Here is a 54,026-nt window from a genome sequence, read left to right as displayed (position 1 = left end):
TCGGCCTTGCCGGAAAGCACCACCAGTGCCTCGTCGTCGTTGCCGCTCTGCTTGGCGCCGTCTTGCAGCGACGCCAGCTGCTTGCGCGCCTTTTCCAGATCCGCGGCGGCGCGATCCAGCACGCCGTTGGCAAGTTGCGCCGGCTGTTGCGGTTGCGCTGCAGGCTGCTGGTTCTGCACGGGCTGCGCCTGTTGCGTCTGTGCCGGTTGCTGCGCGTCTTGCGCAAATATTGTCTTTGCCGCGGAGAGATCAAAAATCCCGACAGCCAGCAGCAGCAAAATCAGACGGCGAACAAATGTCTTTGGCAGGGGCAAGCAAGGTTCCTCGTCGCAATGTCATCGGCAATATCGGCGGCGCTACGACAAACTGGTTTCGCCGGGTGGCAGAATAGAGCTCTTGCCTTGTAGGCAGAGAAAGGCGGCAGAATGGCGGCTGCCGTGGCTGGCATCGCTAGAAACCTGCGCCCGGCTGCGCGAGATAGTCGCGCTCCGCCTCGGTCGACACCCTGCCAAGCAACGCATTGCGATGCGGAAAACGTCCATAGGTCGCAATTGTCGCCCGATGGCGGATGGCGAAATCGATGTACTCCTCGTCCCCGAGCGCCTGAAAGAACTCCACCGCCTTCTCCTGCTCAATCAGGCTTTCGGCGTGCTCGAACGGCAGATAGAAGAAGCAACGCCGCTCCCGCGCGACCGCCTGGTCGGCCCCGGTGTTGAGCGCAAGCTTCGCCTCCTGGAGCGCAAGGCCGTCGGTCGCAAAGGCCAGCGCCGTCCCGCGATAGATATTGCGCGGAAATTGATCGAGGACGATGATCGTTGCAAGCTGGTTTTCCGGCGTCGCCCGCCATGTACCAAGGACACCCCCGGCAAGTGTCAGATGCGTGTCGCGGAACCGGCGGCGCATTTCCTCGTCGAGCGCGGCGGAGACCTTGAACCAATCCGCGCGCGCGCATCTCTCGAACCAAAAATCCAGCACCTCCTCCGGCGTGCAGATAGAGCGGCTTCCAGTCATCATTGTCTCCAGAGCGATACGGCTGCTGTACCGAGCGATACCGCCGTCAACATCTAGGCTGTCGGACAAGGAAGACAACGGCCAAACGCACGTCGTCAGTTTTTCCTGAGGATCAGGATGAAGGCAATGCCGCCGGCAAGTCCCGTGACGATGCCGATCGGCATGTCCTGCGGCGTCATGATCTTCCGCGCCACGATGTCCGCCCAGATCAACGTCAATGTGCCAACGGCAGCACTCAAGGGGATCACACGCACATTGTCGCCGCCGGCAAGCAGCCGCACGAAATGCGGGACCATCAGCCCGATGAAGCCGATCGCGCCGGAGAAAGCGACCATCACACCGGTCACGAGCGCGGTCACGACAAACAGCAGCAGCCGGAAACGGGTCACCGCAATGCCGAGCGTCGCCGCCGTCTCGTCACCCATCGCCAGCGCATTGAGTTCCCGCGCCTTCAACATCAAGATGGAAAGGCAACCCGCCAGTACGACGGCGGGATAAATGAGATGCGACCACTGCGCCAGACCGAGCCCGCCGAGCATCCAGAAGACCACGGTGTTCGTCGCACGCGGATCGCCGAGAAAGATCAGCAGATTGCCAAGTGCTGTAAAGACGAAGGCGACCGCGACGCCAGCAAGCACCATCCGGTCGGCCGAGTGCGATCGGGTGAGATGCGCGACCAAGGCCACGACGCCGGTTGCAGACAGCGCACCGGCGAAAGAAAACAGCGGCACGGTAAGCAGCCCAAGGATCAACCCGGTGTGCACAAGCGCCAGGATCGCACCGAATGCGGCACCTGAGGAAACGCCGAGAAGATGCGGATCCGCCAGCGGATTGCGCGTCAACGCCTGCAAGGTTGCGCCGCTGATTGCAAGCCCCGCGCCGACAAGCGCTGCGAGGATAGCGCGGGGAAAGCGCACGTCCCAGACGATGCTCTCCTGTCCGCTCGACCAGACGACGTCGAATGTGTCAGGCCGAACTTTATTGGCGACGATCGACCATACTGTGGCGAACGGGATCGGCGCAGCGCCTACCGAAACACCTGCTGTCAGCGACAGAACCAGGAGAATGAAAAGAACGGTGATGACGAGCAACGGGCCGGCGCGCATACGGATTTCCATGAGATGAGTTAAGCGCCAGGCCGAACCCGGCCCGGCACTTGGCTGATGTCTCGAGCATCACATTGCGTCGGAATGAAACGCCTTGGCGAGCGTCGCGATTGCATCAATGTTGCGCGGTCCAGGCGTCGCCTCGACATAGGGCAGCACGACGAAGCGATCGTTCTTGACCGCGTCAAGACCCTTGAAGGCCGGATTGCCCTTGAGGAAGGCAATCTTCTGCGCGGCGGTCACCTCGCCGTAGTCGACGATCAAGATCACCTCAGGATTCCTCTCGATGACCGGCTCCCAGGACACTTCGGTCCAGCTCTTCTCGACGTTGTCCATGATATTGACGCCGCCGGCAGCCTCGATCATCGCCGTCGGAATACCATAACGGCCACAGGTGAACGGCTTTTCCTCGCCGGAGTCATAGACGAACACCCGCACCGGTCGATCGGCATGACCAATCTTCGCGGCGATCTCGACAAGCTGCTTGCGATAGCTTGCGACCAGAGCCTCGGCTCTGTCCGAGACGTGGAATATCTTCCCGAGGTTCAAAAGGTCGACGAACATGTCGTCCATGGTCGGCTTGCTCTTGCCCATGACGAAGATGCAGGATTCGGTGAGCTCGTAGACCTTGATGCCGAATGGCGCGAGCGTTTCCGGCGTCACCTCGCCGCCGACCTTCATGCCGTAGTTCCAGCCGGCGAAATAGAAGTCGGCATCGGCATTCAGCAACACCTCCTTGGTCGGATATTTCGGCGAAAGCTCCGGCAATTCCTCGACGGCCTTGCGCAGCTTCTCATCAAGCGTCTTCCAGCCGGAAACGCCGGTATAGCCGACCATCCTGTCGGTCAACTTCAATGCCAGCATCATTTCGATGAGATTGACGTCATTGGCGATTGCCCGCTGCGGCACCTTGTCGAAGGTGACATCATGGTTGCAGCTTCGCACGGTCACTTGCTCCGCCCCGGCAGCGCTTGCAAGCATTGTTGAGACAAGGAAGAGGCCGGCCAATAGGCCGTAGCGAATACGCATGGTGAAACTCCTGTCAGATGAGGGAAAAAGTGAAACGGCTGGGCTCAGCATCGACGACGCGATGCGCGCAGGCTGTGACGTCAAAGGCAGCCGAAATGCGCTGGGCGGTCAGTGCCTCCTGAGGCGAGCCATGGCCGGCAATGCGCCCTGATTGGATGATGGCGACCTTGGTGGCAAAGTCCGCTGCGAGATTGATGTCATGCAAGGTCATGACGATCGTTGGGCCAAGACCCTTCAACAATGCGAGAATCTCGAGCTGATGCCGGATGTCGAGATGGTTGGTCGGCTCGTCGAGGATGATGATCTCGGGCTCCTGTACGACCGCGCGGGCGATCAGCACCCGCTGCTTCTCACCACCGGACAGGCAGGAGAATTGCCGGCGCGAAAGATGCCGGAGCTCGAGCTCATCCAGCGCCATTGCTGTCAAGTCGTGGTCGCGCTCGCTCCAACGCGACAATCCCTTTCGATGCGGGATGCGGCCCATCATCACCACGTCCCGGACGCTGAAGGGGAAATCCGCAGGCGTCTCCTGGAGTACGACGGCGATACGCTTTGCGACTTCCCGCGGCGAGATCGACCAGAGATCGATCCCATCGAGGCGTACCGAGCCGCGAGCCGGCCGCACTGCACGATAAAGGCAACGAAGTAGCGTCGATTTCCCGGCGCCGTTCGGGCCGATGATCGCCAGCCGCTCACCAGCCGCAACAGTAAGGCTCATATTCGCGATGATGTGTTGCCCGGGCCTTGGACCCCAGCTCAGCCCGTCGACATCGAGTCGCGCCTGCTTGGAGGCGGACCGACCCGCCTGGTTGTTCGCATTGCCCATGGACCGCCTCCCGGAGATCTCGCCGGAGGCAAAGTCACGATAAGGCATTCGGGCGCATCTGCACCCTCTCCCGACCACGCATTTTCCACTCGGAACACCCCGTCCGTTACGTTGACACCATCGATGGCAGGTCTCCTGGCTCGCGGGTCACAGTCCGTTCGCGCCTTCCCGGCCTATAAAAAGCCAGTGGCATATCGCGAACGCACTCTCCGCTTACAGTTGCGGGGGCAGCCACGGTTTTGGCCCCTGATGGGTAATCCTCACCGTGTTCCCTTTTCAGCCGCCCTCCGGATAATCCCGGCGGCAGCACCATCACCCTCACTCGTCTCACGGAATTGCCAGACGGGCAACTGCGATCCCGACGATTTGTCAGTTGTCCCCGTCTGCCCGCATGAAAGGTCCGCACATCGACCCGCCTCGCCAGATCTGATATGTTATATCATAACGATTGGCAATAAGAAATCATCCGGATTACGCAATGAGGAAACTGTCAATCGATGGGAAAGATGAAGACGGCGCGCGTGCCTAGATGATCCGGATCATAGACGATCTCTGCTTTGAGACTGGAAGCCATTGCCCCCAACAATTTGGAGCCGAGGCCCGTTCCCTTCGGCGCAGCAGCGGGATCGAAACCGCCGCCGTCGTCTTCGACATGGACACGCAGGTCATCGACGCCGCTCCTTCTGACCACGACGCGGACTTCACCGGCCTCTCCTTCCTGATAGGCATATTTGAAGGCGTTGGTAACGAGCTCGCTGACAATGAGGCCGAGTGTGATCACCTTGTCGGTCGAAAGGCTCACCCGTTCACAGGCGAGCGCCACGCCATGCGGCCGCTTGTCGTTGCGCATCGAGGCCTCGAGCTCCTGCAGCAAGTTATCGAGATATTCATCGAGCCGGACCGTGCCGACCTCATGGCTGGTATAGAGCCGCCGATGGACGCTGGCGATCGCGTTGATCCGCATCTGTGTTTCCTGCAGTGCGTCGATCGTCCCCTGGTCTTCAGTCACCGATGCCTGCATCCGAATCAATGCTCCAACCAGCCCCAGGCTGTTGGCGATACGGTGATTGACTTCCGCAAGCAGCAGCTCCGCGCGATCCCGCTCCTGGCGAATGACTTCCTGCGTGCGCATCATGTCGCGGCGGAAACGCACACGTTCGAGCCCCTGCTGGAGCGCTGCCGACAGAAGATCGAAGTAATCGTCGGAGACATCCTTGACGACGTAGTCATCTGCACCAGCCCTCAGCGCCGCGACCGCGACGCTGGTGTCGCCAGAACCGATGCCATAGATCACCGGCGGATGATCCGGCATCGAAACAATGCAGGGAAGAATATCAAGACCGGTCTCGTCTTTGAGAAAGTGATCCAGCAAGATCGCATCGATATCGCCCTCGGCTAGCCTTGCAAAACCGGAAGCGCCATCGAGCGCCAGATGAATTCGATAACCGCGCTGTTCCATATTCCGGCGCGTAAGCGCGCCAAGCGCCTCATCATCGTCGATGTAAAGGATATCGATGGTGGTGTCAGCGTTGGCCTCCGGCTCAATCATTCCGCCTCCAGTATCTTCATGACGACGACGAACTACCCAGTTCGTCCCACATTACTACCGCTTATCTCTAATGCTGCACATACGCTATGCCGCGACCCGCGAACACCAATACGCCCTACACGCGAGGGACGCATCGCTGTTCGCGGATCGCGTCAACACATCGAGGAATTCGATCGGATTCAGACCGCCTGGCAGCGTGGGTAGAAGCGCGCCGATATACCCTCGGACGCCGCATAGGCCTGGGTGACGATCTCGGGCACCAGATCAATGTCCGGCAGGCTGCCGAGGCCAAGCGGACCAACGGCAAAGAGCCCGTCCGTAGCGCGATCGTCGACGACAAGCTCGCCCCTGGCGCTGACGGCGAGCCCCAGATGCAATTCGTCCGGCATCGCAAGGCCTGCGTCGATGAGGCTTCGCATCAGCGGCGTATCGAGATCGGGCGCCTGACATCGGCAGTCGACGATCTGGTCGGCGTAGATCTGTTCTTCCTCAGGCCGTCCGACCGGTGTCATGACGAGACCGGTTGGCGTCATTCGCAGGATCTGCCCCCTGCGAAGGAGGGTATTTCCCTCCGCAAGCTCTCGCCGCAACCGAACATGCATGGCCTCCGGCAGGCGATTCCGATGGCTGTCGTAGATCGCCCTGAGATGCCTGTTGAATTGCTGTTTCTCCCAGGCCGGCAGGGCGCGCCACAAAGAGCGGGCGTGTTTGCGCAAACCATTCATGACCGATTGCCAGTTCTGGCCGCCGGCCTCCGCCTGGCGACAGGCCTGACGGACGAACCGCACGATCCCGCTCAAACGCGCCGGCATTGCCTCAGCCGGGAAAACCGGGTCAGCATTGATGCGGGTGTGGCTTTGCGGAAGGAAGCCATGTTTGGAAATAATGGTGATCTGGCCGCTATATCCGCTTTCACGCATTTGCAGCAGTCGATCGACCACGCGCAAGCCACTGCCAAGGAGAACCGTATGCGGGCGCGCGACTAGTCGGCGGGCGCGAACCGGGGAGGATGGATCGGCCGCACTGGCGACCTCCGTTTGAGGATCGCCGATGCCATATCCGGTGGCAAGAATGACGGTGTCGAACAGGGGATTGGACGCACTGGCGCTTTCCACGAGGAAGCGATTGCCTCGGCTGCGGCGAAGAGCGAGAACGGGGTCGTTGCTGACCTGCACCGATATGTCCCGACGGGCAGCAAGCGCCTCGGAAAATCGCTCGTAGACATAGTCGCTGAAGATGCTTTTCGGCACGAAGATCTGCTGGAAACCCGGTATGGCTGCCGGCACGGCGGTGCGAAATTCAGTATTGGCGCAAAGCCAATCATTGAAATCATCGGCATCGCCCGAGGACACCGAAAGGTCGCGAACACGACTATTGAGAATTTCGCTGGAATGGCCAGAGGCGAGCGCCTGCCCGCCGCTGACGCTGGAATTCGGGTCGAAGAGCTGCAGATGAAACGGCGTCCGCATGGTCTTCATCAATGCGATCGCAGTCATCATGCCGGAAAAGCCGCGTCCAACGACGGCGATGCGTGGCATGGCGGAAGGCCGGGCCGAAGCCGCTACCCGTGAAGAAAAAAGTCCCCGAACCGTCATATCAACTCCTGCGTTGGAGATGGTCGATCATGGTTTTCTAGGCACTCTGATACGCGCTTGCCTGCCATCCGCACAGTTGCGGGCTGCGGCCACATGAGCCCCTGGCCGCTCTGGGATCGGCATGGAAATCGACAACCGATCCGACGACATCGAAGCAAACACGGGCGAAAATCCCCGCCGGGCCAACCTTCGATGTGTTAATAGTCTACACGTTTAGTCGTATAACAAAGCGCGAAAATGCGCTTCTAGCAAGCGCTTTCTTGCAAGCACCCCGTGAGAAGGTTCTTAACGAAGGCTCCGAAACGGCCGACCGACTGGCCAAGAAAAAACGACGTTGGACTACATTTTGCCGGCGTGGCGCTTATTATTCCAACAGGCGACCGGCAGATAAGCAAAGAAAATCTAATGCGAGCATCATCTGTAGAATAGACGGACTTACCCGCGCTCGCGGATAAGTCACAAATACCGGGTAGCTGATGGAGTGATGGATGGGAACCGTATCGCAGTTGCACGAGCGCACCCGACCCCCGGCACGCCTTATCCAAAGCGATGACGAGGCGCTGGAAGCCGCACGCTCGCTTGCCGCCGATTTTGCAAGGCTCGCCAGCGACCGCGACATCAACCGCATATTGCCGGACGACGAGCTGGAAGCTCTCTCGCAATCCGGCCTGCTCGGCGTCTCCGTTCCCTCCGAATATGAGGGGCTCGACATCTCCAACGCCATACTTGCGGAAATCATCGCGATCCTTGCCCAAGGCGACCCCTCGATTGCCGAGATATCGCAGAGCCACTTCCATGTGCTCGAAATCTTGCGCCTGGCCGATAACGAGGAGCAGAAGCAAATCGCCTTTGCGCGGGCGCTTACCGGTGATCGCATGGCCGGCGCATTTTCCGCGCCGACGGCAATCGCCCAGGAGACCCGGCTGACAGCCGATGGCGCCGGCTACAGGCTCGGTGGCCGGCAGGCCCATTCGACGGGCATTCTCTTTGCCGATTGGATTGCTGTCTTCGCACGCGATCCCGCTGACGAACGGGTTTTATCCCTCCTGCCCCGGCGCAGCGAAGGCATTCAGCTCATCGATGACTGGGACGGGTTCGGTCAGCGCACCAACGGCGGCGGGACGACGATCCTGCACAATGTCTACGTCGATGCCGAAGCGGTCATCCGCCTCGACAACGGTCTGAAGCAACCGACGACGATCGGTGCCGTCGGGCGGATTACCCGCGCCGGTGTCGACCTCGGCATTGCCCGCGCTGCTTTCGCCGCGACGGTAGACTTCGTCAGGAGCAATGCCCAACCCCGGATGGACGGCGGCATCAGGCGCGCTGCCGACAATCCGCTGACGATCGCGCGGATCGGCGAGATTGCGGTCCGCATCGAAGCGGCAGCCGCGATGATCGAACGGGCCGGTGGGAAACTCGACATCGCCCAGATCAATGCGACCGAGGCGCACGTTATCGACGCAGCGCTTTCAGTCGTGGGTGCAAGTGCGCTGGCGGCTGAAATCGGGATCGAAGCCTCAACGGCGCTGTTCGAGCTTGCCGGCACTTCCTCGACGCGGATAGGCCTGAACCTCGACCGCCATTGGCGCAACGCCCGCGCCCACGCGGCACGAGAACCGACTTCGCAGAAACATCACACCGTTGGAAACTATCATCTAAACGACATCGAGCCGCCGAAAAACGAGGTGCCCTGAAATCGAAACGCCGGCTCGAGGCCGGCGTGACAAGGCGGGATCAAGGAATATGCGGTCAGCTGGCGTTCGACGCCCGGAAATCTTCGTCCCCCGCCTCGATGCCACGGCCTCCGGTGGCGACAAACTGTTCGAGCGTCATGTTGTCGAGGATGGAAGCGATCGCATCGCGCACTTCCGTCATCGAACGACGCACCTGACAGCGCTCCGGATCGGCACAGTCGTCGCAGGCTTCGTAAGCCGTGCGGCTGGCACAGCGGATCGGCGCCAGCGGACCATCGAGCGTTCGAATGACGTGGCCGATGCGGATATCGGCAGCCGGCCGCGACAGTGAATAGCCGCCGCCCGGCCCCTTCTTTGAGCGCAGAACGCCCGAATTCCTCAATTCCAAAAGGATGGTATCAAGGAACTTCTTCGGGATATTGTTGCGCGAGGCGATATCGTTGATGAAAGCGGTCTCGCCCGGAGCGAGGCGAGCCAGATCGACCAGCGCCTTCAATCCGTATTTCCCTTTTTTCGTAAGCATTGCTCTTCGCTTTACTGAAAATTCAGTTGCCAAAAATCCGGCACGTCATCGGCGCGTCTATCAAGAACGGCGTATGCAGCAGATCGAACGTCTAAGATCAGGAAATATCCCCAGAATCAGCCGCAAACAAGGCAATAACTCACAAATTGTATAGTTTATGTTCTTAAAATCCCGCAGATGTATCGCCGATGCAACGATTGCCACGCCGGCGAGCAGTGTCACGCGGCACTAATATCGAGCGCGCCGAACCTATTCTGACCCAGAGCCTGGCCGATCTCGTCGGCAACGAAGAGCGCATGTTCCGACACCTGCGGCAGCCCCATCAGCTCGCCGAAGGTGCCGCGCGCCAGCGGGCCGGAGATATAGAGCTGCGGCGAAACCTCGCCGCCAAGCCCCAGGGCGCGCGATGCCGTGTCGCAGGCAAGCCCGAGCGCGGTACCGTCGAGCGACAGATAGCCGGCTTCCGCGAGCTGTCGGATCCATGGCTGGCTGCCAAGGATACCGCCGTGACCTGGGCCCGTCGTTACCACGACCGCGTCAAATCGATGTTCGACGCGCCGGGCCGAACGGCTGAGCCGCAGACGGCAATCGATCTGCGCGCCGTCGCTGCGAACCTCCTCGACCGAAGCCGCCAGAATCGTAAGCCTCCCCGCTTTGATCCCTTGCTCGCTCGCATCCTCGACTTGTGGCGCAATCCTGAACCGGTGCACGTCCCAGAACGGCCGCAAGTGCCTGACGACGCGGCGTCGCTCCGCAAGCGGCAACGCCCGCCAGACCTCCCCGCCCTGAAAGCGCACCTGATCGATCACCGCATGCCAACTGCGCCCTTCCCCCTCCGCCGCCCGGATAGCCTGGCGTATGCGCGTCAACAGAGACAGCGCTGTACGCGCGGGAATACTGACGAAATCGCCGTACAGCTCCTGCTGAATGCGTGCGTGGCCCCGCGACCTCAGCCCGCGCCGGGAAATCGCGGTGATCGCCCCCTCATGGCCACGAAGGGCCAATGAGGCAATGATATCGGAGGAGGTAAGGCCGTTGCCGACAATCAGCACCCGATCGGATGGCCGGATTGCGTGAAGAGCATCCGCCCTCGTCGGGTCGGCAACGAAGCGCGGATGATCCTTGAGAGCCTGTTGAAGCGCGTTCGGCGCATCCGGAGAAGGATGGCTGGTGGCAATAACAAGGATATCCGCCTCGAGCTGCCTGCCACCTTCGCTGGAAATCAGCCAGCGGCCGTTGTGCCGCGCGACCTCGACCACCCGCTCCGCAATATGGGCGATCTCGCCACTATCGACGAAGGGCTGTACCATGGCATTGACATAGGTGCCGAACAGGCCGCGGCGCACAAAGAGATTGCCATCGGCGGACGTCGCGTCGTCGTCGCCACAGACGGCATCGTTGTCAACGATCCAGCGCTGAAACTGCTCGACGTCATCCGGCATCAGGCTCATGCGCGAGGCCGGAACATTGATACGATGCGCGGGATCGAGCGTGTCGTAGGCAAGCCCTGGACCGAGCCTTGTGCGCGGTTCGAAGACGAAAAGCCGGTCCGGACCAAGCGTGCCGGAGCGCGCTAGGTGAAAGGCGACGCCGGCACCCGAAACGCCGCCGCCGATGATGGCCACCACGGGCTTTGGCTCTCTCCGCGTCGTCATCGCGCCTCCCTGCTCCATCGTCATCCCATCCGCGCTGCCAAAGCGGCAGTTCCAAAAACCGATAGGGATCAATATACTCTACGAAATTTGTTGACAATGCAGCCGCGTTTTCGATCACGACGATCTGCGGTCGCGTGCGCTGCAGCATATTATATTTTCATAATGCACGGAACGACTGTATATCTCGTGCATTTCTCCTCAAGGAGGAGACTATCATGGCAATTCTGCAACTTTTGACCCCGTTCGACTATGCCTTGGTTGTCGTGCTTGGCGCAATTCTGGTTTTCAGCCTCATGGAAGGCGGCAGCCACAAGCATTGACGGCCCCGCGGGAAGAAATATTCTTCCGAGCCATGTCTTCGGAAGATCGTCTTAAACGCCTGAACACGGCGCGATGAGCGAATTTGGGATTGTCTAAATACCCGCCTTTAACGTTTACCCGCTAGTAATCTCTTCAAAAGAGAGATTTCAGCGATGCGTATTGCGTTTGTCGCCCCCCTTGTCCTGCTCGCAGGCTGCGCCACGGCGCCACATCAAATCAGATCGGCATGCGCGATATTCGAACAGCGCGACGGCCTTTTCAACAATTGGCGTCGGGCGGCAGAGCGCACCGAGCGCGAATACGGCGTTCCCGTCCCGATTTTGATGGCGACCATCTACGCCGAATCCGGCTTCAACCCCTATGCCCGTCCGCCGCGCACCTTGCTGCTGGGCTTCATCCCGTGGACACGGCCCTCGAGCGCCTATGGATACTCGCAGGCACTTGACGGCACATGGTCGAGATACCGGGGAGAGACCGGCCACTGGGGCGCAAGCCGCACCAATTTCGCCGACGCCATCGATTTCATCGGCTGGTATCACGCCCAGAGCCATGTCCAGAACGGCATCGCGCTCAACGACGGCTACAGCCTCTACCTCGCCTACTATTACGGACACGACGGTTATACGCAGGGGGCATGGCGTGGCAGAGCCGACATCCAGCGCTCTGCCCAACGCGTCTCCAACATGGCGTTGACCTACCAGAGCCAGCTTCGCACCTGCGGCGGCTAGACCCGCTATCGCCATCGCGAAAATTCGATACCCGCTTAAAAAATCGTCGCAAACCGCGATGATTTCTGCCACAAGCGCCAAGGGACGCGACCGCCGTTAGTTTTAGAACGGGGTCGGGCGAGTTGATTGACGTCTCCTCACGCCGCCACGAGATCACGTGGCCGTTCTCTCAATTCCAATTTTTTCAGCAGAGAAGCAAACCGATGTGGGCTCAACCAGTCGTCACTGATCCGACCGCTTGACTTTCATATCTCAAAATGAGAACATAAAGGGAACAGATGGAGATGTGACATGACCAACGCAGAGGTAGTCATCGAAAGAGCCCTTGCCGTCGTGGCAAGATCGCGAGCCGCAAGGGAACGGGACGAGCAGAGGCGCAAGGAAATTTTTTCCCGAATCCAGATCGGCAGGACCCTGGACGCCTATCGGGTAAAGCGACCGGTACAGCTCTCGCTGAAACTCGATTCCTGACATGGGGACCATCGACGCTGTGAGTTAATGCGAGTGCATCTCGCGATCATCGCGGCTGACGTAGAGCATGACAGTGGCAGTGTTGAGCGCGCCAACCGGCATAGTTATCAGCGATAGAAACGGTGCAGTCGTGGCGGCTCAACGCCCTGCAGCATACGTCTCAATACAAGTTCTTCATACGTTCACGGCTACCGCATGATTTCGAATAGGTCCTATTCCGGCCCTTGCCACGCAATTGCGCGCCTTGTGAATGCGCAAAGCGCTTGAGAGGCCGTGCTCTTCACGTTTTCAGTCCCGGAACCACCGGGATCGTTTCCCAGCTCTGGCCGGCAAAGACCACGCAACTGCTACCGTTGGCGTTGGTCACGAGCATAGTCCAGCTGCCGCTCTCAGAGACGTAGACCTCTAGAATTGCCGCCTGGTTGATGAAGCCGACAGCCTGAAGGGTCTCGGAATAGTGCGAGCCAAGGAAGTCGACCACTTTGGAGTGTTCGGCGCAATTGAGCACGGGCTGTGCCGCTGCCGGATGTACCATTACCGCAAGCGCCATTGTGGCGGTTCCGATGAGGCTGGGGATCATATTGCGTACCATGACGCACCTCCTTTCGCCGGTAGCCTGGCCGAAGAGGAGATTGCGTTGACCTGTCCTGCCGGGGTCGGCATTTCTATGGTCGGAACCTGACGCGACACGCGTAAATGGTGCCGCCACGACTGCATTATGACAGAAAATTCTTTATTTTTCAAAATATTAATTGGAGACGCCTGACGTGACAAGCACTCCCTGTCGCCAGGGGTAATCCTGCGATACGGCTAGCCTGAAGCCGAGCAAACTGCCGAGCGCAATAGCTTTTTCGAATTCACCTGAATGAACTTGGGCGGGAAGCGCTCAGCTGTTAGCTGACATTTGGCAACTAGCGCGAAATTTAAATGCGAAACACGCAATCCTTAATTTCACTAACATTGCATATTGCCCTTACGATACAGATCGGGGCCATTTTTTATTACTGCATTTTCGCCTATAATAACGGGTATTTACCGGCCTTCGTGTGGAATAAATTCGATACATTCATGGATTTATACAACACGATGTGGCATGGCGCCGGTAGCCGACGGTATGACGCATGGCTGTCCGTCTATCCACCCCTGAGCGTCATTCTAAATGGCAAGCCGATCTTCAATTCGCCGATGAGCCAGTGGCAGCCTCGGGCCATTGCGCAACGGTAGCATCGGTCGCAAACGCGCCAACTACGGAAGACCAGCAGTTGGCTGGGTCGTGCCGGCCGCGGTCGATGGCACGATCCACCTAAGCTTCTGGACCAACGGCTGAGCCGCCCTTGCTCTGCGAGTGATTACCTCCCAGGTAATTGAGACGATACCGATTTTTTCAGATGGTCGGATCAAGCGCGGGCGGACGACCGCGCGATCCCTAGCCCTTACATCTGAAAGGTCATGCAATGCCTCATTTTCCAATCCATACCCTCGAGACGGCTCCCGACGCGTCAAAACCAGCTCACCCTCAATCTGTTCTCGATGATCACCACGGTCGGCACGCCGCAGACTATAGTCGCCGAGGAAATGCGCATCGAGACGATGTTTCCGGCGGACGAAGAGACCGAAGGCTTTTACCTGGACTTCATGAGCCGGAATGACATCGGCGGCAGCAACGATGACGGCTGCGCCGCCAGTGACGACGGCTGTTCTTTTTGACATGTTGAAACTCCTCAATCTTGATCTGTTGGTGATACAGGAGGTGGCGCTCCGGGCACCTCGGGAGGCGTCAATCGGCGGCCTGCCCCAACAGCGACAGAGAGCGGATGCGGAGATCTACGGCTAAGGAGCGACGGGAGCTCAGGCAGTCGTTCAGAAGCAATAAATCGGACAACCCATCATCCAGTATGACGGTCGTTGTCGTTCCTCGTCGCTAACGCATTGTCGCTCAATTGGCGTTGGTGGTCTGACACTTTCACCAACAGCTGCGGCCCGCCGCAGTCGTCGAGTGCAATTTCGATTGGATGCCCTTCCCTGCTCGTCCAATGCTGCCACATCCTCTTTCCCTATCGCATTAAAGGACCGGAGCGCGGTGTCGGAAACGCGTCGCGTCATGCTGAAAACTGCGCCTGCCCCGATAGACCCAGTCCAATGACCCAAACCTCATACTCGCAGTTCAATGAATAGGAAGATAAATAGTTTAACAGCGGGCCTACAGATGAGTTGGTGTAATGGATGCTATCGAGCCGCCTTTTCGCCTATGCTGTTCTCGTTTCTGCGGCACCGCTGAATTAAATCGTAGGCGCAGCCGAAATTGTTGGTTTGAACGCGGAATATAAAACCGCTGTATTAGTAAATTTCAAGACTGAGCGCCCGCAATCCCTTGAATGATGGTTCATTCAAAATTACTTATATACTTAGGCGTGCACGCACGCGAGGCAATGCCTTAGTTAAGCTCCAACCTGGGAGGTTGTCATGGCAAAAACTTTATTGGAAGGAAGAAAGGGGCAGGATTTGGCTAATCTTGTCCTGGCAATATGTTTGTTCATCTCACCGTGGTTCGTCGGCTTTGCCGCCGAAACTATGCCAAGCTGGAACGCGTGGATCGTCGGCGTCATGCTTTGTGGGCTGGCGATTGCAGCGCTTTCGGCTTTCGCCGAATGGGAGGAATGGGTCAACTTGGTGCTCGGCCTCTGGTTGATTGCATCTCCCTGGCTGCTCAGTTTTGCAACCAATGTGAACGCGATGTGGACCAGCCTGGTTCTAGGGCTACTCGTTGTCGTGGTATCGCTCTGGGCAGTCTGGGACTACCGCCATCCCCACGCTCACGCCTAAGCCGGCGGCGGTTACGGCAAAGGCCCGCCGCGTAATGCGGCGGGGCTTGCTGTGATCTTTCTTGCTCTCAAGGCCATATTCCTAAAGCCGTGACCGGCGACGAATGTCGATGTGGATCTGACTCTACCTGCCAGCCTCGTCTGACACTCGGCAAACGATGAAATGATACTCGAGTCGGAAGAGCCGGAAACGCCGCCGTTCGCACCCTATGGGCATGGAGGGACATCGATCCGCGGCACCGGGAGTAGCTTGCAAAAAGTGATTCGACCCTTCCCTCGATCAACGACCGTTGAACCTGAGAAGAACCTGGTTCGCTTTCGCATCCCAGGCGCGCCATTTGGAAGCGGCAGTCCCTCCGGATCGAAGACGCGGGCCTCGGCTCCGAAGTGCTCGAGCAGCCGTCTTGCCTCGTGGGCGAGAAGACGGCTGTAGGAAACCTGACGGAGCGACCCGTAAAGGTTTCGAATCCGTGGCCTGTGGCTCGACAACGGCGGACGCAACGCCTCGATGTCGGGCTTGCGGAGATGCTCGGCGTCTGCCGCAGGTAAATCAGACAATGCGCTGACCCTTCTCGTCGAGAACCTTCTCGCCGTCCTCCTTCACGAACGGCCCCTTCTGCGTGTTCGGGAGGATCTCGAAGACGACCTCGGACGGACGGCTGAGGCGAGTTCCGAGCGGCGTCACAACGAAGGGTCGGTTGATGAGGATCGGATACTTCAGCATGGCGTCGAGAAGCTGATCGTCGGTCAGCGCCGGGTCGTCGAGACCAAGCTCGGCAAAGGGCGTGCCCTTCTCGCGGATGGCCTGGCGGACGGTCAGTCCGGCATCGGCGATCATCTTGACGAGTTGTTCGCGCGGCGGCGGATCTTTGAGGTATTCGATGACGGTCGGTTCGATCCCGGCATTGCGGATCATCGCCAGCGTGTTACGCGAGGTTCCGCAGCCTGGATTGTGGTAAATGGTGACGTCCATGGTCATTCCGCACCTTTCAGCTTGTTCAGCACGTGTTCGACCGGTTCCTGTTCTGTCAGCAGCCAGCCGACAAGAACCGAGGCGAGCAACGCGCCCGCCAATTCCGCAATGATGAATCCTGGCAGGTCGATCGGCCGGATGCCTGAAAAGGTATTTGAGAACGCCCGCGCGATGGCGACCGCCGGATTGGCAAACGACGTAGAGGCAGTGAACCAGTAGGCGGCCGTAATATAGAGCCCGACCAGCCAGGGAACGGCTTTTGGCCGCGCACGAAGGCCAGCAAGGATGGTGAGTACAAGGCCAAAGGCGGCAACCGCCTCCGCGAGCCATTGCCCCGACCCGGTGCGAACCGTCGTCGAAAACTGGATGATCGGCAACTCGAACATGGCGTGGGCCAGGAACGAGCCGGCGATGCCACCGCCAAGCTGGGCGACGACGTAGAGGAGCGCCGCCTGTACACCGATCTGCCGCCGTAGCGCGAAGACCATGGTGACCGCCGGGTTGAAGTGCGCGCCGCTGATCGGCCCGAGGATGGTGATCAGCACGACGAGTATCGCGCCTGTCGCGATCGTATTGGCAAGCAGCGCAAGGGCGACGTCGTTGGTGAGCTTTGCCGCCATGATCCCAGAACCGACGACGGTGGCAACGAGGATGGCGGTGCCCAGCGCTTCTGCGACAAGGCGTCGCGATAGATTGAAAGCCATTGCCATCAGCCGGCACTCGGCGAAGTGCGGCCGATCTCTTCGAGCTGCTCCTGCAGGGAGAGCTTGTCGATGGTCGCCAGCGGCAGATTAACGAAAAGCGATATCCGGTTCCTGAGATAGCGGGCGGCCTGGGCGAACGCGCGGCCTTTCTCAACCTCTAAGCCTTCGACGGCGGCGGGGTCTTCTATTCCCCAATGGGCGGTCGCAAGATGTCCCAGCCAAACCGGGCAAGCCTCCCCGGCTGCGTCGTCGCAGACCGTGAAGATGAAGTCCATGTGCGCAGCACCCGGTTCGGCGAACACGTCCCAGCTCTTGGAACCGAAGCCGGAGGAAGGACAGTTGAGCGCTTCGAGGGTTCTTATGGCCCAGGGGTGTACCGCACCCTTGGGATGGCTGCCGGCCGAAAAGGCGCGGAAACGGCCCTTGCCTTCAACATTGAGGATGGATTCCGCCATGATCGACCGGGCCGAATTGCCTGTGCAGAGAAATAAGACGTTAAATACCTTGTCGCTCATGTTTGCTGCCTTTCAACGACTGCTGTGATGGTCTGGATCACCGGACGGCAAAGCTCCGGCGAGCCATTGCAGCAATCCTCCATGAGATAGGCGAGAAGGCCCTGAAAGCCGGCCATGTCGGCGACATAGCGCACCACCCGCCCATCGCGCTCGGCAAGCACCAGTCCTGCCTGATCGAGGATCTTCAAATGCGCCGACATGGTGTTCTGCACGGTGCCCAGCCGCGAGGCAATCTCGCCGGCCGGCACGCCTTGAGGGCCTGCACCGACCAGCAGACGGAAGACATCCAGCCGCGTGTCCTGACCGAGCGCCGCCATCGCGGCAAGAACGGATTTTTTATCCATATATCCAGACATCCAGATTTATTTGCCTAATAGCCTCCGTTCGTGACGGCTTGATGAAAGCGATACAATTTGGCGAAAGGGCGGGTTCCTGTCTGAGCCCACCCTTCGCATTTCATTCGGCAGCTTCGAGATCGCGCAAGTCGTTTTCGAAGCTGGCCTGGTCGCACTTGTCACGATCGTGAGCCGCCATCCCTTGACCAACCCGTAGACCGCCGGGATGACGATCAACGTCAGCAAGGTCGACGACACCATGCCGCCGATCATCGGCACCGCGATGCGCTGCATGATCTCGGAACCCGCTCCCGTCCGCCAGAGAATGGGAACGAGCCCTGCCATGATCGCCACGACCGTCATCATCTTCGGCCGCACCCGCTCGGCAGCACCGACCATGATGGCGCGGTTAAGATCGGAACGAGTGAACGTCCGCCCCTCAGCCTCGCAGATTTCGAGCTGCTCCTTCATGGCATGGTCGAGGTAGATCAGCATGATGACCCCCGTCTCCGCGGCCACGCCAGCAAGCGCGATGAAGCCGACTGCGACCGCGACGGAGGCATTACCGCGCCCATCGGCACTTGCTTCGGTTTCGCCATTGCGGCGACGGCTGCTTCGGCAACCGGAAGACCGAGCCGTGAACCAAGGTCCTTCGTGCCAGCCCAATAGCCTCCCCCGCCGAGCAATACGGCGAGGGAGAGCGTGGCTGTCACACGTATTGTCGTGTTCAAGGAGCCGCTTTAAGGACGACTTCGCCCTGAATGGTTTCGGGTTCGCCCTGGACCTTGGCGGCGAGCTTGAACCGCCAGCCGCCGGCCATGACGAAGTCGCTCTTGAAAGCATAGACGCCGGGCTCCGTGGACGCGGCAGCCACAACCGGGGTGGTCATCATCTCCATGCCCTCAGGAGCCATGTCCATCCGCGTTGTGAGGATGACGGCGTCTGAAACGGGCTTGCCGGTGCGCTTGTCGATCAATCGCACGGAGACGAGGCTCGCCTGTCCCTGCTTGACGTTGGTGGAGACGGGTTGGAATTCGTAGTCCTGTGTGCCGGCGAAAGACACGGCTGCAGAGCCGACGATCAACACGCCGCCAAGAAGCACCGCCCCTGTAAAGGGGAGATTTTTGTTCATGTTTCTGATCTCATCAGGGGGCGGATGTCCGCACCACGCGCTCAGTCAAAATTGATCGCCATTGGATCAGCGCAAACGCGATCAAACGTCCGACGTGATGCCGCTGGCAGGTTCAGAATAATGTGAGATCAGGCTTTGGGAGGTCGGACCGGCGGATCGATCAAAGTAGATGCTAATTGAACGTGCGGCATCACGTCGAAGCGGTGGGAAAGGCACGGAATGACGACAGACCAACTGTTTTCGTCTGCGACATCAGCAACGATAGCCGTCGTGCAGACCAGCGCCAACGGGCAGCTTTGTCCGCGGTCCGCCTTGTTCGGCTGGCTGCCTGGGCAACACTGGATCATCGTCGCCATGTCCATCCCGACCATCGCTTCCGTCCGCACGGCACCCGAAGATGCCATGGCGCTGCCAGCCGTACCGATGCTCATCGGACCAACGATGAGCCCAAGCAAAGCGACGAGCAGTGAAAGGCGGTGAACGAACCGGGCGAACTTCATTGTGCGATACTGGCATGCAGAGATCGCCATTGGAAGCGGCCTCACACCAAAGTGTAGAACGATGAGTTCATTGCATGTTGGCGGCCCTTCGCGAGACTAGCGTATCGACCTACCCCCATTGCTACTAGGCCATTATATATCTGCGCCTCACCTCAGGGACTGAACCCCCGAGCATGCAATAAACTAATCAATACAGAGAGATAATGGTGGGTGATGTAGGGCTCGAACCTACGACCCGCTGATTAAGAGTCAGCTGCTCTACCAACTGAGCTAATCACCCGTAACCGCTTTTGACGGCGTGACCGGGCATATAAATAGGATCGGTTTCATTGTCCAGCCGGTTCGCTGATTTTCTTTCGCAATTCAGCAAAATAATTTCACAAAGAGACAATTATCCAATGAAATCAAATATCCAGCGTGCCGCTAGCAAGTCGCACCGCCTGACCGCCAATTCGCGCATTTGAAATTTCTCCGCCGTCGACATCGATATGGAGATGAATAAAGGAGGGGCGGCCCATCTCGACTCCCTGCTCGACGATGACGGGATAATGACCGTCCGGCAGCCGGTCGAAATGGTGGATCGCGCCGGAGAGCGCTGCCACCGCCGACCCCGTCGCCGGGTCCTCGACGATGCCCATGCCCGCCGCAAACATGCGCGCGTGAAATTTCGCGGTGTGATTGACCGCGCCGCGGCAATAGATATAGGCGGATGCAAGCGAACCGTCGACGAAGGGTACCGTCTTCTCCCAGAGCAGTGGATCGAATTCGAGCCGCTGCGCCGCGCCCACGTCATGTACCGGCACCAGCAGGAAGGGAACGCCCGCCGTCCAGATCGACGGCACATGGTTCTCGAAGCCGATTTCAGTGACCTTCAGTCCAAGCGCATCCGCAAGCCGTAGTTTTTCGAGCGGCAGCAGGATCTGCTGCGACTTTCGCGGCAGGTCGAATTCGGCAAAACTCGGCTGTTCCTGTTTCAGCCGCACGGCGCAACGCACCGGGCCGACCTTTTCCTCGAGAACGGAAACGAGATCGAGATCGCCTCCATGTCTCGCATGGGTGCGTTCAGCAAGCGCTATCGCGGCGCCGACCGTCGGGTGGCCGGCGAAGGGCAATTCCCGCCCCGGCGTGAAGATGCGCAGGCTTGCGGTGTGGGCCGGATTGGTCGCGGCGCGGACGAACACCGTCTCGGACAGGTTGAGTTCGCGGGTAATCGCCTGCATTGCCTCGTCGCTCAAGCCGTCGCCGTCAAAGACCACGGCCAGCGGATTGCCTGCCAACTTCGTGTCGGTGAACACGTCATAGACGCTATAACTGCGTGACACCCCTGCCTCCTTCAATCACTTCCAAATTTGCAACCTGCCCGACCGCGCAACCAAGCGCAAGGCTGCGCGCTCATCTCTGCCGATCGAAGAACCACGCAAGGATCGGCAGCATCGAGACGTTGTAGGGCTGCGCCGCCGGATCGGCGGAGCGTATTGCGACGGCACCGTCGATCTCCTGATCTTTCGCGTGAGGCATATGCGCCTCGATCCGGGCGACCAACTGGTCTGCAGTGGCATCGAAGCGAAACAGCCGAAACACTGTCAGGGAGTGCCTGAAATGCGAAGCGTGATAGCCCGGCTCAGCAGCGGCATCGCCAAGGTCGAGCCCGGTTTCCTCGAGCACTTCGCGGCGCATATTGCCCTCAATATCGCAGCGACCGTCGACGATATCGCTCTCGTCGAGCGATCCCGCCGCGAAATAGACCTGGCCGGCATTGGCGGTATGCTGCCCCATCCTGATAGCAACGAGCGCATTGTCGGAGGTAACGAGGACCGGAAAGGCGAACACATGGAAGCCGCCCTCACGCACCGCCTGCTTGCGCCACCATAGAAATGTGGAAAAAGGAACGACATAAGCCTCGCCGCTGATGCCTTCCTCGCTCACCGCCAGGCGATGCTGAAACACCATGCGACCATCAAAAAGCGCCGGGTTCGAAGCGATCTCCGCCTGCCAGTTCACGCGGGCGGCCGCTTTCTCGCGCGCATGGAACGGATGATCGCCGTCAAGAACTTGCAGGTCGATATGGCCGACCCGAAACACGGTCTGCTCCACCGGCCAATGGCGCGTGTCTTCCTCCAGCAAGGCTTCCTTCTGAGTTCGCGTGATCTTCATTTAAATCCAAAACCTTCATTTGAAATCGAGCGTCATGACCACCGGGCAATGATCCGAGGCCTTTGGTCGGTCCCAGCCGGTTCGCGGATAGCGCTCGATTTCCTGCCCCGGCGGAAAGATCGTGCGATAGGGTTGGCCGGCTCGGATGATCTCTGGAATGTGGGCGATATTTGCCCGCGCCAATGCTGGCGACAGCCAGAGATAGTCAAGCTGGCAGAGCCATTGCTCCTGCGGTCCGCGTGCGTGGTAGAGCGTCCAGCGGTCAAGCGGCGAACGCCGCGCGATGACGTTCTCGGTAAAGCCGCCGTCGCTGAAGACATCGAGCGCGCTCGCCTCCTCGTGCCGGTGTTCGAAGCGATAGCCGGTGCGGCGGCTACCGATGACATCGACCCGCTCCTGATAGTCGTTCAGGTCGCCGCAAATGGCGAAATTCCTGGAAGCAGTTTCGCCGACGCCGAAGCGGTTCTCAATGATCCGCCGCACGGCAAGCGTTTCGGCGCGACGCACCGGCATCGTGGCGCGGCGGCCATCGACGCCGTCCCTGGGGCCACCCATCGACTTTAGGTGCGTGACGTAGAGCGCAAACGGCACGCCGCCGATCCTGAGATCGAGCTCAAGGCAGTCGCGCTTGAATATCCGGTCGTCGATATGGTGACCGAGTGCCGCCAGCTCGTCGCTGAACAGGTCGAACGCGCGATAAGTCACCGATGAGTGACTGGTGATGTCCTTGAGTTCGATGCTCTCGCCGTCCCGCGTCTCCTCGCGCATCAGCACCGCGACGTCAATGCCGCGGCTGTCATTGCCTTCGACCAGATACCTCTTTCTGTAACCATTGCCGACCATGCGGAAGAGATAACCGTTTTCGAACGCCTCCAGCGCCGCCATGTTGTCGACCTCCTGAAGGCAAAGGATGTCGGCATCGGCGTCGGCAATGGCAAGTGCCGTCATCTGCCGCGTATCGTCCGCGCCAGCAACCACCCGCGCCTGCTCCAGCTGACGATACACGGCTTCGTTCTGCACCTCGAAAAGCTTCAGCACCCGGTCCTGGTGCAACAGGTTGCGGAACCCGCTGAAGTCGAACCGGGTCATGAGGTTTTCGATATTGAAGGTGGCGAGACGCAAAGACATGGGACACGTTCCTGATGCGGACGATGATCGGCGCAGCCTTGACTAGCCGGCCTTGGCCGTCATCGTCGATTTGAATTTGCCCATAAGATAGGGGCCGGACAGGACGGGTTCATATTTCGGCTTGGCGCCCGGCCGCATGCAGGATGGCAGGCAGGCGATCTCGGCAAACCAGTTCGGCTGATGGAAGAAGGCAAGCGACTGCCGGCGCTTCATGCCACTCTCCTTGGGCGGTGGATTGACGACGCGGTGCATGGTCGAGACCCAACGATCGTTGGTCCAGAGCGCCATCAGATCGCCAATGTTGATGACCAAGGCGCCGGGCACCGGCGGTACCGCGGTCCAGCCGCCATCGGGAGCGATGATCTCCAGCCCCCTGGAGCCTGGCTCTGGCAACAGGATCGTCAGGCTGCCATAGTCCGTGTGAGCGCCGGCGCGAAGCTGCCCCGGCTTCGGCTCGACATCCTGCGCCGGATAATTGAGCGCGCGCAACGCGCTGATCGGCGTATCGACATAGCTATCGAAGAAATGCTCCTCCAGCCGCAGCCCCACCGCAAAAACACGCATGATGCGCGCCGCAAGGTCTTCCATGGAGCGATAATAGGCCTTCCAGGCCTCGGCAAAACCTTTCGCTCCCTCAGGCCATATAGTGGCAGCATAGCAGAAGCCGAGCGCTTCCGGGTCTGTCATGCCAACGGGGACCTCAAGCGGGCCGCCATTGAAGCTCTCCTTAAGATCGGGCGGTGTATCGACATTTCGCGACTTGGCTAGCGCTTCGGTGCCAGGCCCGAGATAACCGTAGGGATAGCCCGGATACGGCGCCCTCGCCTGCTGTTTGATCTCTGCGGGTTGGTCGAAGAAAGCCCTCGCCTTCTCCCATATGGCGGCGATGACGGCGTCGTCGATCCCATGATTGGAAATTGCAAGGAATCCCGTGGAACGGCAGATTTCGTCAACCACCGCGCCGAGCCGTTTCTTTTCGCCGTCCGTCGCCGCCTCAAAAACACCGAGATCGAAAACCGGGAAGGCCTGGCTGGACATGGCGGCGATTCTCCTTCGGACAGACGAGCAAATCAAGCACAGGAAGACAGCAGGAACAACCGCCATCTGACGCTGGCGTTGCCGGCAGCGCTCAAAGCCGCCATGCCAAACGGATGGCCACGGCAAGGGTTTCACCCGGTATTGCTGCAACGCGGCTATAGGCCCTGAGCACCTGGCCATCAGGCAGCGCGAGGCGCAGCGCATAGCGCTCTCCCTCATATAGAGAGGTTTCGACCATGCATGAAATTCCCTCGGCGTCGAGAGAGACGTCTTCGGGCCGCACCAGAATGTCCGCACAGGATGTACCGTCGCCTCGTGGCAGCGCGAGCATCCGTTGGAGAGCCGGCCAGCCGAGGGAGCGCGACCCGCAATCGCCAGGCAAGGGCAGAGACAGAATGGCACCGCGCCCGACCAAGCCGCCAACCAGCTTGCCCTCCGGCCGCGCATAAATCTCCGCCGGTTCAGCCACCTGCAGCAGCCGGCCTTCCGACATCACGGCGACATCGGTTGCCAGTGCCATGGCTTCGCTCTGGTCGTGGGTAACGTAGATCATCGTCGCGCCCGAGCGTCGGTGGAACTCGCGAAACGTTTCCTCCATTTCGGTCTTCAGATGACGGTCGAGATTGGCAAGAGGCTCGTCGAGCAGGACCACATCGGGCGACGTTACCAGGCAGCGGGCAAGCGCCACGCGCTGTCGCTGTCCGCCCGAGAGATCGGCAGGCCGCCGCTCGGCGAAATCACCGAGACTGACCGTTGCTAGCGCCTGGCCTACCTTCTCGCGGTAACGCTCGCCGGAAATTCCGCGCACATTCAGAGGATATCCGACATTGTCGGCGACGTTCATATGCGGCCAGAGCGCGTAGGACTGAAAGACCATCGCCATGTTGCGACGCTCGGGCGGCAAATGGCTCTCGCTATTCGCCAGTCGTTTTTCGCCGAGATGGATCGACCCTGCGGTCGGCTGCTCGAACCCGGCAATCATTCGCAGCACCGTCGTCTTGCCGCAGCCGGACGGTCCAAGCAGGGCGAGAAAGCCGCCGTCGCGCACTTCGAGCGACAGGGCATCAACGGCAAGGCGTCCGGTTCCGAAGTCCCTGGTGACGCGCTCGAGGATCAGCTTCGCCACGGCAGCACTCCCTTCGGTAGACGCTTGCCGAGAAATTCCAGTAGCAGCATCAACCCGACAACCATGGCGACGACCAGCACCGACATTGCCGATGCGAGATCGGAGCTGCCGCTATCGTCGAGATTGTAGATGGTCACTCCGAGCGTTTGCGTTCCGGCCGACCACAGCAGGGCAGAGACGGTGAGCTCGTTGCATGCGATCAGGAAGACGAGGATGACCGATGCTCCGGCTGCCGGCGCGATTAGCGGGAGGATGATGTCCATAAGCCGGCGAAAGAACCCGGCGCCGGACAGGCGGGCCGCTTCTTCCAAGGCCGGATCGAGTTGCAGGAAAGCGCTGAATACCGGCTTCAGGCTGACGGCGAAATAAGCCGAGAAGTAGGCGAGCAGGATGATCCAGATCGTACCGTAAAGTGTGACATGAAGAACCGGCAAGGGTGCCGCAAACACCAGGATGAACGATACGGCGACGATGATCCCCGGCAAGGCATAGGGGATTTCTATGAGCCCGGCGATGAGACGGCTGGCAACGTCCCTGCGCTTCGTCAGCGAATAGGCGACGAGGATCGTCATCGCCAGCAGACACATCGACGTCATTCCGGCAAGAAACAGCGAATTGGAAAAGGCGGTGCGCGTCGCCGTCTGGCGAAAAAGGATCTCCGTGAAGGCGTGGAGCGACGCGGTCTTCAGGCTGAGCGGAACGCCATAGGCCGGCACGAGCGCGCCGGCGACAAGGGCAAGGAAAGGCGCCACCAGCATAGCGAACAGGATGCTCGTCACAAGCGGCAAAGCCAGATATTGCCAACGCCCAAGCGATAACGCGGCCGGCGCACCGGATAGCCCGATGAGGCGGTAGTCGCGGCCGCGCAGCGCCCTGCCCTGAACCGCCAGGCCAACGACCGAGATGACTGCGATCATCATCGACAGGACGGCGATATCGCCGAAGGTGCGTGGGCCGAAAGAGGAAAACTTGGTGAAGATCAGCGTCGACAGTGTGAAGATTGAGGCTGGAATGCCGAGAATGGCTGGAATGCCGAAATTGCCGACCGAGGATACGAAGGCGATAGCCCCGCCGGCAATGACGCCGGGCATAGACAGAGGCAAGACGATGTCACAGAAGACGCGAAGACCAGACGCCCCAGCCAGCCGCGCCGCCTCGATCCCGTCTCGCGGCAGTGTCATCAGGCTTGCGCGAAGCGCCAGATAGACGAGCGGCGCATGCTGCACGCCGTAGAGCAAGGCGATGCCGCCGATCGAATAAAGCGGCTGCGGCGAGCCGAGCGGCAGTGTGATGTGCAACGCCTTCAAAAACGGGCTGGAAGGCCCAGACATCTGCACCCAGGCGAGCGCTGTTACCTGCGGCGGGATCATCATCGGCAGGACGAAGAGAAAGCCCAACAAGCCACGGCCGGCAATGTCTGTCAGCGTCAGCAGAAAGGCAAAGAGGCAGCCGATGAGGAGAGAAATCACCGTTCCATAGACGGCCGTCTCGACCGTGTACCAGGTCGAGCGCCATAGCGCAGGATCGGTGATCAGCTCGTAGGCCCCGCCGCGCAGAAGCGCCGCGGTGCCGGCCTCCGCCAGCCGCGCTAGGGGCAGCACGCTCAGGATCAACACCACGAAAACGACGAAAGGAAACAGCCAAACTGGCTGACTGTTTCCCCGGCGGACATATCCGTACATTCAACGCCCCGTATGAACGGTCATGGCTGACCTTTTATCTCACTTCGATCCGTAGAACGAGGAGAAGGTCTTCAGGTCCTGATCGCTGTTTTTCAGGGCCACGGCGGCGTTGAGCGGCAGAACCTTGATGCTGTCGCGCGGAGGGAAACCGGCCGGCAGCGTCATGCCATTGCGGGCGGGAATATAGCCGAGCTTGAGAAAGCCCTCCTGGCCTTTGACCGACAGGGCGTAGTCGACGAACTTTTTGGCTGCATCTGCGTGCTTGGTGGTCGAAAGGATCGCAACCGGCTCGGTGACCGCGGAGACGCCTTCCTTCGGAAACACGAATTCCAGCGGCGCACCCTTGGCTTTCTCACGGATCGGCATGTAATCGACGACCATGCCGTAGGCCTTTTCGCCCGACGCCACCGATTTCAGAACCTGGCCGTTGCCGCCGGCAGCAACTGCGCCGTTGCCTGCAAGGCTCTTGTAGAAATCCCAGCCGAGACTGCCGACGCCTGCAAGCGTCTGGGCATGGATGAGCGCGGCACCAGAGGCAAGCGGGCTCGGCATGACGACGAGACCCTTGGCCTCCGGCTTGGTCAGGTCCTGCCAGCTCGTCGGCTTCATTGAGGCGGCGGTATTGTAGACGATCCCCGTGGTGATGAGCTTGGTCGAATAGTAGTAGCCGTCGGCGTCATAAAGTGCTGCATCGTAGTTGACGGCTTCCGGTGACTTGTAGGCCATCAGCTTGCCGGCTTCCTTCAGCCGCTCCAGGGTCACCATGTCGGCGATTAGGAGAACGTCGGCCACAGGATTGCCCGCCTGGATCTCGGATTCGAGCTTGGCCATGATCTTCGGCGTGCCATCACGCACCCAGTCGACCTTGATGTCGGGATTGGCTGCTATGAATCCATCGACCGTCGCCTGTGCATCCTCGTTCGGCTGGCTCGTGTAGAGCACCAACTCGGCGGCATGGGCAGATACCGAAAGAAGGCCCGCGCCAAGCAGGCCGGCAAGCGCAGCAACGATGATTTTCATGATGACTTCCTGAATGATCTGGGTCTGCTTCCTAGCCATACCGGTTAACATGAATGTGACAGCGGCCCAGCCCGTTGAGACCGCATCGGCTGCCGGTGGCCTTGACGACCGCCCTACGCCTCTATCTGGTACCTCTAATCTTCGCTCATTCTCATACTGTCTTCCAAGGAGGAACCCCCATGGAATATCGTCTGCTCGGCCGCTCTGGCCTCAAGATTTCGACCATCACGATGGGCACCATGACCTTCGGCGGCAAGGGCTGGGCAAAGACCGTCGGCGACCTCGGCGTTGGCGAGGCACGGCGGCTGGTCGACATGTGCCTCGATGCGGGCGTCAACCTGATCGACACCGCCGATGTCTATTCGCAAGGCGCCTCCGAAGAAATTCTCGGCGAGATTATTGGAGGACCGCGCAAGAATGGCCTCCTCATCGCCACTAAGGCCCGCTTCCCGATGGGAGACGGGCCAAACAATGCCGGCTCGTCGCGCCATCATCTGATCAGCGCCTGCGAGGCCAGCCTGAGACGAATGAAGACCGACGTTATCGATCTCTACCAGCTGCACGAATGGGACGGGCAGACACCGCTCGAAGAGACGCTGGAGGCGCTCGACACGCTCGTCCGCCACGGCAAGGTGCGCTACATCGGCTGCTCGAATTTTTCCGGCTGGCACATCATGAAGGCGCTCGGCGTCAGCGAAAAAGATGGTCGCGAGCGCTTCGTCAGCCAGCAGATCCACTACACGCTCGAAGCACGCGATGCCGAATACGAGCTGCTGCCCATCAGCATCGACCAGGGCCTCGGCATCCTCGTATGGAGCCCATTGGCCGGCGGCCTCCTCTCCGGCAAGCATCGGCGCAACCAGGCGACGCCGGAAGGCACGCGCCAGTTCGCCGGCTGGACCGAACCGCCGATCCGCGACGAAAACAGGCTCTGGAACATCGTCGACGCGCTGGTGGCGATTGCCGAAAGCCGCAATGTTTCGGCGGCCCAAGTGGCGTTATCCTGGCTGATCGGCCGCAAGGGCGTGACCTCGGTGATCATCGGCGGCAGAACGGACGCACAGTTCAAGGACAACCTCGCTGCCGCCGAGCTGAAGCTAAGCGCCGAAGAACGCCAACGGCTCGACGACGTCAGCCTGCCGCAGCTGCTCTATCCCTACTGGCACCAGAAGAACACCGCAAACGACCGCCTCAGTGAAGCCGACCTCTCGCTTGTTGCTCCGCATTTGAAGGGGTGAGAGCCAATCTGACGCGGCAGATCGAACGACCATTGCGGCTTGCCGCCTGCACGATCGTTGAAGACCGGCAGCACGTCTTCACTTAGTGATATCGCCGAACAACATAGAGGCCGGACCGTGAAGACCGAGACGCAAAACACCTATACGCCGATCAACCTTGCTCAGAAGTCGGCATTGCTTACCGAGCACTGGCAGCCGCGAGTTATCGCCGAACTGAACGACTACCAGTTCAAGATCGCGAAAATCGAGGGCGACTTCATCTGGCACGATCATCCACAAACCGACGAAGCCTTTATCGTGCTCGAAGGCGAGCTGCGGATCGATTTCCGTGACGGCTCCGTGCTGATCAAGCCCGGCGAAATGTTCGTCGTGCCCAAGGGCGTGGAACACAAACCTTTCGCAGCAACAGAGGTCAAGATGATGATGATCGAGCCGCGCGGCACTGTAAATACCGGCGAGGCCGGTGGAGAGCGGACGGCTCAGAACGACATCTGGATCTGAGCCGGGAGTTCGGTTCGACGCGAAGCCTCAGAGCTTCGCCATCTCGCTTGCGATAAGCGCGCCGAGCCTCGAAATGCCTTCCTCGATCATTTGGTCGTCGGCGCAGGAAAAGCTGACGCGGAAGGTATTCGGTCCGGAACCGTCGGCAAAGAAGGCCTGGCCGGGCACGAAGGCAACCTTCGCGGTCTCGAGCGAAGTCGCCAGAAGCTTGGCGCCATCCATGCCGCGCGGCAGGGTGATCCAGACGAACATGCCGCCTTCGGGCTTCGTCCAGCTGGTGCCTTCCGGCATATATTTGGCAAGGGCGGCCAGCATGCAGTCGCGGCGATGGCTGTAAGTCTTGCGCACCTTGGCGACCTGCTGGTCGAACCCCTTTTTGGCAACCTCGTAGATCGCCATCTGGTTGATCGTCGAGGAATGCAGATCGGCCGCCTGCTTCATCAGCACAAGCTTGCGGATGACCGGCGCATTGCCGACGACGAAGCCGACGCGAAGCCCCGGCGCCAGCGTCTTCGAAAAGCTGCCGCAATAGATCGTCCGCGTCTGATTGATGTCGCCCTTGCGCGCAATCTCCAGCGACAGGATCGGCGGGATCGGGTCGCCGTCGTAGCGCAGCGACTGATATGCTGCATCCTCGATGATCGCGATGTCGAGCTCGTCGGCAAGGTCGATCAGCTTCTCGCGCGCCACCAGATCGATCGTCTCACCCGTCGGATTGGCGAAATCTGCTGAGAGATAAGCGAACTTGACACGCCCGCCGGCCTGTTCGGCGGTGATGCGATAGGCTTCCGGCGTCCGGTTGCCGTTCGGCGTCAGCTGATCATAGCTCGGCTCATAGGCATTGAAGGCCTGGAGAGCGCCGAGATAGGTCGGCGCGGTGACCAAAGCCGTATCATTGGGAGAAAGGAACAGCTTGCCGAGATAATCCAGTCCCTGCTGTGAACCGGAGACGATGAAGACGTTTTCGAGATCGCAGGCAACGCCGATCCTCGCCATCTGCAGCACGAGCCATTCGCGCAACGGCTTGTAGCCTTCGCTGACCGAGTACTGCAGCGCCGAATTGACAGCTTCACTATCGAAGATGTCACTATAAGCCTGCTTGAACTCCTCGGCGGGAAACAGCTTCGGATCGGGAATGCCGCCGGCAAAGGAGATGATATCCGGCCGCTCCAGCAGCTTCAGCAACTCGCGAATTTCAGAGGCGCGCATACGGCTCGAGCGCGTCGCAAAGATGTTTTCCCAACTGAACATGGGGGGGCTTCCTCGTAATTTTTTGTCTTTAGAAGACCAAACCACGCAACAAAAGATAAGTCAATATTGCTGACCTATTTTGTTGAAGGTGGAATGTCCCCAAATTCGAAAGATGCCTTCACAGTTTGTATGACGCATGTTATTCTTACGGTTTTACTATCGATATAGGAATGGTAAGAATGGCGTCGGCAACTCTCTCTTCAAAATTTCAGATATCGATCCCCAAGGAAGTTCGCGATCGTCAACATTGGAACGCAGGCCAGGAGTTCGTGTTCATTCCCAAAGGCAAAGCTGTGCTCTTGATGCCGGTTCCGACGCTGGAAGAATTGCACGGGCTAGCCGAGGGCGCCAACACCGAAGACTACCGCGACAGAAGCGATCGCTTCTGATGCGTGTCGTTGACAGTTCGGTCTGGATCGAATGGCTCAGCAAAACCGCGCTCGCTCAGCAACTGTCCCAGCAAATCCCTCCACGGGATGAATGCATCGTCCCGACGATCGTTCAGCTGGAGCTCAGCAAGTGGCTTTACCGGGAAAAACGCGAAGAAGCGGTCAACAGCTTCATCGCATATACGATGCAGTGCAATGTTGTGCCGCTGGACACGATGCTTGCGCGCGAAGCGGCTGAAATCTGCAGGAAGCAGCGGCTCGCGACAGCCGATGCGATCATCTACGCGACGGCTCTTCACTATGGCGCCGACATCGTCACTTGCGATGCCCATTTCAAAGACTTCGAAAATGTAATTTATGTCGCGAAGGTTGCAGATTGAGATGACCAAGGGCAGCGATCCTACCCGCTTTTTCTACCAGGAGAACGCGCAGGTCTACGCGTCTCGTGACCGGCTTCTTCCTGCTGAGCGGTTGGATGCCTTTTTAGGCGCGCTTGCCGCCGGAGCATCCATTTTGGAGCTTGGATGTGGTGGGGGCCAGGACAGCGCCTACATGATGTCGCGCGGCTTCGATGTCACCGCCACCGATGGGTCGCCTCAACTTTCGAAAGAGGCAGAGACGCGGATCGGCAAGCCAGTCAGGGTTTTGCGATTTGAAGACCTGGCGGCGCGGGACCAATATGAAGGAGTATGGGCCGAGGCCAGTCTGCTCCACGTCCCCCGCTCGACGCTGCCCGATATTCTTGAACGTATCCTGCAGGCGCTGAAAAAAGGCGGCGTTCTTCACGCCAGCTTTAAATCAGGAGCGCGCCACGGACATGACAGCTTTGGCCGCTACTACAACTATCCTTCCGTCAAGTGGCTCGGTGACATTTTGGTGGCCGGCGGATGGAAAGACGTTTCAATAACGAAGGGCGAAGGCGGCGGCTACGATGGCAAGCCGACGCCCTGGCTCTATGTCAATGCAATCAAGTAGAACCCTCACTCCCCTGCGGGAGCAAGGCACTCGAGCTAGGTCGAAACAGGCCGTCCTATCAGGAGCGCAGCATCGCAGACAGTTGAGCCATGTCGGGAACCTGCCCCTGCGGCGTTGCCTTGTCGACGACGCCTGGCAGGACCTTGGCGAGTTGTTCTAGCAGTTCCTGCTCGCTGACGCCGGCTTGACGCGCAAGGTCGCTGATCGTCTGCGATCCGAGTGCGCCGCCGAGGCTGCCCGGCGAGATCGGCTGGTTGGGGCCGGGCTTGACCCAGCTGTCGACCGCAGCACCCTGGCCCGCTTCGGTCAGCTTGCCCAAAAGACCGCCCAATCCGCCGAACAGTCCTCCATCGCTGGCCGGCGCATTGGCCCCCTGGGGAGCCACTTCGTCGCTGTTGCTCCTGCCGCTCAATAGTTTGCCGACGAGCAGAGCGCCGAGCGCAATCATGATCGGCTTCGAGATATTTCCGCCGGGGACGGCGTCGTCAAATATTCCCATTGCCCTATCCTTTCACGTTTCCAGATTGTCATTGCCAAACCGCGCGCCGATTAGCCGCCTGCGGCCGATCGAGCCTTGATTTCATATCCTATCCATCTAGCATAGAGATGAAATGGTCGCGGCATGCAACCATTCAAGGAGAGGGAAGAGAAATGTCTGTTATCGGGTGGATTATTCTGGGATTGATCGCCGGCTTCATCGGCAGCAAGATCGTCAACAAGAGCGGTTCTGGCATGATCATGGATATCGCCCTTGGCGTGGTCGGCGCCATCGTCGGTGGTCTGATATTCAATTTCTTCGGTGCTTCCGGCGTAACCGGGTTGAATATATGGAGCCTCCTGGTCTCCGTTATCGGGGCCGTCGTCGTGTTGTGGCTTTATCACGCCGTTTCCGGCCGCCGCGCCTAACGCAAAGCCCACCGGTCCAAAACGACGGAAGGCCGGAGCTTAGTGCCCCGGCCTCCATTCCATCATTGACGACGCAGTTAGTTGACGCTCTTGTCGACCAGCTTGTTCTTGCCGATCCAGGGCATCATGCCGCGCAGCTTGGCGCCGACTTCCTCGATCTGGTGGCTGTCGTTCATGCGGCGGATGCCCTTGAAGCGGGACGCGCCGGCACGGTATTCCTGCATCCAGTCCGAGGTGAACTTGCCGGTCTGGATGTCCTTGAGGACGCGCTTCATCTCAGCCTTTGTCTCGGCGGTAATGATGCGCGGGCCGGAAACGTATTCGCCCCATTCGGCCGTGTTCGAGATCGAGTAGTTCATGTTGGCGATGCCGCCTTCATAGATTAGGTCGACGATCAGCTTCACTTCGTGCAGGCATTCGAAATAGGCCATTTCAGGCGCATAGCCGGCCTCGACCAGCGTTTCGAAACCGGCGCGGATCAGTTCGACGAGACCACCGCAAAGGACAACCTGCTCGCCGAAAAGGTCGGTTTCGCATTCTTCGCGGAAGTTGGTCTCAATGATGCCGGAGCGTCCGCCGCCGACGCCGCAGGCGTAGGACAGTGCGAGTTCAAGCGCGTTGCCCGAAGCGTTCTGGTGAACGGCAACGAGGCAGGGAACGCCGCCGCCCTTCTGGTATTCGCCGCGAACGGTATGGCCAGGGCCTTTCGGCGCGATCATGACGATGTCGACCGATGCCTTCGGCTCGATGAGGCCGAAATGAATGTTGAGGCCGTGGGCAAATGCGATTGCAGCGCCGTCGCGGATGTTGCCGGCGATGTCGGCCTTGTAGATGTCTGCCTGGAGTTCGTCCGGGGTCGCCATCATCATCAGGTCGGCCCAGGCGGCGGCTTCGGCGACGGTCATGACCTTGAAGCCGTCGGCTTCGGCCTTCTTGGCGGTCGGAGAACCGGACTTCAGAGCGATCGCGACGTTCTGCGCGCCGCTATCCTTCAGGTTCAACGCATGGGCGCGGCCCTGGGAGCCGTAGCCGATGATTGCGACCTTCTTGGCCTTGATGAGGTTGAGATCGGCATCACGATCGTAATAGACGCGCATTGATTTTTCCTTCCCTTTGCTTGTCTGTTGTAAGTATCAAACCATCAGACGGTCGCTGCCGCTTCCGCCGAAACCTTTTCCGTGCCATAGAGCCGGAGGAAGGCGCTGACCGCTTTTTCCGCCTGCCTGCCGGTATCCTTCATGCCAGGCTCCCCAAGCAGCATGCGAACGTGCAGATCTGAAACGACCAGCCCATAGAGCGTATGATAAGCCTCGTCTCCATCGGCAAAGCGCAGCAGCCCTGCCCGCTTCCCGGCATCGATCAGCCCGCTCGCGCGCCGGTCGATCTGCCGGCGGCCGCGCTCGAGCAACAGTTTGCCCAGCTTCGAACCATCCCTGTTCGACTGGCCGATCGCCAGACGATTGAGCGCCAGAGAAACGTCGCCGGCAAGGACTTCCAGAAGATCGCGGGCAAAAATGACGAGATGGTCGTGGAGGCTCGCCGCCGTCAGCCGTTCGCCGTTGCGCTCGAACGTCCTGACCTTGCTGGCCTGATAGGCGATCATCGCCGACAGCAAGCCGTCTCGGTCGCCGAACCACTTATAGAGGCTTTCCTTGGAGCAATTGGCAGCGCGCGCAACGCCCGAGGTCGTCAGCGCTTTCTCGCCGCCATCGACCAGCAACAGCAGCGCCTGTTCCAGAACAGCGTTCTGGCGCGGCGAAAACTCACCTGACTGTGCTGTATCGCTTGGCACGATTGCCGCTCCCAAATACGTACCGTACCGTACGGTTCGCGGGCTTTATCGCGCAGAGAGCATTCGACGTCAAGAGCCTTCGGGATGGGACATTCAGGATTTTTACGATTAAAACGACCTATTCCGCTGCAATGGGGCTGCGTATCCCCTCGACATCGCGAAGCGGCGGCAGGCCGAAGAGGCGGCTATATTCGCGGCTGAACTGCGATGGGCTCTGATATCCGACGCGATGGCCGGCCGTTCCGACGTCCAGCCGATCGATCAGCATGAGCCGCCGCGCCTCCAGCAGACGAAGCTGCTTCTGGTATTGCATCGGCGTCATTGCGGTCACGGTCTTGAAGTGATGATGGAGCGAAGAGACGCTCATATTGACCCGTTCCGCCAGTTCCTCGATGCGCAACGGCTCGGTAAAATTGGCGCGGATCCAGCCGACGGCACGTGCCACCTTGTTGCTCTGGCTTTCGGCAAGCGCGATGTGCAACAGCCGCGGCCCGTCCGGTCCGGTGAGGAGGCGATATAGGATTTCCTGCTCGATCAGAGGCGCCATTGCGGCAATGTCTTCCGGGCGGTCGAGCAGCCGCAATAGCCGGAGCGAGGCATCGAGAAGTTCCGGGCTGGCAACGTTGACCGCAAGCCCCCGCATGCCGTCCGCAGCCGCAGCGGGCCGCGGAATGCTGACGCGGGCGAGAAGATCGCTCAACCTTTCCGCATCGATCGCAAGTCCGAAACAGAGATAGGGCGTTTCGACGCTTGCCTCGGTCACATGCGAGGCAACCGGCAGGTCCAGCGAGGTGAGGATGTAGTGTCCAGCGCCATAGCGATAGACATCTGTTCCCACCGTCACGCTCTTTGCGCCCTGCGCGACGATGGCAAATCCGGGCTTGTAGGCGGTATGCAACGGCTGCGTAGGCGAGCATCGCCGGAACAGGCCGAGATTGTCGATCGCCGTCGGGAAGTCCCCGTCTTCACCAGCAAAACGGGCAATGATCGAGGCAATCTCGGAATGAGGATGAAATGGAAGTGTCATGCGCAACCAGCTGTTTTCGGATCATTACCTGGCTAAGCCGACCCGCGTTCAGGGGAAACAGGGCGAAGGCAGATTTGCAGGATCATATATAAAGCTTGCAGGATCGCTCTAACACCCCGGCATCCAAATATTGCATAGTCCGCGCATACTCTCAGCCCCTCACCTGAAATGGAGTTACCCATGGCTATTGCAAAAGGCTATGCCGCGACCGACGCGTCAAAACCACTCGTCCCCTTCACCTTCGAGCGCCGCGAACCGAACGCCGATGACGTCGTCATCTCGGTCAAATATTGCGGCCTGTGCCACTCAGATATCCACCAGGCACGCAACGAATGGGGCAATTCGAAGTATCCTATGGTTCCGGGCCATGAGGTTGCCGGTGTCGTCAGTGCCATCGGCTCCGCCGTCACCAGGTTCAAGGTCGGCGACCATGTCGGCGTCGGCTGCTTTGTCAATTCCTGTGTCGGCTGCGCCGAGCGTAATGTCGATGTCGAGCAGTACATGCCCGGTCTCGTCCAGACCTACAACGATTTCGAAGCCGATGGCACGACGCCGACCTATGGCGGTTATTCGGACTCGATCGTCGTCAAGGAAGGCTATGTTCTCTCCTTCCCGGAAAACATTCCGCTTGATTCCGGTGCTCCGCTTCTTTGCGCCGGTATCACCCTCTACTCGCCGCTCCGCCACTGGAATGCCGGCCCCGGCAAGAAGGTCGCGATCGTCGGCATGGGCGGTCTCGGCCATATGGGCGTCAAGCTTGGCGCGGCCATGGGCGCCGACATCACCGTGCTTAGCCAGTCGCTTTCCAAGAAGGAAGACGGCCTGAAACTCGGTGCCAAGGAATATTATGCAACGAGCGACGCCGAGACCTTCAAGAAGCTCGCCGGCTCCTTCGATCTCATCATCTGCACGGTCGGCACCGTCATCGACTGGAACGCCTATCTCAACCTCTTGAAGATCGACGGTACCATGGTGCTGGTCGGCGTTCCCGAACATCCGGTTCCCGTCCATGCCTTCGCGGTCATCGCAGGGCGCAAGAGCCTAACCGGCTCCGGTATCGGATCGATCAAGGAAACACAGGAGATGCTTGATTTCTGCGGCGAACACAACATCGTCGCCGAGATCGAAATGATCGACATCAAGGACGTCAACGAAGCCTATGAACGCGTGCTGAAGAGCGACGTGCGCTACCGCTTCGTTATCGATATCGCGACGCTCGCCTGATATCGCATATCTAAATTTGCGAAAGGCGGCCCGCAAGGGCTGCCTTTCCTATTCTTCCCGCATCGTTTCCTTCTGGGTTATCAACCGGGCGCTATGTTGCCGACTCAGATAGATCCAGACCCAACTCCAGGCGACGGCCAATCGGGAGCGAGTACCGATCAGGAAGTAGATATGGGCGATGCCCCATATCCACCAGGCAAGCCAGCCGCGCAGCTTGATCCAGCCGAAATCTATGATTGCAGCGCTTTTTCCGATGGTTGCAAGGCTTCCCTGATGTCGATAGCGAAACCGGGCCGGTGGGGGGCTGCCGATAAGCTTTGCACGGATGACCTTGGCGACATGGGCGCCCTGCTGCTTGGCCGCCGGCGCTATTCCGGGCACTGGCTTGCCGTTCTCCCATTGGACCATGGCCGTATCGCCGGCCACGAAGATATCCTCTGCGCCGGGCGCCCTGAGTGACGGATCGACGAGGACGCGGCCTGCGCGATCGGATGGCACGCCGAGCCAAGTGGCGGCAGGCGAGGCCTGCACTCCCGCCGCCCAGACGATCGTACGGCAAGGCAGGAAGACATCCCCCATCGCCACGCCCTCGGCCGTGCAGGCGGTGACAGCATGGCCAAGCCGCACCTCGACACCGAGCTTTTCGAGCGTCCTTTGGGCATAGGCGGAGAGATTTTCGGCAAAGCTTGACAGCACCCGCGGCCCCGCCTCGATCAGAACGACCCTGGTGGTCCTGGTATCGATGCGGCGAAACTCCGGCGGCAGCGTTGCACGCGCCAGTTCCGCGATGATGCCGGCAAGCTCGACGCCGGTCGGCCCGGCGCCGACGATCGCAAAGGTCAAGAGCGCATCGCGAGCCGCCGGATCTTCCTCCATTTCCGCCCGCTCAAAGGCAAGCAGCACGCGGCGCCGGATCGTCGTTGCATCCTCCAGCGTCTTCAGCCCCGGCGCCACCGGCTCCCATTCGTCATGGCCGAAATAGGCATGGGTCGCACCTGTGGCTAGCACCAGCGTGTCATAGCCAACAGTCGCGCCACCCTTCAAAAGGACCGTCTTTGCGTCCCGGTCAACGCCTGTGACTTCGGCCAGCAAGGTCGTAACCTCGGGCCGGTCGCGATAGAGATTGCGGATCGGCCAGGCGATCTCGGAGGTCGACAGTAGCGTCGTTGCAACCTGATAGAGCAACGGCTGGAAGAGGTGGTGATTGCGCCGGTCGATCAAGGTGATGCGAACCGGCAGGCCCTTGAGGTCGTTGACGAGATACAACCCCGCAAAACCGCCCCCGACGACGACGACATGGTGTTCCTGCATGGCATTTCCTCATGAGCCTCGCAGTCAGCCTAGAGCCGCTGCCGACAAGCATCAATCTCCGACTGTGCATGGCACCTGTGCAACCATGGGGCAAATCGCCTGAAAGCATTGACCGAACTGAACCTCACTCGGCATAGCTGACGGGAATGGTGATGCCGCTTTTCAGTTCCTCCATCGAGATCGATGCGGCGACGTCGAAGAGTTCGACCCGGCGAACGATCTTCTTGTAGATGACGTCGTAGTGCTCGACGCGAGGCAGCACGATTTTCAGAATATAGTCGTGATTTCCGGTCAGTCGGTGGGCTTCGACGATTTCGGGAATATCGCTGATCGACTTTCGAAACTTTTCGATCCATTCGTCGGAATGATGCGCTGTCTTGATCAGCGCATAGACCGTCGTCGGCACCCCCATCTTCTCGCGATCGAGCACGACAATGCGCCGCGCGATGTGGCCGGTTTCCTCAAGGCGCTGAATGCGCCTTGAGCAGGCGGAGACGGAAAGGGAAACGCGTTCGGCAAGATCGGTCACCGAAATACCGGCATCGGCCTGCAGAAAATCAAGAATCTTTCGGTCACGGTCGTCCAGCATCGGCGACGTTCTCCAGGTTGACGCGGCTAGTTTGCGCGCTTTGATAATTATGCGCAAAAGAAGAGCATAAATCCAACCGAGACGACAAAAGAATGCAAAGACGTCGCGGCCCAATTGCCGCACTATATAGGACATCAAAACGAAAAACGGAGAGCGACAAATGCGCACTATCGGCCTGATCGGCGGCATGAGCTTCGAAAGCTCGGCAGTTTACTATCGCCTCGTCAACGAGATGGTGCGTGGAGAGCTCGGCGGTCTCGCCTCGGCCGAGGTCTTGATGCATTCCGTCAATTTCGCGGAAATCGTCGCATTGCAGAAGGCCGGCCGGTGGGATGACGCCGCAGCCCGCCTCGGTAACGTCGCCGCAAGCCTCGAAAAGGCTGGCGCCGATTGCGTGCTGATCTGCACCAACACTATGCACCTGATCGCCGACGAGGTTGCCGCCCAAGTATCGATCCCCCTCATCCATATCATCGAGGAGACGGCGGCAGCGTTGAGGTCCGCCGACTGCAAGCGGCCACTGCTGCTTGCCACCCGCTACACCATGGAGCACGGTTTCTATGTCGACCACATGTCAGCGCTCGGCGTCGACGTCATGGTGCCCGATGCGGACGATCGCACCACCGTGCACAATATCATCTTCGACGAACTCTGCGCCGGCAACATCTATGACGGTTCACGTGCAAAGCTGATGGACATCATCCATCGCGCCCGGGCTGCAGGAGCTGACAGCGTCATTCTCGGCTGCACGGAAATCTGCCTGATCCTCGATCCGACCGGCCTTCCCCTCCCCGGCTTCGATACCACCACAATCCACGCCAGGTCAGCCGTCGACTTTGCGCTGCTGGAGGAAAAGGTCGCAGGGAAAAACGCAGCCTAGGAAGCAATCAGCGCGAGGCGACGCGCGTGCTCGAGCCGGAAAGGCGGGGCACGACGACCATGCGCGTGACCTCTCCGCGTTGGTAGGCAGCAAGGAACCGGCGGTAATCCTTGAAGACCACACAACCATTGGAATCGCCGCGCCGGCCCAGCATATACGTATGGGCGAGAAGCCCCGTGCGGCCGTACACATTGCCGCCAACGGGCGTAAGGCGCAGTGCCTGGACGCCATGGAACAGCGATTCCCGAAGCGTCAGACTGTAGGTGCTCGGCGGCGTCGGACCGCGATTGTGCTGGCTGACGTAGCGCGGATTGTCGATCATGTTGCCCATGCCGGAATGGGCCTCCAGCTTCTCGCCACTCGGCAGATAGACGGTTCCGGCCGAGATATCGTAGACGGCGACCCGGTTGTGGCCGCCCGGCAGCGAAATCGCATTGTTGAAGGTCGGCGCATCGTCCGTCATGCCGTCATCGGCCTTTGCATAGGCCAGCACATGTTCGGCCGGCCGACGGAAGCGGTCTTCGGCGGGAGAACGTGGGCGCGAGGCCGGAAGCGGTACGCTATCCAGCGGGTCCTCATCCGAAGACTGCGCCCTATTTGCCATCACCAGATTAAAGGGATCCTCGGTCGAAAGGTTGTCGGCCACCGAAGCGGTCTGCGTCGAGGTGCCTGCTGCCGTTGGCCTTGCGCTCGGCACCGGCGGCATGAAGCCATCGTCGGCCACGGGCGAGGCCGCATCGGCCAGCGCAACACCAACAGCTTTTTCCATGGGCCCGACATCAGATGTCGGGAATGTTGACGCGGGCTGCGGTATTGCGGTCGCGCTCTCCGTAAGCGGCGCAGTTGAACCGACAAGTGCGACATCGACGGGCTTTTCATTCGCTACATCCGGTGTAGCGGAGGCCACCTGCGAACGCGGCATGAAGTCGGTTGCGGCGGCGATTTCGGCGGCGTTGATCACCGGCCTTGCAGCAGCGTCGGAAAGGGCCACCTTGAGTGCATTCTGGACGACTGCCGCGGCAAGCTTGCGCCTTGCATTGGCGCGGTTGCCCTTGGCCACATCAAGCGCGTCGTTCAATGCCTGCTGTTCGGCTGTTAGCAGCGGATGCAGCCGTGAAAACTTGGCGACATGGATGAGGCGCTGCCCCTGAGCTTCGGCGCCAGACAATATAGCCCGCGGCGCAAGCGCCACACGCGCCAGATTATTGGTATTCGGGGAAAGTGATATGGCCCCGGTCTGCACAGTGCCCATCGTCTGCATCGTGGCAAGCGTCACCACGATCCACGCTAGCGATGCCGTGACGGCGCCGATCGCAGCAGCGCCGACGAGAGCCCCGCGAAACCTCCGCAATCCATACCCAAATCCGCCGAACGGATTGACGTCACTGAAGGCCTCGGTCGCAAACGCCATGTTACTCGTCTTCCAAACTACTCGCTCAACAACACCGGCGGCATCCGAGGACGCAATTCTGCCACAGCCAGTGTTAAGACCGGCAAGCGCCGAATACCCACTCCCGTCGCCACTTGCCGACTGTTTGGAAGCATGAAGAATCTTGGTAACTATTTCCTTTACGCCGCCCCGATTTCAAACATCTTATATTTCGTTTTGCTCACCTAGCAGACCGAAGGCGATACGGAAACCCACCAAATTTGGGATTTGCAAGGCGGGAACGCGAGCGAAAATCGTTGTTATGCCGGCGCTCGACGGTTGACGCCGGCGGCCGGAAGATCGGATAAGGTCATTGAGCCGCATGATCCACAGGGCTGATATCACGCCAAGACAACCCATGTTAGGCCGGGCGGATTGCCGCTCCCGGCCCTACCGAAAGGCCGAGGGATGAGCAGTCCGCTTCCTGAAATCTATCTTGTTCGCCACGGTGAAACGGAATGGACCGTCTCGGGGCGACATACCGGCCGGTCCGACATTCCTCTGACTAGGAGTGGCGAGGAAGCCGCGCGTGGCGTTGCTGACCGGCTTCAAGGGCAGTCCTTTGCAGCCGTCTGGTCCAGCCCCTCGCAGCGTGCGAGGAGAACCTGCGAACTGGCCGGCTTCGGGCCCGCGCCCGAAATCCGGGATAATCTGGCCGAATGGGACTATGGGGCCTATGAAGGACTTATCAGCAAGCAGATCCATGAGCTGCGCCCTGACTGGCAGCTCTTTCGCGACGGATGCCCCGAAGGCGAAGCGGCAGCCGACGTCGGCGCGCGGGCGGACGCAATCATTGCCGAATTGCGAAAAGCCAACGCCCGGATCCTGGTGTTTTCGAGTTCACATTTCCTAAGAGTACTAGGAGCGCGCTGGCTCGGCCTTCCGCCGGAGGGCGGGGCGCATTTTGTGTTGGATACGACGAGCATCAGCGTTCTCGGTTACGAGCACAATCTTGCCGAGCCGGTCATCCGCCGGTGGAACCAGATATAACGGGTCAACCGACCACCAAGACGAAGACAGCGATAATATTGCTGCACTGCAAATTTTTAATTGATTTGGAAACGATCATTCCCTATTGAGGGTCTATAATGACAACGACACTTAAACCAGCCGGAATCCGCGGTCGTCCTCGTGAATTCGACATCGACGCAGCACTCGACAAGGCTCTCAATGTCTTCTCCGAGCGCGGCTACCATGCGGCCTCGATCAGCGAGTTGACGGAGGCCATGGGATTGACATCGGGCAGCGTCTACAAGGCCTTCAAGGACAAGCGAGGCATCTTCCTTGCCGCCTTCGACCGCTACCGCGCCATCCGTCGCAAAGTCGTCGATGACAAGGTAAACGCCGCAAGGTCCGGGCGGGAAATGGTGCTGGCATTGCTGCAGGTCTATGCCGATGCCTCGCACGGGGAAGAGGGACGCCGCGGTTGCCTCGTCGTCGGCAGCGCGACCGATCTTGCGCTTTTCGACACAGAGGCGGCAAAGCGCATCGCGCTGGCCTTCGAACAGAATGAACGCCTGCTCGTCGAGTTGATCAACCTTGGGAAGGAAGATGGCTCGATATCGGACCACGTCAACGTTGCCACGGTGGCGCGCACCCTGCTCTGCACGATGAAAGGCATGCGCCTCGTCGGCAAGACAGGCCGCAGCCACTCTGAAATGACCTCTATCGCCGAGACGGCGTTGAAACTGCTGAACTGATTTTGCAAATCCAAACGGGATTGCTCGCATCCCGTTCACATGCCCTAAGGAGCCTGCATGACCTCCACCGCTGCCGCGGCCGAAGAAGCCGCGATAACGCATAAGACCATTTCGCCCTGGATGACCTTCATGTTCGCTGCCGCCTGCGGGCTGGTGGCAGCGAACCTCTATTATGGCCAGCCCCTCGCCGGCCCGATCAGCACGGCACTCGGCTTCACGCCGGCCGCAACCGGCCTGATCGTCACGCTGACGCAGATCGGCTATGGCCTTGGCCTGCTGCTGATCGTGCCGCTGGGCGATCTGCTCGAAAACCGCAGGCTGGTCTTGACGCTGATCAGCTGTGCGGCAATTGCCCTGGTTGCCGCCGCCTTTGCCTGGTCGCCGTCGCTCTTCCTGCTCGCCTCGCTCTGTATCGGCCTTGGCTCTGTCGCGGTGCAGGTCCTGGTGCCTTTCGCCGCCCACATGGCGCCAGATGCAACCCGTGGTCAGGTCGTCGGCAACGTCATGAGCGGTCTGCTCTGCGGCATCATGCTTGCACGGCCAGCTGCAAGCTTCCTGGCCGAATACGCATCCTGGCACGCGGTCTATATTCTGTCGGCGATCGTCATGGTCATGCTGGCCGGGGTGCTGCGCGCGGTGCTCCCGACCCGTGTCCCGCACACCAGATTGCATTATACCCAGTTGCTTGCCTCGATGGGCCATCTGGCATTGCGCACGCCGTTGCTCCAGCGGCGCGCCATCTATCAGGCCTGTATGTTCGGTGCGTTCAGCCTGTTCTGGACGACGACGCCGCTGCTGCTTGCAAGCCCTGCCTTCGGCCTCAGCCAGAACGGCATCGCGCTCTTTGCGCTGGCCGGTGCAGCCGGCGCGGTTGCCTCGCCGATCGCCGGGCGGCTCGCGGATCGCGGACATACGATGTGGGCGACGGCCTTTGCGATGCTGCTTGCCATCGGCGCTCTTTTGCTCGCCCATGTCTCCGGCAGCGGTTCGATGCTTGCGTTGGCTATGCTGACGCTCTCCGGCATCCTGCTCGATTTCGGTGTGCAGACAAACCTCGTTCTCGGCCAGCGGGCGATCTATGCGCTGAGCGCCGAGCACCGTAGCCGCCTGAACGGGCTCTACATGGCAACGTTCTTTGCCGGCGGCGCCATAGGCTCCGCGGTCGGCGGCTGGGCCTATGCCACCGGCGGCTGGACGCTGACGTCCTGGATGGGAGTCTGCTTCCCGGTCGTGGCGCTTGTCATCTTTGCGACCGAGAAAAAATGATCAGCACGGCTGCGGGACAGCATTCCGCAGCCAGTCACATTCCTTCAGCCCGGCTGCCGCGAACGGATCGATCAGCGTGCCCGAGACGATAGCGGCCAGCACCTGCGGACCTGGCGGCACCTTGGCGATCGTGGCGACAATCCGATCCCTGATCCACGCGAACGCTGCCGAGTCGGACTGGTAGAACGGCGTAAAGGCCAGAGACAGAAGCTGAAACAAGCGGACATGCGAGCGACGCGCTCTGGCGTAGGCCGCAAGCGCCGCCGGAACATCATCGGTTCCCGCCAGTGCATGCGCCAGTGCTGCCGCATCCAGCAACGCCATGTTGGCGCCCTGGCCAAGTTGCGGGCTGGTGGAATGTGCGGCGTCTCCGACGAATACCGTCCGTCCGCTATAGGGGCGAGCCATCGTCCGGTGCGCATAGCGAGCCAGCGTCAGTTGCTCCCAATCGGTGATCTGATCGAGTAGTGGCTGGCATTCCGGCCAGTAGCCGCGGATCGTCTCTTTCCAGCGATCGAGGCCCTGCCGACGCACATCATCGACGTCTGCCACCTTGAGGCTCCAGAAGAACGCCGCCCTCTTCGGCGTCGCCGGCGCCTGGCGGCCGATCGGCAACACGCCGATCATCACCTTGGCCTGGTCATAGCGCTGGGTCAGCGCCCGCTCGCCGGCAATGCCGTCGGGAAAATCCAGCGTTGCCCAGAAGGCGCCATAGGCGAGATCGCGCACAGCCGGCGCGACGGGCGAAGCGGCAACCATTTCCGAACGCGCGCCGCTGGCATCGACGACCAGATCGTAGGGGCCCAGCTTCTCGCCGCCTTTGAGCAACAGAAAAGAGCGATCCCCCTCCTCCGTCGAGCCGATGACCCGCTTTCCCGTTAGGATCGGATATCTCCGCGCCGAGACCTCGTCGTGCAGCGTGTCGAAAAGTGCAGCCCGGTGAACGGCCAGACCGTATCGCCCACCCGGCCAGGCGTCGTAGCGCACATCGAGAACCGTGCGGCCACCCTTCGTTTCGATGCCGAACAGCCGGTCAATCCGGTTGCCGGCGGCATGGATTGCAGGCCCGAGCCCCAGCGATTCCAACACTGTCAGGCCGGTCGGCTGCAGCATCAGCGCCGAACCGACCGGAGCGGCGCGCTCAAAACGTTCGATAATGTCGATCGCGTGGCCGGCGCGCGACAGGAACAATGCTGCGCCAAGCCCGGCAGGTCCGGCGCCGACGATGGCGATCTTCAATGATATCATGGACGAAACCGATCAGGCTGACGATTGGTCAAAGCGCACCCGAGCCGCCCTGACAGCCTGGTGGTTCGCCTCGGCCCAGTTCAAGAGCTCCGCCAGTGGCGCATAAAGCGATCGGCCAAGCTCGGTCAACCGGTATTCGACGCTCGGTGGCTTGGTCGGAAACACCTCGCGCTCGACATAGCCGTCCCGTTGCAGGTCGCGCAGCGTCTGGGTCAGCATGCGTTGGGAAATATCCGGGACCATGCGCTTGAGTTCGCCGAAGCGATAGGGTTTCTGCGAAAGGCATTCGATCAGCAGCGTCGACCACTTGCCGTTGATCTGCTGCATGACATCACGCACTGGACAGTTTGAAAAATCGAGTTTGCTGATATCTATACGGCGCTCCGGCTCGGCGGTGCTGCGCAGATTGACGACGGAGGCGGCCATGCTAGTTCCCTTTTGGTAACGTACAGCCGAAAACCTGCCTCCTTTACAGCAGCCAGTCAATTCCTATTCTAGCGTTAGTCTCTTTTTGAGACCATCACCGCCGCCTCAGCCGGCATCAAGAAACAAAGGAACGCCCCATGAGCAACACTCTTCTCGTCACAGGCGCCGCCGGCCAGCTGGGCCGGAATGTGATCCGCCACCTGATCGAGACCTACCATGTCTCGCCAGGAAGCATCATCGCTGCCACCCGCAGCCCTGAAAAGCTGAGCGACCTTGCCGCCAAGGGCGTCGTCGTCCGCAAAGCAGACTTCGATGACGCAGCCAGCCTGCCTTCAGCCTTCGCCGGCGTCGACCGTCTGCTGATCATCAGCACCGACGCCCTCGACACGCCCGGCAAGCGGCTCGTCCAGCACAAGGGAGCGATCGAGGCTGCAAAGAATGCCGGCGTCAAGTACATCCTCTACACGTCGATGCCGAGCCCCGACAAATCGCTGGTCACCTTCGCACCCGACCATCTCGGTACTGAGGAGGCCATCAAGGCAAGCGGCATCAGCTACACGATCCTGCGCGATGCCTGGTACATGGACAACTACCTGATGGGTCTGCCGCACAGCCTGCAGGATGGCAAGTGGTATACCTCCGCCGGTGCCGGCCGCGTCCCCAACATCTCGCGCGACGACTGCGCGCTCGCCATTGCCGCGGCGCTGGCCTCCGACGCGACAGCCAACGCAGTCTACACCCTGACTGGCGCCCACTTGCTGTCGATGGAAGATGTTGCAGCGCTCGTCACCGAAGTCACTGGCAGGCCTCTGCAGGTGGTTCACGCCAATGACGAGCAGCTCGCTGGCGGCATGACCGCGGCTGGCCTGCCGAAATTCCTGGTCGACATGCTGGTCTCCGCCGACGCCAATATCCGCGCCGGCAATTTCGAGACCGTGACCGGCGACCTCAAGAAGCTCACCGGCAAGGAACCACAGACGCTCAAGAGCTTCCTGGAAGAGCACAAGGGTGCCTTGACGGCATAACCCTCGAAACCAGATGGCCCGTCCCGCTTGGCGGTGGCGGGCCTTTTTTTCCCGCTATCAGACGGACTGTCCGCAGGCACGGCGAAAGCGACGCACCGTTTCCGCCATGCCGAATTCCAGCGCATCCGCCGTCAGCGCATGGCCGATCGAGGTCTCCGCAAGCTTTGGAATTCGCTTGAGCAGCGGCGGCAGGTTGGCAACAGTCAGATCGTGACCGGCATTGACGTCAAGGCCGGCGGCAATTGCTACGTCCGCGGTTTTTCCCAGCGCCTCGAGGATCGCTGCCGCCTGTTCCGGCGCGTCGTAGCAACCGCCATAGGGACCTGTATAGAGTTCGATCCTATCGGCGCCGACCGCCTTGGCGATCGAGACGGCCTCCGCATCGCCGTCGCCATCGGCAAACAACGACACCCGGCAACCGAGCTTCTTGTACCTGGCGACCTCGCCGGCCAGAAAGTCGCGGCTCTTGCGGAAATCCCATCCGTGGTCGGAGGTTGCCTGCGCCGGATCGTCGGGAACCAGCGTCACCTGCTCCGGCTGCGCGCCGGCGCAAAGATCGAAGAATTCATTGGTGGGATAACCCTCGATGTTGAACTCCGCATCCGGAAATTCATCGTCGATCAGGGCGCGGATGACAGGCAGGTCCGAGAAGCGGACATGGCGCTGGTCAGGGCGCGGATGGACCGTCAGTCCGCTTGCGCCGGCTTGAAGCGCGATGCGCCCGAGCGCCTCGACGCTTGGCCATGGCAGGTCCCGGCGATTGCGCAGCATGGCCACTGCATTGAGGTTCACGGAGAGCTTGGCGGGCATGATCGAAGTCCACGTTTGGCTATGGGAACGAATGCACTGCTTTTAGGCCAATAGCTGGCGCGAGGCCAACGAGATTCCGACATCGACTCATGCAAAAGATTGATGGCGTCACCCGCATTCCCCCAGCGTTCGCCCCGACGCTACCTCCTTCGGGCGATTCCTAATCCGGACAAAACTCGTTACGGTCTTGATCTGAGGGGTCCGCCACTCGAGGCTGACGGAATTGTAAGGAGGCAAAGCCCGCCATAGCCGCCGCGCACATGCGGGCGGGCCGATGACGCTTGCGACCACGATGGTTGCGGATGGCATCGCTGTGGCATCGACGATCTGCGCTGAATAGCCTCCTCCGCGAACGTCGAGGAAACAAGAAGTCAGGACATCGAGGCACCCGATCCAGCAAGACGACAGACATGAGGTGGATGAAAAAATAGAACATAAAGGAGAGGTTCATGCCTGACGGTTCCAAACGTCTGTTTGCTGCCGCCAAACTTGCCTCGGAGGCCCGTGCAAAATATCGGTTTCTGCCCGCTGCGGCGTTGCCGCCGGATTTGCCGAGCGGGCCAATCGCTATTGCTGATATGGCGAACGCTTTCGGCGTGACCCACCGGACATTGCATTTCTACGAGGAAAAGGGGCTGATATCGGCCGATCGCATCGGTCTCATGCGCGTTTACGGCCTCAACGACGTGCTGCGCATGGCTGTCATAAACATCTGCCGCGAGACCGGCATGTCGATCGCCGTCATCCAGGAGATGATGGAGGAACTGCACAAGGCGGAAACGCAGGAAGCAGCGGAAGATATATTCCATAACGCGCTTTTTGCCCGCAAGCGTGAACTCACATCGGAAATGTCCACCCTGCATCGACAGATGCAGTTGGTGACCGAACTGCTTGACTACGACAGCGCTGCCGAAACCGACCGCCTGAACGACAATCGCGACCAATCCGCCCTGACCGACCAGGAGCGCCGCTGCCTGGAACTGATGGTCGAGGGTCAGTCGACCGTAAAGATTGCCCGCGAAATGGAAATCCGGTTGGAAGAAGCCCAGGCTCTCGAAGCTGCCGTCATCCAGAAGTTCGGAACCAACAACCGCTTCCAGGCGGTAGCGAAAGCCGTTCTCCTCGGGATCGTCAAGACGTGAGGCCACGCCCCGTTGCGGCCGAGAAAACTCAACGGACGATCGTCAGTGTCTCGGCGGCGCGGGTGATGGCGGTGTAGAGCCAGCGCTCCCTTGTGTCGCGGAAGGCCCAGCTTTCATCGAACAGCACGACATTGTTCCACTGCGAGCCCTGGGCCTTATGCACGGTTAGCGCGTAACCATAATCGAATTCGTCGTATCGCTTGCGCGTCGTCCACGGAATTTCGCCCTCGACATTCTCGAATGCGGTTTTCAACAGTTTTATTTTCGCCGCGCCGCGGTCCATATCGTCGTCTTCCGGCCGGATGAGTAGATTAATCCCCGGCTTCGTCGTTTCCTTGGAAGACGTCATCACCTGCCAGAGCGAACCGTTGAGAAGACCCTTCGTCGGATCGTTGCGCAGGCAGACGAGCTTGTCGCCCGATTGCGGGTAGTCCGTCGTGAAACCCTTCAGTTCTCGCAGACGCTGATTGTAGCGCTTCCGGGTCTTGTTGGTGCCGATCAGGACCTGGTCCGCCTCCAACACCAGCGGTTGGGTCACCTCGTTCTTGGAAATCACCTGCACAGTCCCGTAGTCGCCGTGCACGATCTCCTTGCCCTCGCGCACCTGCATGGCAATCTGGATGATCGGATTGTCACGCGCCTGGCGGTGGATATCGGTCAAAAGATAGTCCGGCTCTTCATTGGTGAAGTAGCCCCCGCCGCTCACGGGCGGAAGCTGGCCGGGATCTCCCAGCACGAGGATCGGCGTCCCAAAGCTCATCAGATCCTTGCCAAGCGCCTCGTCGACCATCGAACATTCATCGACGATGATCAGGGCCGCCTTGGCGACCGGGCTTTGCCGGTTGATCGCAAACATCGGCGCGATCGAGGTCTTGCCCGTCTCTTCGTTTTCGACGGCCTCTTCGCCGCGCGGACGATAGATCAGCGAATGGATGGTCTTGGCGTTGCTGGCGCCGCGAGAGCGCAGCACCTGCGCCGCCTTGCCGGTGAACGCCGCAAACAGCACGTCGCCGTCGACGTTCTCCGCGAAATGGCGGGCAAGCGTCGTCTTGCCCGTTCCGGCATAGCCGAACAGGCGAAAGAGTGGCGATCGCCCGTCCTTCAGCCATTTGGAAACGGCCTTCAGCGCTTCGTCTTGTTGCGGCGCGAGTTGCATGCGGGGACTTGGCAGGATTCGGCCCTGATAGGCAAGTCGTAAAAATATTGCGGAAATCGGGAATAAAACCCGGCGCGCCGCTGTCTCATGTCCGGCAACGCAAAAGCGCGAGGCCCAAAACGTGTCCGTCCCACATCTGAGGAGAAACACCGTGAAAACCATCAAATTTCTGCCAGTCCTTATTCTGACGATTGCCGCCGCCACATCGGCCTTTGCAGAGGCGCCTGTGAAGGCAGTCGACAGTTCGAAAGGCAAGGTGCTGGCCGACGAAAAAGGCATGACGCTCTACACCTTCAAGAACGACAAGAAGGACGTCTCCAACTGCTATGACGATTGCGCCAAGGCATGGCCGCCGTTCATGGCCGATGGCAAAGCCAAGGCATCCGGCGCATACTCGATCGTCGAGCGCAAGGACGGCATGAAACAATGGGCCAAGAACGGGATGCCACTTTATTTCTTCGTCAAGGACACAAAGGCCGGTGATGTCGCCGGCGACGGCGTGAAGGGCGTCTGGGATGCCGCACGGCCCTGATCGGACCGACCGGGTCGCGGGGGTCATTTCCCCCGTGCCCGACACATTCGAGACGCAGGTGCTTGCTCTCCTGCCGTCCCTTCGCCGCTATTCGCGCAGCCTTGCCCGCTCGGATGCCGACGGCGAGGATCTTCTGCAGGACTGCGTGGAGAAGGTGCTGGCGCGCCGGGGCCAATGGCGCGGGCTGAACCTGCGCGGCTGGATACTGACCATCATGACCAATGTCTATCGCAACGGCCTGCGCAAGCGCGGCGGCCGCACCTTTGTCGATATCGATGAGACCTCCGACCTGCCCTCGCCCGAGGTCCCTGCCGATCCGCTTGAGCACGCGCGCCTTGAAGCGGCGCTGAACAGCCTGGCGGAGGAAAGCCGCGCCATTGTGATGCTGATCGTGGTCGAGGGCTACAGCTACCAGGACGTCGCCTCCATGCTCGATATTCCAATCGGCACCGTCATGTCGCGTCTGTCGCGGGCCCGCGCACGACTGAACGAACTGATGACAGCCGAAAACGTCGTCGCGCTCCGGAGGCCGAAATGAACGAGACCAACCGGACCGTGACCGAAGCCGAATTGCATGCCTTTGCCGATGGATTGCTGCCCGCAACCGAGCATGCAAGGATCGAGGCGTGGCTGGGCGAACACCCTGACGATGCAGCCAGCGTCGCCACCTGGCAGGCTCAGAACGCTGGTATCAAGGCGCTATTTGCCCCTTACGAAATATCGAAAGAAACCGACAGATCGCTCCTTGGCCGCCAGCAGGCCACCGATGCCAGGACCGGCATGCCACGCTGGGCCCTGACCGCGGCCGCTGCTGCGATCTTCGTCGCCGGCGCCGGCGTCGGGCATTTCCTTCCGCCATTCGCCGCACGACCAGAGTTGCAGCTCGCTGGCATCGAGACCCTGCCGCGCCAGGCGCAATCCGCCTTCCTCGTTTATGCAAGCGAAGTCCGCCATCCAGTCGAAGTCGGAGCCGACCAGGAGGCGCATCTGGCGGCATGGCTCGGCAAGCGGCTGAATGTTCCCGATCTCAAGGTGCCGAGCCTGAAGGCGCTCGGCTTCCAGCTCGTCGGCGGCCGGCTCCTTCCCGTCAACGAGACGCCTGGCGCGCTGTTCATGTACGAGGACGCGGCGGGAAAGCGCCTGACGGTTCTCGTCGGACGCAACGGGCAAAACCAGACGACAAGCTTCCGCTTTGCCAATTCTGGATCCGTCGATACCTTCTACTGGATTGATGGCGAGCTTGGCTACGCCGTTACCGGCGAGATCTCCCGCGACCTGCTGCGGCAAGTGGCCGAGCTTTGCTACAAGCAGTTTCCGACGTGAGCGGATCAGTCGCCCGGATCGTTGGCAAGCAGGATCGGCTTTCCATGTGGCGTTGCCTTGGCGGACAGTTGCCAGCTGTGCTGTAGCGCCAATATCTGGTCCGCAGCCGCGACACCGTGACGGATCAGCAGGCCGGAAAGGGCAGCCACCCAGCAATCGAAATAGTCGCTTCCATCTTCTGCCCTGCCTGGCTTGTGCAGTTCTGCCGAAAGGCATTCCGCCCACTCGCTCCAGGCAAACAGCCCACGCTCGTTGAGATGAACCGCCATCGCGAACGCTTCCGCCGCCCAAGGCTCTGGAAAGACCGGCCCCCCGTCGGATGACCTAGGCAACTGCGGCAATAGCGTCAGCGAAGGGGTTGGATCAGACGCGCTCAAGATAGCTCTCCCAGGCGTCGATCGACAAAGTCAGCTCGGGATCGGCGCCCTCGCCCCATATCTCCGGCGCATCGAACACGACGGTGTAGACCCATTGCGGGTTCTCGCCCTTTCCGTGAGCGTTGGTGTCTGGAAATACGAACGACCCCTGCACCGCCTCGACGACACCGCACTTGGCGCGGGCATAACGCGGCAGCCGTGTATGAGTGGTCGGATTGAAGTTGCGGGTCCGCACCCGGTCGCCGACGGCAAAGCAGGGCTCGGTCGATACAGGCCGGTCACAAGGCCCGCCCTTGGCAAGAACCGAAGCGACCATGTCCGCTTTCAACACTCGCTCCGGCGCAGTCCCTTGCTTTTCGCTGCGGCCGGAAAAAAGCTCCTTGCGGGTCGCAAATCCGTGGCGCTCGAGCAGCATGTCGATGCCGCGCATCCAGATTTCGTAATAGCTCGCCGAGAGGTAGTGCGCCGGCGGAATGCTTTCGCGCGCATGCCTGCTCTCATCCAGCGTCCAGGCGCCGAACGCGCCACAGGAAATGGTGATCCCCAACGCCCGCCTTTCCCATTCGCCATGAAAATACGGCTCGTCCTTCTCCGGAGCGACAGGGCCAAAACCCATCTGGCCGCCAAGGTCATGCGGCCCGTTCATGATCTGGCTCCCGCAGGTGACGCAACAGCCGTACCGATCATCGCGTCGCGGCTGACAAGGGCCGCAAGTTCGACCTCGCTCAAGCCATCCGTACCCGTCGGCCGCTCCGGTATGACGAGATACCGCAGCTCCGCCGTCGAATCCCAGACGCGGATCTTCTTGGTATCGGGCAAGACGAGGCCGAACTCCGCAAGCACGCCGCGCGGATCGATGACGGCGCGCGACCGATATGCCGGCGCTTTGTACCAGACGGGCGGCAGGCCGAGCACAGACCAGGGATAGCAGGAGCACAATGTGCAGACGACGAGATTGTGCGTCTCTGGCGTGTTAAACACGGCCCGCATATGCTCGCCCTGCCGACCCGTATAGCTGAGGCTGGCGATCGCTTCGGTCGCATCACGCTTCAGCCGTTCGGCGAACTGCGGATTGCTCCAGGCCTTCGCTACGACCGCCGCCCCGTTTCGCGGCCCGATCTTGATCTCATAGGTCTCGACGATCGCGTCGATCGCCGCCGGATCGATCAACCCCTTCGCAGTCAACAGGGTCTCGAGCGCCTTCACGCGCGCCTGCATGTCCGAATAGTGGTTTTCGTGCTCGTGCTCGTGATGATGGTCGTGCGACATCGATATCTCCGCTGTGAGCCGCTACTTTAGCATCGGCCAGAGGCTGAGCACCAGCAGGACCGCCATCGTGATGTTGAACCATTTCAGGCGCACGGGATCGGAGAGCCAGTCGCGCAGTGCTGAACCGAAGCCGGCCCAGGTCGATACGCTCGGCACGTTAACGAGAGCAAAGGCAGCTCCGACGATGAGCACGCTGGCGAAATAGAGCGACGGTATGGTGTAGGTCGCCATCGCGGTGACCGCCATCACCCAGGCTTTCGGATTGATCCATTGAAAAGCCGCGGCAGCCAAGAACGACATCGGCGCAGCACCGCTCTGCTTCTCGCTCAAGCTGCGTGAATTCGCAAGCTTCCAGGCAATCCAGACAAGATAGGCCCCGCCCGCGAATTTCAAAAAGGTATAAGCACTGGGCACGGCGTGAAGCAACGCCCCCAACCCCAGGCCGACGCCGAGCAACAGAAACAGAAAGCCCGCGCCAATTCCCAGCATATGCGGGATCGTGCGTCGGAAACCGAAATTCACGCCTGAGGCAAACAACATCATATTGTTCGGCCCAGGCGTTATTGAGGTTGTAAAGGCAAACAGAAGCAATGCCAGAAA

Annotated in this window: 60 protein-coding genes, 1 tRNA gene, 2 pseudogenes and 1 riboswitch (2 of these 64 running past the window's edge); of the genes and pseudogenes, 22 read left to right on the top strand and 41 right to left on the bottom strand. The window is 60.2% G+C overall.

Translation table 11 applies throughout. The annotated features are described in order from the left end of the window. The 7 genes from AB4Z52_RS04090 to AB4Z52_RS04060 form a co-directional block, all read right to left on the bottom strand. Positions 1–314 carry the start of a mechanosensitive ion channel family protein gene (locus AB4Z52_RS04090; protein ID WP_442216603.1) on the bottom strand. The gene continues 2,290 nt to the left of window position 1, outside the view, so only the first 314 of its 2,604 coding nucleotides appear in the window; it begins with the start codon at positions 312–314; its stop codon lies off the left edge, out of view. 136 nt (positions 315–450) lie between these two features. After that, positions 451–1,011, bottom strand: a complete 561-nt coding sequence (locus AB4Z52_RS04085) for a DUF924 family protein (RefSeq protein WP_442216602.1) — start codon at positions 1,009–1,011, stop codon at positions 451–453. A 95-nt stretch (positions 1,012–1,106) separates the two neighbouring features. After that, positions 1,107–2,117: a FecCD family ABC transporter permease gene (locus tag AB4Z52_RS04080; protein ID WP_442216601.1), complete on the bottom strand. Its 1,011-nt coding sequence runs from the start codon at positions 2,115–2,117 to the stop codon at positions 1,107–1,109. Positions 2,118–2,186: 69 nt separating this feature from the next. After that, the gene (locus tag AB4Z52_RS04075) at positions 2,187–3,146 is read right to left on the bottom strand and encodes an ABC transporter substrate-binding protein (RefSeq protein WP_442216600.1); all 960 of its coding nucleotides are present in this window, start codon (positions 3,144–3,146) and stop codon (positions 2,187–2,189) included. A 13-nt stretch (positions 3,147–3,159) separates the two neighbouring features. Continuing rightward, on the bottom strand, positions 3,160–3,972 hold the full coding sequence (locus AB4Z52_RS04070; protein WP_442216599.1) for an ABC transporter ATP-binding protein: 813 nt from the start codon (positions 3,970–3,972) through the stop codon (positions 3,160–3,162). A 108-nt stretch (positions 3,973–4,080) separates the two neighbouring features. After that, a riboswitch (cobalamin riboswitch) is annotated at positions 4,081–4,301 on the bottom strand. A 161-nt stretch (positions 4,302–4,462) separates the two neighbouring features. Next, positions 4,463–5,521, bottom strand: a complete 1,059-nt coding sequence (locus tag AB4Z52_RS04065) for a sensor histidine kinase (RefSeq protein ID WP_442216598.1) — start codon at positions 5,519–5,521, stop codon at positions 4,463–4,465. Positions 5,522–5,700: 179 nt separating this feature from the next. Then, a complete protein-coding gene (locus AB4Z52_RS04060) occupies positions 5,701–7,116 on the bottom strand; it encodes an FAD/NAD(P)-binding protein (RefSeq protein ID WP_442216597.1) in 1,416 nt (471 codons plus the stop codon). A 488-nt stretch (positions 7,117–7,604) separates the two neighbouring features. Between AB4Z52_RS04060 and AB4Z52_RS04055 the strand changes: the two genes are divergently transcribed. Further along, positions 7,605–8,813: an SfnB family sulfur acquisition oxidoreductase gene (locus AB4Z52_RS04055; RefSeq protein ID WP_442216596.1), complete on the top strand. Its 1,209-nt coding sequence runs from the start codon at positions 7,605–7,607 to the stop codon at positions 8,811–8,813. Between the two features lie 55 nt (positions 8,814–8,868). On the opposite strand, the gene AB4Z52_RS04050 is transcribed toward AB4Z52_RS04055, so the two are convergent. After that, positions 8,869–9,336, bottom strand: a complete 468-nt coding sequence (locus tag AB4Z52_RS04050; RefSeq protein ID WP_442216595.1) for an RrF2 family transcriptional regulator — start codon at positions 9,334–9,336, stop codon at positions 8,869–8,871. Between the two features lie 218 nt (positions 9,337–9,554). Then, on the bottom strand, positions 9,555–10,991 hold the full coding sequence (locus AB4Z52_RS04045; RefSeq protein ID WP_442216594.1) for an FAD/NAD(P)-binding protein: 1,437 nt from the start codon (positions 10,989–10,991) through the stop codon (positions 9,555–9,557). 473 nt (positions 10,992–11,464) lie between these two features. Here AB4Z52_RS04045 and AB4Z52_RS04040 point away from each other — a divergent pair, with 473 nt between their 5' ends. Then, on the top strand, positions 11,465–12,040 hold the full coding sequence (locus AB4Z52_RS04040) for a transglycosylase SLT domain-containing protein (RefSeq protein WP_442216593.1): 576 nt from the start codon (positions 11,465–11,467) through the stop codon (positions 12,038–12,040). Positions 12,041–12,331: 291 nt separating this feature from the next. Further along, the gene (locus AB4Z52_RS04035) at positions 12,332–12,511 is read left to right on the top strand and encodes a hypothetical protein (protein ID WP_442216592.1); all 180 of its coding nucleotides are present in this window, start codon (positions 12,332–12,334) and stop codon (positions 12,509–12,511) included. A 280-nt stretch (positions 12,512–12,791) separates the two neighbouring features. Here the strand turns inward: AB4Z52_RS04035 and AB4Z52_RS04030 are convergent, their stop codons facing one another. After that, positions 12,792–13,103 (bottom strand): hypothetical protein, encoded by a 312-nt coding sequence (locus AB4Z52_RS04030; protein ID WP_442216591.1) that lies wholly within the window; start codon positions 13,101–13,103, stop codon positions 12,792–12,794. 938 nt (positions 13,104–14,041) lie between these two features. Here AB4Z52_RS04030 and AB4Z52_RS04025 point away from each other — a divergent pair. Next, entirely contained in the window at positions 14,042–14,218 is a 177-nt protein-coding gene (locus AB4Z52_RS04025; protein WP_442216590.1) for a hypothetical protein, read from the top strand. 756 nt (positions 14,219–14,974) lie between these two features. After that, the gene (locus AB4Z52_RS04020; RefSeq protein WP_442216589.1) at positions 14,975–15,334 is read left to right on the top strand and encodes an SPW repeat protein; all 360 of its coding nucleotides are present in this window, start codon (positions 14,975–14,977) and stop codon (positions 15,332–15,334) included. Between the two features lie 305 nt (positions 15,335–15,639). On the opposite strand, the pseudogene AB4Z52_RS04015 reads toward AB4Z52_RS04020, so the two are convergent. The 7 genes and pseudogenes from AB4Z52_RS04015 to AB4Z52_RS03985 all read right to left on the bottom strand — a co-directional run. Then, positions 15,640–15,891: pseudogene (locus AB4Z52_RS04015) on the bottom strand (NADPH-dependent FMN reductase); the annotation flags it as partial. Beyond that, positions 15,884–16,312: an arsenate reductase (glutaredoxin) gene (gene arsC, locus AB4Z52_RS04010; protein WP_442216588.1), complete on the bottom strand. Its 429-nt coding sequence runs from the start codon at positions 16,310–16,312 to the stop codon at positions 15,884–15,886. The gene arsC and the pseudogene AB4Z52_RS04015, both read right to left, overlap by 8 nt. Then, positions 16,309–17,010 (bottom strand): aquaporin, encoded by a 702-nt coding sequence (locus AB4Z52_RS04005; RefSeq protein ID WP_442216587.1) that lies wholly within the window; start codon positions 17,008–17,010, stop codon positions 16,309–16,311. The genes arsC and AB4Z52_RS04005 overlap by 4 nt, the downstream gene beginning before the upstream one ends. A 5-nt stretch (positions 17,011–17,015) precedes the next feature. Continuing rightward, positions 17,016–17,525: an arsenate reductase ArsC gene (locus AB4Z52_RS04000; RefSeq protein WP_442216586.1), complete on the bottom strand. Its 510-nt coding sequence runs from the start codon at positions 17,523–17,525 to the stop codon at positions 17,016–17,018. Next, entirely contained in the window at positions 17,522–17,869 is a 348-nt protein-coding gene (locus AB4Z52_RS03995; protein WP_442216585.1) for an ArsR/SmtB family transcription factor, read from the bottom strand. The genes AB4Z52_RS04000 and AB4Z52_RS03995 overlap by 4 nt, the downstream gene beginning before the upstream one ends. Positions 17,870–18,019: 150 nt before the next feature. Beyond that, positions 18,020–18,424, bottom strand: a pseudogene (locus AB4Z52_RS03990) (efflux RND transporter permease subunit); the annotation flags it as partial. A 163-nt stretch (positions 18,425–18,587) separates the two neighbouring features. Then, positions 18,588–18,992: a FixH family protein gene (locus tag AB4Z52_RS03985; protein ID WP_442216584.1), complete on the bottom strand. Its 405-nt coding sequence runs from the start codon at positions 18,990–18,992 to the stop codon at positions 18,588–18,590. Positions 18,993–19,211: 219 nt separating this feature from the next. Between AB4Z52_RS03985 and AB4Z52_RS03980 the strand changes: the two genes are divergently transcribed. Then, complete coding sequence (locus AB4Z52_RS03980; protein WP_442216583.1) at positions 19,212–19,472, top strand: hypothetical protein; 261 nt, start codon at positions 19,212–19,214, stop codon at positions 19,470–19,472. Positions 19,473–19,696: 224 nt separating this feature from the next. Here the strand turns inward: AB4Z52_RS03980 and AB4Z52_RS03975 are convergent. The 8 genes from AB4Z52_RS03975 to AB4Z52_RS03940 all read right to left on the bottom strand — a co-directional run bounded on the left by AB4Z52_RS03975 (position 19,697) and on the right by AB4Z52_RS03940 (position 27,640). Continuing rightward, a tRNA-Lys gene (locus tag AB4Z52_RS03975) sits at positions 19,697–19,772 on the bottom strand. A 124-nt stretch (positions 19,773–19,896) separates the two neighbouring features. After that, positions 19,897–20,814 (bottom strand): PhzF family phenazine biosynthesis protein, encoded by a 918-nt coding sequence (locus AB4Z52_RS03970; RefSeq protein WP_442216582.1) that lies wholly within the window; start codon positions 20,812–20,814, stop codon positions 19,897–19,899. 70 nt (positions 20,815–20,884) lie between these two features. After that, positions 20,885–21,646, bottom strand: a complete 762-nt coding sequence (locus AB4Z52_RS03965; RefSeq protein ID WP_442216581.1) for an NUDIX hydrolase — start codon at positions 21,644–21,646, stop codon at positions 20,885–20,887. 15 nt (positions 21,647–21,661) lie between these two features. Then, on the bottom strand, positions 21,662–22,774 hold the full coding sequence (locus tag AB4Z52_RS03960) for an endonuclease/exonuclease/phosphatase family protein (RefSeq protein WP_442216580.1): 1,113 nt from the start codon (positions 22,772–22,774) through the stop codon (positions 21,662–21,664). Between the two features lie 42 nt (positions 22,775–22,816). Continuing rightward, complete coding sequence (locus AB4Z52_RS03955) at positions 22,817–23,812, bottom strand: isopenicillin N synthase family dioxygenase (protein WP_442216579.1); 996 nt, start codon at positions 23,810–23,812, stop codon at positions 22,817–22,819. A gap of 91 nt (positions 23,813–23,903) precedes the next feature. Further along, a complete protein-coding gene (locus AB4Z52_RS03950; protein WP_442216578.1) occupies positions 23,904–24,938 on the bottom strand; it encodes an ABC transporter ATP-binding protein in 1,035 nt (344 codons plus the stop codon). After that, entirely contained in the window at positions 24,926–26,620 is a 1,695-nt protein-coding gene (locus tag AB4Z52_RS03945; RefSeq protein WP_442216577.1) for an ABC transporter permease, read from the bottom strand. The genes AB4Z52_RS03950 and AB4Z52_RS03945 overlap by 13 nt, the downstream gene beginning before the upstream one ends. Before the next feature lie 39 nt (positions 26,621–26,659). Then, positions 26,660–27,640 carry an ABC transporter substrate-binding protein gene (locus AB4Z52_RS03940; protein ID WP_442216576.1) on the bottom strand — a complete coding sequence of 327 codons (981 nt, stop codon included), beginning with the start codon at positions 27,638–27,640 and terminating at the stop codon, positions 26,660–26,662. A 179-nt stretch (positions 27,641–27,819) separates the two neighbouring features. Between AB4Z52_RS03940 and AB4Z52_RS03935 the strand changes: the two genes are divergently transcribed. Continuing rightward, positions 27,820–28,878 (top strand): aldo/keto reductase, encoded by a 1,059-nt coding sequence (locus AB4Z52_RS03935; RefSeq protein WP_442216575.1) that lies wholly within the window; start codon positions 27,820–27,822, stop codon positions 28,876–28,878. A gap of 117 nt (positions 28,879–28,995) precedes the next feature. Next, a complete protein-coding gene (locus AB4Z52_RS03930) occupies positions 28,996–29,379 on the top strand; it encodes a cupin domain-containing protein (protein ID WP_442216574.1) in 384 nt (127 codons plus the stop codon). 27 nt (positions 29,380–29,406) lie between these two features. Here AB4Z52_RS03930 and AB4Z52_RS03925 read toward each other — a convergent pair whose 3' ends face one another. Further along, positions 29,407–30,630: an aminotransferase-like domain-containing protein gene (locus AB4Z52_RS03925; RefSeq protein ID WP_442216573.1), complete on the bottom strand. Its 1,224-nt coding sequence runs from the start codon at positions 30,628–30,630 to the stop codon at positions 29,407–29,409. 179 nt (positions 30,631–30,809) lie between these two features. Here AB4Z52_RS03925 and AB4Z52_RS03920 point away from each other — a divergent pair, with 179 nt between their 5' ends. From AB4Z52_RS03920 to AB4Z52_RS03910, 3 genes are read left to right on the top strand one after another with little or no spacing between them, the layout of a single operon-like run. Further along, entirely contained in the window at positions 30,810–31,019 is a 210-nt protein-coding gene (locus AB4Z52_RS03920; protein WP_442216572.1) for an AbrB/MazE/SpoVT family DNA-binding domain-containing protein, read from the top strand. After that, a complete protein-coding gene (locus tag AB4Z52_RS03915; protein WP_442216571.1) occupies positions 31,019–31,399 on the top strand; it encodes a type II toxin-antitoxin system VapC family toxin in 381 nt (126 codons plus the stop codon). The genes AB4Z52_RS03920 and AB4Z52_RS03915 overlap by 1 nt, the downstream gene beginning before the upstream one ends. A gap of 1 nt (position 31,400) precedes the next feature. Further along, complete coding sequence (locus AB4Z52_RS03910; RefSeq protein ID WP_442216570.1) at positions 31,401–31,994, top strand: class I SAM-dependent methyltransferase; 594 nt, start codon at positions 31,401–31,403, stop codon at positions 31,992–31,994. 58 nt (positions 31,995–32,052) lie between these two features. On the opposite strand, the gene AB4Z52_RS03905 is transcribed toward AB4Z52_RS03910, so the two are convergent. Next, positions 32,053–32,493 carry a YidB family protein gene (locus AB4Z52_RS03905; protein ID WP_442216569.1) on the bottom strand — a complete coding sequence of 147 codons (441 nt, stop codon included), beginning with the start codon at positions 32,491–32,493 and terminating at the stop codon, positions 32,053–32,055. A gap of 152 nt (positions 32,494–32,645) precedes the next feature. On the opposite strand from AB4Z52_RS03905, the gene AB4Z52_RS03900 reads away from it, so the two are divergent. Beyond that, positions 32,646–32,900, top strand: a complete 255-nt coding sequence (locus tag AB4Z52_RS03900) for a GlsB/YeaQ/YmgE family stress response membrane protein (RefSeq protein ID WP_442216568.1) — start codon at positions 32,646–32,648, stop codon at positions 32,898–32,900. Between the two features lie 77 nt (positions 32,901–32,977). Here AB4Z52_RS03900 and ilvC read toward each other — a convergent pair whose 3' ends face one another. From ilvC to AB4Z52_RS03885, 3 genes are all read right to left on the bottom strand, one after another. Then, positions 32,978–33,997, bottom strand: coding sequence for a ketol-acid reductoisomerase (gene ilvC / locus AB4Z52_RS03895; RefSeq protein WP_442216567.1), 1,020 nt, complete (start codon positions 33,995–33,997; stop codon positions 32,978–32,980). A 44-nt stretch (positions 33,998–34,041) separates the two neighbouring features. Continuing rightward, on the bottom strand, positions 34,042–34,707 hold the full coding sequence (locus tag AB4Z52_RS03890) for a TetR/AcrR family transcriptional regulator C-terminal domain-containing protein (RefSeq protein ID WP_442216566.1): 666 nt from the start codon (positions 34,705–34,707) through the stop codon (positions 34,042–34,044). 103 nt (positions 34,708–34,810) lie between these two features. Further along, a complete protein-coding gene (locus AB4Z52_RS03885) occupies positions 34,811–35,719 on the bottom strand; it encodes an AraC family transcriptional regulator N-terminal domain-containing protein (protein WP_442216565.1) in 909 nt (302 codons plus the stop codon). 180 nt (positions 35,720–35,899) lie between these two features. Between AB4Z52_RS03885 and AB4Z52_RS03880 the strand changes: the two genes are divergently transcribed. Next, positions 35,900–36,943, top strand: coding sequence for an NAD(P)-dependent alcohol dehydrogenase (locus tag AB4Z52_RS03880; RefSeq protein ID WP_442216564.1), 1,044 nt, complete (start codon positions 35,900–35,902; stop codon positions 36,941–36,943). A 48-nt stretch (positions 36,944–36,991) separates the two neighbouring features. Here AB4Z52_RS03880 and AB4Z52_RS03875 read toward each other — a convergent pair whose 3' ends face one another. Together AB4Z52_RS03875 and AB4Z52_RS03870 are read right to left on the bottom strand one after the other, a co-directional pair. After that, positions 36,992–38,254, bottom strand: coding sequence for an NAD(P)/FAD-dependent oxidoreductase (locus AB4Z52_RS03875; protein WP_442216563.1), 1,263 nt, complete (start codon positions 38,252–38,254; stop codon positions 36,992–36,994). A 124-nt stretch (positions 38,255–38,378) separates the two neighbouring features. Then, entirely contained in the window at positions 38,379–38,843 is a 465-nt protein-coding gene (locus AB4Z52_RS03870; protein ID WP_442216562.1) for an Lrp/AsnC family transcriptional regulator, read from the bottom strand. A 160-nt stretch (positions 38,844–39,003) separates the two neighbouring features. Here AB4Z52_RS03870 and AB4Z52_RS03865 point away from each other — a divergent pair, with 160 nt between their 5' ends. Then, positions 39,004–39,723, top strand: a complete 720-nt coding sequence (locus tag AB4Z52_RS03865; protein WP_442216561.1) for an aspartate/glutamate racemase family protein — start codon at positions 39,004–39,006, stop codon at positions 39,721–39,723. Positions 39,724–39,730: 7 nt separating this feature from the next. Here the strand turns inward: AB4Z52_RS03865 and AB4Z52_RS03860 are convergent, their stop codons facing one another. Then, complete coding sequence (locus tag AB4Z52_RS03860) at positions 39,731–41,134, bottom strand: tlde1 domain-containing protein (RefSeq protein WP_442216560.1); 1,404 nt, start codon at positions 41,132–41,134, stop codon at positions 39,731–39,733. A gap of 426 nt (positions 41,135–41,560) precedes the next feature. Here AB4Z52_RS03860 and AB4Z52_RS03855 point away from each other — a divergent pair, with 426 nt between their 5' ends. The 3 genes from AB4Z52_RS03855 to AB4Z52_RS03845 all read left to right on the top strand — a co-directional run bounded on the left by AB4Z52_RS03855 (position 41,561) and on the right by AB4Z52_RS03845 (position 44,118). Beyond that, entirely contained in the window at positions 41,561–42,142 is a 582-nt protein-coding gene (locus AB4Z52_RS03855; protein WP_442216559.1) for a histidine phosphatase family protein, read from the top strand. 98 nt (positions 42,143–42,240) lie between these two features. Then, the gene (locus AB4Z52_RS03850) at positions 42,241–42,852 is read left to right on the top strand and encodes a TetR/AcrR family transcriptional regulator (protein WP_442216558.1); all 612 of its coding nucleotides are present in this window, start codon (positions 42,241–42,243) and stop codon (positions 42,850–42,852) included. Between the two features lie 57 nt (positions 42,853–42,909). Beyond that, positions 42,910–44,118, top strand: a complete 1,209-nt coding sequence (locus AB4Z52_RS03845) for an MFS transporter (RefSeq protein ID WP_442216557.1) — start codon at positions 42,910–42,912, stop codon at positions 44,116–44,118. Here AB4Z52_RS03845 and AB4Z52_RS03840 read toward each other — a convergent pair whose 3' ends face one another. Then, positions 44,119–45,366, bottom strand: coding sequence for an FAD-dependent oxidoreductase (locus AB4Z52_RS03840; RefSeq protein WP_442216556.1), 1,248 nt, complete (start codon positions 45,364–45,366; stop codon positions 44,119–44,121). It abuts the gene before it with no gap. A gap of 12 nt (positions 45,367–45,378) precedes the next feature. Then, complete coding sequence (locus tag AB4Z52_RS03835) at positions 45,379–45,792, bottom strand: winged helix-turn-helix transcriptional regulator (protein WP_442216555.1); 414 nt, start codon at positions 45,790–45,792, stop codon at positions 45,379–45,381. A gap of 137 nt (positions 45,793–45,929) precedes the next feature. Between AB4Z52_RS03835 and AB4Z52_RS03830 the strand changes: the two genes are divergently transcribed. After that, positions 45,930–46,817, top strand: coding sequence for an SDR family oxidoreductase (locus tag AB4Z52_RS03830; protein WP_442216554.1), 888 nt, complete (start codon positions 45,930–45,932; stop codon positions 46,815–46,817). A gap of 57 nt (positions 46,818–46,874) precedes the next feature. On the opposite strand, the gene AB4Z52_RS03825 is transcribed toward AB4Z52_RS03830, so the two are convergent. Then, complete coding sequence (locus AB4Z52_RS03825) at positions 46,875–47,627, bottom strand: pyridoxine 5'-phosphate synthase (protein ID WP_442216553.1); 753 nt, start codon at positions 47,625–47,627, stop codon at positions 46,875–46,877. Between the two features lie 449 nt (positions 47,628–48,076). Here AB4Z52_RS03825 and AB4Z52_RS03820 point away from each other — a divergent pair, with 449 nt between their 5' ends. After that, positions 48,077–48,769 carry a MerR family transcriptional regulator gene (locus tag AB4Z52_RS03820; protein ID WP_442216552.1) on the top strand — a complete coding sequence of 231 codons (693 nt, stop codon included), beginning with the start codon at positions 48,077–48,079 and terminating at the stop codon, positions 48,767–48,769. Between the two features lie 28 nt (positions 48,770–48,797). Here AB4Z52_RS03820 and AB4Z52_RS03815 read toward each other — a convergent pair whose 3' ends face one another. Continuing rightward, positions 48,798–49,925: an ATP-dependent DNA helicase gene (locus AB4Z52_RS03815; RefSeq protein WP_442216551.1), complete on the bottom strand. Its 1,128-nt coding sequence runs from the start codon at positions 49,923–49,925 to the stop codon at positions 48,798–48,800. Positions 49,926–50,076: 151 nt separating this feature from the next. On the opposite strand from AB4Z52_RS03815, the gene AB4Z52_RS03810 reads away from it, so the two are divergent. The 3 genes from AB4Z52_RS03810 to AB4Z52_RS03800 are packed head-to-tail and all read left to right on the top strand — an operon-like array spanning position 50,077 to position 51,780. Further along, positions 50,077–50,457, top strand: a complete 381-nt coding sequence (locus AB4Z52_RS03810) for a COG4315 family predicted lipoprotein (RefSeq protein ID WP_442216550.1) — start codon at positions 50,077–50,079, stop codon at positions 50,455–50,457. Continuing rightward, positions 50,441–50,995, top strand: a complete 555-nt coding sequence (locus tag AB4Z52_RS03805) for an RNA polymerase sigma factor (RefSeq protein ID WP_442216549.1) — start codon at positions 50,441–50,443, stop codon at positions 50,993–50,995. The genes AB4Z52_RS03810 and AB4Z52_RS03805 overlap by 17 nt, the downstream gene beginning before the upstream one ends. After that, positions 50,992–51,780, top strand: coding sequence for an anti-sigma factor family protein (locus AB4Z52_RS03800; protein ID WP_442216548.1), 789 nt, complete (start codon positions 50,992–50,994; stop codon positions 51,778–51,780). Before AB4Z52_RS03805 ends, AB4Z52_RS03800 begins: the two co-directional genes overlap by 4 nt. Before the next feature lie 5 nt (positions 51,781–51,785). On the opposite strand, the gene AB4Z52_RS03795 is transcribed toward AB4Z52_RS03800, so the two are convergent. The 4 genes in view from AB4Z52_RS03795 to AB4Z52_RS03780 are tightly spaced (at most 21 nt apart) and all read right to left on the bottom strand, a layout consistent with a single transcriptional unit that may run on beyond the window. Further along, positions 51,786–52,157 (bottom strand): nitrile hydratase accessory protein, encoded by a 372-nt coding sequence (locus tag AB4Z52_RS03795; RefSeq protein ID WP_442216547.1) that lies wholly within the window; start codon positions 52,155–52,157, stop codon positions 51,786–51,788. Further along, complete coding sequence (gene nthB / locus AB4Z52_RS03790) at positions 52,144–52,803, bottom strand: nitrile hydratase subunit beta (protein ID WP_442216546.1); 660 nt, start codon at positions 52,801–52,803, stop codon at positions 52,144–52,146. Before nthB ends, AB4Z52_RS03795 begins: the two co-directional genes overlap by 14 nt. Continuing rightward, positions 52,800–53,426 (bottom strand): nitrile hydratase subunit alpha, encoded by a 627-nt coding sequence (gene nthA, locus AB4Z52_RS03785; RefSeq protein ID WP_442216545.1) that lies wholly within the window; start codon positions 53,424–53,426, stop codon positions 52,800–52,802. Before nthA ends, nthB begins: the two co-directional genes overlap by 4 nt. A 21-nt stretch (positions 53,427–53,447) precedes the next feature. Next, on the bottom strand, positions 53,448–54,026 hold the 3' portion of the coding sequence (locus tag AB4Z52_RS03780) for a LysE family translocator (protein ID WP_442216544.1). It continues 15 nt past the right edge of the window; only the last 579 of its 594 coding nucleotides appear in the window; the start codon falls outside the window, past its right edge; it ends in the stop codon at positions 53,448–53,450.

Origin of the sequence: Rhizobium sp. 2YAF20, from assembly GCF_052114685.1 — a bacterium.
Taxonomy (GTDB): domain Bacteria; phylum Pseudomonadota; class Alphaproteobacteria; order Rhizobiales; family Rhizobiaceae; genus Rhizobium.
Note: the sequence above shows the minus strand (reverse complement) of the source record. Positions and strands in the feature narration are given on the sequence as shown.

Bases quoted from the DNA above. Each gene is read 5' to 3' on its own strand.
- AB4Z52_RS04085 (WP_442216602.1), bottom strand. From the start codon at position 1,011: ATGACTGGAAGCCGCTCTATCTGCACGCCGGAGGAGGTGCTGGATTTT.
- AB4Z52_RS04080 (WP_442216601.1), bottom strand. From the start codon at position 2,117: ATGCGCGCCGGCCCGTTGCTCGTCATCACCGTTCTTTTCATTCTCCTG.
- AB4Z52_RS04075 (WP_442216600.1), bottom strand. From the start codon at position 3,146: ATGCGTATTCGCTACGGCCTATTGGCCGGCCTCTTCCTTGTCTCAACA.
- AB4Z52_RS04070 (WP_442216599.1), bottom strand. From the start codon at position 3,972: ATGGGCAATGCGAACAACCAGGCGGGTCGGTCCGCCTCCAAGCAGGCG.
- AB4Z52_RS04065 (WP_442216598.1), bottom strand. From the start codon at position 5,521: ATGATTGAGCCGGAGGCCAACGCTGACACCACCATCGATATCCTTTAC.
- AB4Z52_RS04060 (WP_442216597.1), bottom strand. From the start codon at position 7,116: ATGACGGTTCGGGGACTTTTTTCTTCACGGGTAGCGGCTTCGGCCCGG.
- AB4Z52_RS04055 (WP_442216596.1), top strand. From the start codon at position 7,605: ATGGGAACCGTATCGCAGTTGCACGAGCGCACCCGACCCCCGGCACGC.
- AB4Z52_RS04050 (WP_442216595.1), bottom strand. From the start codon at position 9,336: ATGCTTACGAAAAAAGGGAAATACGGATTGAAGGCGCTGGTCGATCTG.
- AB4Z52_RS04045 (WP_442216594.1), bottom strand. From the start codon at position 10,991: ATGACGACGCGGAGAGAGCCAAAGCCCGTGGTGGCCATCATCGGCGGC.
- AB4Z52_RS04040 (WP_442216593.1), top strand. From the start codon at position 11,465: ATGCGTATTGCGTTTGTCGCCCCCCTTGTCCTGCTCGCAGGCTGCGCC.
- AB4Z52_RS04035 (WP_442216592.1), top strand. From the start codon at position 12,332: ATGACCAACGCAGAGGTAGTCATCGAAAGAGCCCTTGCCGTCGTGGCA.
- AB4Z52_RS04030 (WP_442216591.1), bottom strand. From the start codon at position 13,103: ATGGTACGCAATATGATCCCCAGCCTCATCGGAACCGCCACAATGGCG.
- AB4Z52_RS04025 (WP_442216590.1), top strand. From the start codon at position 14,042: ATGATCACCACGGTCGGCACGCCGCAGACTATAGTCGCCGAGGAAATG.
- AB4Z52_RS04020 (WP_442216589.1), top strand. From the start codon at position 14,975: ATGGCAAAAACTTTATTGGAAGGAAGAAAGGGGCAGGATTTGGCTAAT.
- arsC (WP_442216588.1), bottom strand. From the start codon at position 16,312: ATGACCATGGACGTCACCATTTACCACAATCCAGGCTGCGGAACCTCG.
- AB4Z52_RS04005 (WP_442216587.1), bottom strand. From the start codon at position 17,010: ATGGCTTTCAATCTATCGCGACGCCTTGTCGCAGAAGCGCTGGGCACC.
- AB4Z52_RS04000 (WP_442216586.1), bottom strand. From the start codon at position 17,525: ATGAGCGACAAGGTATTTAACGTCTTATTTCTCTGCACAGGCAATTCG.
- AB4Z52_RS03995 (WP_442216585.1), bottom strand. From the start codon at position 17,869: ATGGATAAAAAATCCGTTCTTGCCGCGATGGCGGCGCTCGGTCAGGAC.
- AB4Z52_RS03985 (WP_442216584.1), bottom strand. From the start codon at position 18,992: ATGAACAAAAATCTCCCCTTTACAGGGGCGGTGCTTCTTGGCGGCGTG.
- AB4Z52_RS03980 (WP_442216583.1), top strand. From the start codon at position 19,212: ATGACGACAGACCAACTGTTTTCGTCTGCGACATCAGCAACGATAGCC.
- AB4Z52_RS03965 (WP_442216581.1), bottom strand. From the start codon at position 21,646: ATGAAGATCACGCGAACTCAGAAGGAAGCCTTGCTGGAGGAAGACACG.
- AB4Z52_RS03960 (WP_442216580.1), bottom strand. From the start codon at position 22,774: ATGTCTTTGCGTCTCGCCACCTTCAATATCGAAAACCTCATGACCCGG.
- AB4Z52_RS03955 (WP_442216579.1), bottom strand. From the start codon at position 23,812: ATGTCCAGCCAGGCCTTCCCGGTTTTCGATCTCGGTGTTTTTGAGGCG.
- AB4Z52_RS03945 (WP_442216577.1), bottom strand. From the start codon at position 26,620: ATGTACGGATATGTCCGCCGGGGAAACAGTCAGCCAGTTTGGCTGTTT.
- AB4Z52_RS03940 (WP_442216576.1), bottom strand. From the start codon at position 27,640: ATGAAAATCATCGTTGCTGCGCTTGCCGGCCTGCTTGGCGCGGGCCTT.
- AB4Z52_RS03935 (WP_442216575.1), top strand. From the start codon at position 27,820: ATGGAATATCGTCTGCTCGGCCGCTCTGGCCTCAAGATTTCGACCATC.
- AB4Z52_RS03925 (WP_442216573.1), bottom strand. From the start codon at position 30,630: ATGTTCAGTTGGGAAAACATCTTTGCGACGCGCTCGAGCCGTATGCGC.
- AB4Z52_RS03920 (WP_442216572.1), top strand. From the start codon at position 30,810: ATGGCGTCGGCAACTCTCTCTTCAAAATTTCAGATATCGATCCCCAAG.
- AB4Z52_RS03915 (WP_442216571.1), top strand. From the start codon at position 31,019: ATGCGTGTCGTTGACAGTTCGGTCTGGATCGAATGGCTCAGCAAAACC.
- AB4Z52_RS03910 (WP_442216570.1), top strand. From the start codon at position 31,401: ATGACCAAGGGCAGCGATCCTACCCGCTTTTTCTACCAGGAGAACGCG.
- AB4Z52_RS03905 (WP_442216569.1), bottom strand. From the start codon at position 32,493: ATGGGAATATTTGACGACGCCGTCCCCGGCGGAAATATCTCGAAGCCG.
- AB4Z52_RS03900 (WP_442216568.1), top strand. From the start codon at position 32,646: ATGTCTGTTATCGGGTGGATTATTCTGGGATTGATCGCCGGCTTCATC.
- ilvC (WP_442216567.1), bottom strand. From the start codon at position 33,997: ATGCGCGTCTATTACGATCGTGATGCCGATCTCAACCTCATCAAGGCC.
- AB4Z52_RS03885 (WP_442216565.1), bottom strand. From the start codon at position 35,719: ATGACACTTCCATTTCATCCTCATTCCGAGATTGCCTCGATCATTGCC.
- AB4Z52_RS03880 (WP_442216564.1), top strand. From the start codon at position 35,900: ATGGCTATTGCAAAAGGCTATGCCGCGACCGACGCGTCAAAACCACTC.
- AB4Z52_RS03875 (WP_442216563.1), bottom strand. From the start codon at position 38,254: ATGCAGGAACACCATGTCGTCGTCGTCGGGGGCGGTTTTGCGGGGTTG.
- AB4Z52_RS03870 (WP_442216562.1), bottom strand. From the start codon at position 38,843: ATGCTGGACGACCGTGACCGAAAGATTCTTGATTTTCTGCAGGCCGAT.
- AB4Z52_RS03865 (WP_442216561.1), top strand. From the start codon at position 39,004: ATGCGCACTATCGGCCTGATCGGCGGCATGAGCTTCGAAAGCTCGGCA.
- AB4Z52_RS03860 (WP_442216560.1), bottom strand. From the start codon at position 41,134: ATGGCGTTTGCGACCGAGGCCTTCAGTGACGTCAATCCGTTCGGCGGA.
- AB4Z52_RS03855 (WP_442216559.1), top strand. From the start codon at position 41,561: ATGAGCAGTCCGCTTCCTGAAATCTATCTTGTTCGCCACGGTGAAACG.
- AB4Z52_RS03850 (WP_442216558.1), top strand. From the start codon at position 42,241: ATGACAACGACACTTAAACCAGCCGGAATCCGCGGTCGTCCTCGTGAA.
- AB4Z52_RS03845 (WP_442216557.1), top strand. From the start codon at position 42,910: ATGACCTCCACCGCTGCCGCGGCCGAAGAAGCCGCGATAACGCATAAG.
- AB4Z52_RS03840 (WP_442216556.1), bottom strand. From the start codon at position 45,366: ATGATATCATTGAAGATCGCCATCGTCGGCGCCGGACCTGCCGGGCTT.
- AB4Z52_RS03835 (WP_442216555.1), bottom strand. From the start codon at position 45,792: ATGGCCGCCTCCGTCGTCAATCTGCGCAGCACCGCCGAGCCGGAGCGC.
- AB4Z52_RS03830 (WP_442216554.1), top strand. From the start codon at position 45,930: ATGAGCAACACTCTTCTCGTCACAGGCGCCGCCGGCCAGCTGGGCCGG.
- AB4Z52_RS03825 (WP_442216553.1), bottom strand. From the start codon at position 47,627: ATGCCCGCCAAGCTCTCCGTGAACCTCAATGCAGTGGCCATGCTGCGC.
- AB4Z52_RS03820 (WP_442216552.1), top strand. From the start codon at position 48,077: ATGCCTGACGGTTCCAAACGTCTGTTTGCTGCCGCCAAACTTGCCTCG.
- AB4Z52_RS03815 (WP_442216551.1), bottom strand. From the start codon at position 49,925: ATGCAACTCGCGCCGCAACAAGACGAAGCGCTGAAGGCCGTTTCCAAA.
- AB4Z52_RS03805 (WP_442216549.1), top strand. From the start codon at position 50,441: ATGCCGCACGGCCCTGATCGGACCGACCGGGTCGCGGGGGTCATTTCC.
- AB4Z52_RS03800 (WP_442216548.1), top strand. From the start codon at position 50,992: ATGAACGAGACCAACCGGACCGTGACCGAAGCCGAATTGCATGCCTTT.
- nthB (WP_442216546.1), bottom strand. From the start codon at position 52,803: ATGAACGGGCCGCATGACCTTGGCGGCCAGATGGGTTTTGGCCCTGTC.
- nthA (WP_442216545.1), bottom strand. From the start codon at position 53,426: ATGTCGCACGACCATCATCACGAGCACGAGCACGAAAACCACTATTCG.